Raw genomic sequence first — 57,249 nt, forward strand, 5'->3', positions numbered from 1 at the left:
CGCTGGCCGGCAAGGACCCGATAGAGGGGCTGTTCAAGTTCTTCATTGAACCGCTGTTTGACAGTTGGTCCCTGCAGGAGCTGCTGGTCAAGGCAACCCCGCTGGTGTTGATCGCCGCCGGATTGTCGGTCTGCTACCTGTCCAACAACTGGAACATCGGCGCCGAAGGCCAATTCGTGGTGGGGGCCATCTGTGGGTCGTTCCTGCCGATCATCTTTCCGGACTTTCAAAACGCCCTGACGCTGCCGCTGATGCTGCTTTTCGGCATTGCGGGTGGTGCCTGCTGGGCACTCATCCCGGCGATCTTGAAAGCGAGATTCTCCACCAACGAGATTCTCTCCAGCCTGATGCTTGTCTATGTCGGCAATCTGCTGCTCGACTATCTGGTGCGTGGTCCCTGGCGTGATCCGGATGGCTACAATTTCCCCGAAAGCCTGCTGTTTTCGGATGCGGCGACCATGCCCTCGATTGGTTTCGGCCGCTTGACCATCGCGGCACCGATCACCCTTGTCGTCATCGTTGTCCTGGCTCTGGTCCTGTCGCGAACGCTGAAGGGTTTCGAGATCCGGGTCATGGGTGAAAGCCCGCGGGCAGGGGAGTTCGCCGGGTTCTCCAAGGGGCGCCTCACCCTTTTTGTCTTTGCAATCTCCGGTGGCTTGGCCGGCCTGGCCGGAACGATGGAGGTCTCCGGATCCCTGAACCAGCTGCTGCCGGTCATCTCACCTGGCTATGGGTTCACGGCGATCATCGTCGCCTTCCTCGGGCGGCTCAATCCCATTGGCATCCTGATCGCCGGCTTCGTGCTTGCCCTCTCCTATATTGGCGGTGAGGGCGTGCAGGCCTCACTGGGGATTTCCGACAAGATCTCCAACGTCATTCAGGGGATGCTGCTGTTTTATGTTTTGGCGTGTGACACGCTGATCCTTTACAAGGTGCGGATTGGTCACAACCGCCGCACCGCATCGCAAGGGGCGTGATAGATGTTTGAAGCCATTCTTCTCACTGTCATCACGGCAGCCACGCCGCTTCTGATCGCAGCATTAGGTGAGCTGGTGGTGGAGCGTTCCGGCGTTCTGAACCTCGGCGTTGAAGGCATGATGATCATGGGCGCGGTCGTCGGCTTTGCTGCAGCCAACCTTACCGGTTCCGGCACACTGGGCGCACTGGCAGCCGTTCTGGCCGGCGTTTGCATGGCCTCTCTGTTCGGCTTTCTCGTGCTCTATCTGGCGACCAACCAGGTCGCGACCGGGTTGTCGCTGACAATCCTCGGGCTTGGCCTGTCGGGCATGATCGGCGAAGCTTTCATCGGCGTTCCCGGTCTGAAGCTGCCGCGTCTCGACATTCCGCTGCTCTCCGACATTCCATTCATCGGTCCTGTGTTCTTTCAGCAGGACGCCCTGGTCTATGTCGCTTTCGCGCTGGTGGCGCTTGTCAGCTACGTCCTGTTCCGCACCCGCATGGGGCTGATTTTGCGGGCAGTCGGCGACAATCACGGATCCGCCCACGCGCTCGGTTATTCTGTCTTGCGGGTACGCTTTCTGGCGGTGCTGTTCGGTGGTGGCTGTGCCGGTCTCGCTGGCGGATACATGTCGCTCGCCTACACACCGCAATGGGTGGAAAACATGACCGCAGGGCGGGGCTGGATTGCCCTGGCGCTGGTCGTCTTCTCTTCCTGGTTGCCGCTGCGGGTCGTCGGCGGTGCCTACCTCTTTGGGGCGGTGACGGTGTTGACGTTCCACGCACAGGCACAGGGTATCGGCATACCCTCGCAATTCCTATCGAGCTTGCCGTATCTTGCAACCATCCTGGTGCTTGTGGTCATCTCGGCCAACCGGCGCCTGACACTGGTCAATACTCCGGCCTGCCTCGGCAAGCCTTTCGTTCCGGACAGGTAAAACCCTCAGACGGGTGTCTGTTCCAATAAACCCGGGGTCGCCCAGCGATCCGGCTTCGGGCTCACCTCCTAGATCGCGTGTAAAGTCTATTCAGTTTTTGAGGGGAATGGATGATGAAAAATCTTCTGAAAGCCACGGCTGCTGCGGCCGTTTTCACCGCCATGGCCGGCGCTGCCCATGCAGCGGACGTCAAGGCTTGCTGGGTTTATGTCGGCCCGGTGGGTGACTTCGGCTGGACCTATCAGCACGATCAGGGCCGCCAGGCCGTTGTTGCCGAATTCGGCGACAAGGTTGAGACTGCGTTTCTGGAAAGCGTTCCGGAAGGTCCCGACGCCGAGCGCGCCATCGAGCGGTTCGCCCGTGATGGCTGCGACATCGTTTTCACCACGTCCTTTGGCTACATGAACCCGACCGTCAAGGTCGCGAAGAAGTACCCGGATGTGAAATTCGAACACGCCACCGGCTACAAGAGCGCCGACAACCTGGCGACCTACAACTCCAAGTTCCATGAAGGCCGTTACATCATCGGTCAGATCGCGGGGAAGATGTCGAAGACCGGTGTTGCCGGCTACATCACATCATTCCCGATCCCGGAAGTCATCTCCGGCATCAACGCCTTCATGCTCGGCGCACAAACCGTCAACCCGGACTTCAAGGTCAAGGTTGTCTGGGCCAACACCTGGTTCGATCCGGCCAAGGAAGCTGATGCTGCCAAGGCTCTCGCCGATCAGGGCGTCGACATCATGGTGCAGCACACTGATTCCACCGCGCCGCTGCAGGTTGCCCAGGAACGTGGCATCCACGGTTTCGGTCAGGCATCCGACATGATCGCCTTCGCGCCAAAGTCCCAGTACACCGCCATCATTGATGAGTGGGGCCCGTACTACATCGAGCGCATCAAGGAAGTCATGGAAGGCACCTGGGAAACCAAGCAGACCTGGTCAGGCCTTGCTGAAGGTCACGTCGTGATGGCGCCTTACACCAACCTGCCGGACGACGTTGTCGCCATGGCAAAGGAAACCGAAGCCAAGATTTCTGGCGGATGGGAGCCTTTCACTGGCCCGATCTTCAACCAGGAAGGCGAGAAGGTCGTTGAAGACGGCGTAACGCTGGAAGACGGTGCGATCCTCGGCATGGACTGGTACGTCCAGGGCGTCGACGACAAGCTGTCGAAGTAAGCCAGGGTTTGCGGTCCCGTATTTGCCGGGGCCGCGTGAAAAAAAACCGGTCGCCGTTCTCGGCGGCCGGTGTCCCCTCCAAAAGGGGGGGGGAGCCCGCCTGAGGGAGCGGCAAATTCCTCAAGACAGATGAATCCACCTTTGGGCCGGACCTTTCGGAAAAGGACGCGTGCGTAATGACCCTTGCCTTCGCATCGGAGTGGCTGAACTTGGCCTTTCGCTGGGCCCATCTGATTGCCGGCATTGGCTGGATCGGCACCTCGTTTTATTTCATCGCCCTCGATCTCTCGCTGCGAAAGCGTGAGGGCATGAAGGAAGGCGTCTCCGGCACGGCCTGGGAAGTTCACGGCGGCGGCTTTTACCATGTCGAGAAATATCTCGTCGCGCCGAAGGAACTTCCGGACGACCTGATCTGGTACAAGTGGGAAGCCTATCTCACCTGGGTGACCGGCTTTGCCCTGCTGGTGGTGCAGTATTACTTCAACGCCAGCTCCTATCTGATCGACCCGTCGGTTCTGGCCCTGACGCCGGGCGAGGCCAGTCTGATATCGATGTTTTCGCTTGGCGCCGGATGGTTGATCTATGACCGTCTGTGCCGCTCGCCGATTGGCCGCAATGTACCGCTTCTGGCGATCTGTCTGGTGGCATTGATCCTCGGCTTTTCCTACATGTTCACCAACGTCTTCTCCGGCCGGGGCGCCTTCATTCACGTGGGTGCCTTTGTCGGGACCATCATGGCCGTCAACGTCTTCGGCGTGATTATTCCGAACCAGAAGAAGATTACCGCAAGCCTACTGAAGGGCGAAGCCCCCGATCCGGCGCTTGGCGCCATGGGCAAGCAACGCTCGGTCCACAACAACTACCTGACGATCCCGGTTCTGCTGATGATGGTGTCGAACCACTATCCGATGCTCACCGGCCACCCGCACGGCTGGATGCTGGTGGCGCTGATCCTGTTGATTGGCGGCATGGTCCGCCATTTCTTCAACCGGCATGAGGCGGGCGACAGCTTTGACAGGTTCTGGTGGACGCTGCCGGTTGCAGCCGCTGGTATGATCGCAGCGATCATCATGACCGCGCCGCGGGACTATTCCTCTGCCGGTGCCGTTGCCGACACAACCGCCATCCAGATCGCCCGGACCCATTGCGCCGCCTGTCATGCGGCTGCCCCAACCCACGAATCCTTTGACGCAGCGCCCAAGAACATCCATCTGGAAACCGTAGGAGAACTGAAACGCTACGCTGATCAGATCATGGTTCAGGCTGTGCAGTCAGACGCCATGCCGCTTGGCAACGAGACCGGCATGACCCAGGACGAGCGTGAAACCCTCGGCGCCTGGATCACCCAACAGAAATAGGACTCAGCCGCCAGATGTATGCGTTGGAAGACATCAACACGATGGACCATGCGGCCTTTCTGGCCTCTTTCGGAGATATCGCAGAGCACTCGCCCTGGGTCGCCGAAGGCGCTTTCGCGCTCAAGCCCTATGCCGATCGTCCGGGCATGATTGATGCCTTTTCCAAAGTCATGCAGGAGGCGTCTAGGCCCGACCAACTGGCTTTGATCAGAGCGCACCCGGACCTGGCGGGAAAAGCCGCCCGCAGCGGTGACATTGCCGAAGCCTCACGCAGTGAACAGGCCGGCGCCGGCCTCGACACATTGACGGACGAAGAGTTCACCCGCTTCACCGCGCTGAACAACGCCTATCGAGAGCGTTTTGAATTTCCGTTCATCTTCGCCGTTCGCGGCGCCACCAAGCAGATGATTCTGGCCGCCTTCGAAACCCGTCTGCTGAATGATGCGGACACCGAGTTCCAGACCGCCCTGACCCAAATCGCCCGCATTTTCCGCTTTCGCCTGGAAGATCTGGTGATTGAATGAGTGGTGTGTCCAGTGGAAATGTAGACGCACCTAAAAACCGGATCCGCAAAACGGGACCGGTTGGATCGTCATAAATTTTCGATTGAACAGATGATGGCGGAGGGGGTGGGATTCGAACCCACGGAACGCTTGCACGCTCGGCGGTTTTCAAGACCGCTGCAATCGACCACTCTGCCACCCCTCCGGCACGAACGCTATTTCTAGATAAATGGCTCGCTTGTCAAGCCGCCTCGACCCAACCTTTTCATTCTGCTTTGGAAAGTTTCCGGTGAATGCCTGCGACATTGGTTTTTCCCTCCGTTAGAGAGAGGCGGTGGTCAAAGGGTTCAGATGCCCAGCATGGCAGAATCAGGGTGGCGAGACCGCCGACCGGTGTCTTGGGCAGGGTGCGGTCGGCGGTCTCAATCGGGTTTTTATGACCCGCGCCGCGCTCCGTGGGCTGATGAGCGGCGACAATCCCTGAGTACACCTCCGCAGTTCTGCGCAGTGTGATCCAGATCACACTATTGAATTTTCAGGGATTTTTTCATCATCCACAAAGTGCCACAGGGACCTTTCCCTAAGGTCTCGACGTGCTATTCAGGATGGGTTAAGACATTTTCTGTAAGGGATTTAATGATGCCTTCAGCGGGGGCTGGGCATCTGGATGGAGTTTAGGTATCACATCGCGTGTGAGGCTTGAGCCACTGAGGCTCTGGTATCGGCTTGTTCCGGACGTGTTTGTCGTCAGGCCGACGCAGGTGTGCTTTCCATTCAACCCAACAATGCGCATGCAAATCGCGTTCGCCAGGGGCCGCCGGCGCGTAATGAGTAGGACGGCAGAATGCTAGGGATGGACGAGCGAAACGACGTCAACGTCGTGTCCGGTCGGACAGGGAAGGGGTCATTCATGATCCGTGCCACGCAATCAATCACGGCATTTGCCCGATTGGTGAAGCACCCCGCTGACGGGACCATGCAAAGCAGCGCAAGACGCCCGCTTTTCGGTTTCGATCTACCTTCAACAACCTCTGTGCGACGGGGCTTGTGCCTGTGTGTCGCTGCCGGTGTTCTTGCCGGCTGTAGCGCCACGACAGCGCCCGAAGTCGCCTCGAAATTCAGCCCGAAGAAATACGGCGTCAAAGGCAGCCCCAAAATGGTCGCCAACGGCAAGCCTGTTCCCAAGGGCGGTGGCCGCTATGTGGTCGGCAAGAAATACAAGATCGCCGGCAAGTGGTATTATCCCAAGCTTGATCCGGACTACGAAAAAACCGGCCTCGCATCCTGGTATGGACCGACGTTTCATGGCCGCAAGACCGCCAATGGCGAGATCTTCGACCGGGGCGCTCTGACGGCTGCGCATACCACCATGCCGCTTCCGTCCTATGCCAGGGTAACGAACGTCGCCAACGGTCGTTCCATGGTTGTGCGCGTCAATGACCGCGGCCCCTTCCACGGCAACCGGGTGATCGACCTATCAGAGCGCGTTGCGTCCATGCTCGACACCCGCAGTCATGGTGTTGCAAAGGTCAAGGTCGAGTACATCGGACCGGCCCGTCTGGATGGTCAGGACGAATCCTTCCTGATGGCCTCATACACCGGTCCGGATGCCGTGCAGCCAGGCGCCACCCGCCCAGGCACAATGCTGGCAAGCATCACGCCGCCGGCTGTGGTTGCTCCGGCTTCCAGCAGCTTTACAGCGCGGGTGCCAGCGTCCCGGCCGTATGTCGGATCATTCGATACAGCCGCAATTGCCGCCCCGTCGGCTGACCCGGCTCTGGCTTACGAAGCCTCCAGCCAGACTGTGCAGGTTGCCTCGACCAATCCATTCGTTGCCGTCACCGGCAAGCCAACCGCCAGCAACGCTGTGCCCACATCAGCAGCGGCCTACAATGGTCCGGTTGATTTGACATCCGGTCAATCCAGCGGCGTTCTCGGCACACTCAGCGTTCCGACCGCAGCAACCCCGGTTTCGATGACCGGCGGCAGTGCGATTTCCAGCTATGCCGCTGGCGGGCGCATCAACGCGGCCTATCAGGCCATTGCCGAAATGTCCGGCGACGCGCTTTCATTCAGCCAGTTGGCGGCACGCAACTAGCGTCTATCCGGCCCCAGCACTGACGGGTTTTGGGTCTTGAAACCGCAAGGCCCGTCAGGTCATTCTTCGCCAACGGCAGAATCAGGATCCCACAGTTGGGCGTTCCGATGAGCCTTGTGTTTAAAGCGAGCGGAGTTTGAACAAGGCGCGATGGGCGTAAATTCTGCCAAACATCAGGCTTTCGGCGTCCTGCCTGCTTTCCTGGCGTGCGTCGCGTTTGCGGATCTGTTCAAGCACCTTCCCAAGACGCTTGTACTGGCTTGCGGGCTGTGCCTTACAGCTCCGCTCAAGGTTGAGGCACTGGAAACCACAGCCCCCATCGGCTTTCTCTTCGTGCTTGATCCGGATCTGGAAGTCGGAACCTTGCAGAAGCCCGCCGCCGCCAGCGGCAGCATCAGCACCGGGCAATTGGCCTCCGGCACCATTCTGTTTGAAAAGGCCGCCGATCAACCGTTCGCGCCCGGATCTTTGGCCAAGATCATGGCTGCCGCCACCGTCTTCGATGCCATCAAACAGGGCGCGCTGCGCGAAAGCCAGATCTGCCGCGTCAGCGTTCATGCCTGGCGCACCGGCGGCGCTCCGGCAGGCCGAACCACGATGTTTGCCGAGGTCAAGTCGGAGATCCCGGTCGCCGATCTGCTGCGCGGCCTGGTGATCCACAACGCCAATGATGCCGCCATCGCTCTGGCCGAGTGCATCGACGGCTCGGAATCAGCGTTTGCCAAGCGCATGACCTCTGTGGCCCGCCGCATCGGCATGATGGACAGCGTTTTTGTCAATCCGACCGGCTTTGAGCCTGAAACCAGCCCAGGCGCCAACACCGAAGCGACAGATACACAGCAGCCCCCGGAAGCCTGGGCACATACCACTGCGCGCGACATGGCCCGGCTGGCGCTGTATCTGCTGCGCCATCACGCCCGCCAGTTTGGCATGTTCAGCGAAGAAAGCTTCACCTGGAACAACATCTATCAGCGCAACAAGAACCCACTTCTGGGCGATGTACGCGGGCTGGACGGGCTGGGAGCAGGACAGAGTGAAAAGGACGGCTACTCGGGCCTTGGCACCGTGTTGCGCGATGGCCTGAGGTTTGTCGCCGTAACTGCGGGAACACCAAGTGCCGCCGCACGCTCTGCCACCTTGAAAGGGCTGATTGACGACGCGCTGGAGGTGTTTGCCAACAAGCGCTTGTTCGAGGCCGGTGATCTGGTGGCCGAGGCCCGCGTTTTCGGCGGATTGGACGAAACTGTCGCCCTGGCGCCGACAAGGCCGGTTGAGGTGCTGTTGCCCCGTGCCGGTACGCTGGACTATCGCATCCGGGTTGTTTATTCCGGTCCCTTGAAGGCGCCGGTCAAGGCTGGCACGCCAGTCGGTGAATTGCGGGTGATTGGCGCCAACGGCATTGTTCATCGCCAACCGGTTGTCACCCAGAACGATGTGGCGCGCGGCGATCTGCAGGTGCGCGCGCTTTCGACGCTCAAGGAATACCTGTTCGGCTGGTTCTAGGCCGGAAATTGCCAACCGCAAGACACAAGTGCCGGAACGCATCGGCAGCTTTATCACGAGGGTCCCCGGTGTACGGACGGTTCATTACCTTTGAAGGCGGAGAGGGTGCCGGTAAATCCACCCAGATCAAACGGCTCAGCCGTCATCTGGAGGACAACGGCAAACCTGTCATCGTGACGCGAGAGCCTGGCGGCTCGCCCGGCGCCGAAAAAATCCGCGAGATCCTGTTGAGCGGACAGGCTCGTCAGCTTGGGCCGCGTGGCGAGGCCATGCTGTTCGCCGCCGCCCGTGCCGATCATGTCGACACCACCATCGAACCGGCACTGAAGCGGGGCCAATGGGTACTCTGCGATCGCTTTTCCGATTCCACCCGCGTCTATCAGGGCGAAGCCGGCGTTGATCCGGCTTATCTCGACCTGCTGGAAACCGCTGCCGTTGGCGGTATTCGACCAGACATTACAGTGCTGATCGACGTGCCGGCGAAAATAGGCCTGCAACGGGTCTCCAACCGGTCAGCTGCTGGAGCCGATGCCCCCGATCGTTTTGAGACCGACACGCTGGAGACCCATGAGCGTCGCCGGGCGTTGTTTCTCGATCTGGCGGAGAAGGAACCGGATCGGTTTGTCGTTGTCGACGGCGCTCAGGGTCAGGATGATGTGGCCAATGCCATCTGGTTGGCGGTTCTTGCAATTTTTGGCGATGAGCTGATGCCAACATCGGCCGTTGACGGTGAGGTTGCCTCCGATGGCGCGTAAACCGCTGGAAATCACAGAAACGCCTGAAGTTGACGCGCTGCCCGGCATGCCCTTGCCGCGTGAACAGACGCAGCTTTACGGCCACCGCGAGATCGAACAGCAGTTGCTGGCGGCCTATCGTTCGGAACGCCTGCACCATGCCTGGATCCTCGGCGGTCCAAAAGGCATTGGCAAGGCAACTTTGGCATTTCGTTTTGCGCGCTTCGTGATGGCCAATTCCGACAGGTTTTCACCCGAGGTGCGCGCCGCAACGAGCCTGCATCTGGATCCGACCCATACGGTCAGCCGGCAAATCGCCGGCGGTGCGCATCCCAACCTGCTGCATCTGCGCCGCCCGTGGAACGAGAAGACCAAGCGCTTCAAGACGGAATTGCCGGTCGATGAAGTCCGCCGCACCGTTGCTTTCTTTGGAACCACGGCCTCCGATAAGGCCTGGCGTATTTGCATCGTAGACGCGGCTGATGATATGAACATCTCTTCCGCCAATGCGCTGCTGAAGATCCTGGAAGAGCCGCCATCGCGCTGTCTTTTCCTCGTCCTGTCGCATGCACCGGGACGGCTGCTGCCGACCATCCGATCGCGGTGCCGCCGGATTGATATGCCCGTGCTGGCTCCTGAGGATATTCAGAGCGGCTTGAATGCTCTGGCGCCGGGCGATTTGCCTCAAAATCCCAAGGCCCTGCAAGATCTGTTGAAGTTTGCCGATGGCAGTCTGCGCTCCGCATTAGGTCTTCTGAGCGGCGATGGACTGACCATCAACACCGGATTCACGCAGCTGGCAGAAACCGCCCCGGACATTGACGTTGGCAAGCTGCATGCCCTGGCCGATCTGGTGGCTGCGCGCGGCAAGGATGACAACTGGCAGAACTTTCATCATGTCAGCCGACAGTGGATCCACGCACGCCTGCGTCAGGATGTCGGTCAGAGACCGGCGCGGCTTGCCAGCTGGGCGGACTTATGGGAAAAGACCAACCGCGCCACGGCGGATGCCGAGGCCCTCAATCTCGATCGAAAACAGGTGGTCCTAGACGTGTTTCGGAACCTCTCCAAGCTCATGCGAATGCCGTCTTGAAGTCCGAATGAAAGCCCGAGCGGCTTAACCAAACCGGCCGCTCGCTCCGTTGCCACTTCATCTGTTTTTCCAACTTTCAAGCCAGGTTTTCACTTGCTCAGGGCGTCATGACCGACCGAAACAGCTACTATATCACCACCGCTATTTCCTATCCTAACGGCGTTCCCCACATAGGGCATGCCTATGAGGCCATTGCGACCGACGTCATGGCGCGGTTTCAGCGTCTTGACGGCAAGGATGTCTACTTCCTGACCGGCACCGACGTTCACGGTCAGAAGATGCTGCAGACGGCTCAGAAGGAGGGCATTACCGCCCGCGAGCTGGCCGACCGCAACTCCGACCGCTTCGAAGCGATGGTCGAGGCCCTGGGCTGTACCAACAACGACTTCATCCGCACAAGCCAGGAACGCCACTACAAGGCGAGCCAGGAAATCTGGCGCCGGATGGCCGCCAATGGCGACATCTACAAGGACAGCTACTCTGGCTGGTACTCGGTGCGCGACGAAGCCTACTATCAGGCCGACGAAACCGAAGAGCGCGAAGACGGCGTCCGCTATGGCCCTCAAGGCACGCCGGTCGAGTGGGTGGAGGAAGAAAGCTACTTTTTCAAGCTGTCGGAATACACAGACAAGCTGCTGAAGCTCTATGAAGATCAGCCGGATTTCATCGGACCGAACGAGCGCCGCAACGAAGTCATGTCCTTCGTCAAGGGGGGGCTGCGGGACCTGTCGATCTCCCGCACCACCTTCGACTGGGGTGTGCCGGTTCCCGATGATGAAAAGCATGTGATGTACGTCTGGGTCGACGCCCTGACCAACTACATCACCGGTTTGGGATTTCCCGATGAGGACAATGAGCTCTGGCACAACTGGCCGGCTGACGCCCACATCATCGGCAAGGACATCATCCGTTTTCACGCCGTCTACTGGCCAGCCTTCCTGATGTCGGCCGGTCTGCCGCTGCCGAAGCGCGTCTTTGCACACGGCTTCTTGTTCAACAAGGGCGAGAAGATGTCCAAGTCGGTCGGCAACGTCATCGATCCGTTCAATCTGATCGAGACCTACGGCCTGGACCAGACCCGTTACTTCTTCCTGCGTGAAGTGCCCTTTGGCAAGGACGGCAACTACAGCCACGAGGCCATCGTCAACCGGATCAATGCGGATCTGGCCAATGACCTGGGCAACCTCGCCAGCCGGTCCCTGTCGATGATCGCCAAGAACTGCGACGGCAAGGCCCCGCAGCCGGGCGACCTGTCCGATGAAGACAGCGCAATGTTGACGCAGACCGATGCGCTGTTGGAAATCTGTCGCCCGGCCATGGGCAAGCAGGAAATCCACATTGCGCTGAATGCCATCTGGGCCGTTGTGGGCGAAGCCAACCGTTACTTTGCAGCGCAAGAACCTTGGGCTCTGAAGAAGACCGATCCGGAGCGTATGGGAACTGTGCTGTACGTGACGGCCGAGATTATCCGTCAGGTTGCCATTCTGGTTCAATGTGTCACGCCAAGCGCCGCCGAAAAGATGCTCGACAACCTGAGTCAGCCTGCAGATGCCCGTTCCTTTGACAAGCTGGGGTCGGCGCACCGTCTGACGCCGGGAACGGACATTCCCAAGCCGCAGCCAGCCTTTCCACGGTTTGTCGAGCCGGAAGAGACTGGCGCCTGAGCCATCGGCTCCCTAAATAGGGAGGTGTGCCCGGCACATCTCCCGTCTGACACGTCTCCCGTTGCAGATCGCTCTCCCGGTTTCCACAGCGACGGACGCACGCCCACACAGGACCCTTGAAGCTTCCATGATTGTCGATAGCCACTGCCACCTTGATTTTCCCGATTTCGACGGCGAACGGGAGGCTCTGCTCCAAAGAGCAGACGAGGCAGGCGTCAAGCTGATGGTGACGATCTGCACCCGGGTGCGCAAGTTCGACCAGATCCGCGCGCTCGCCGACGCGCATGAGCAGGTCTATTGCTCGGTCGGCACCCATCCCAACAATGCGGATGAAGAGCGCGGCATTCCCGCAGAAGAAATCATCGCCCTGACCGAGCACCCGAAAGTGGTGGCCATCGGCGAAGCCGGTCTCGACTATTTCTACGATCACGCCAAGCCGGAAGCCCAACAGGAAGGCCTGCGCACCCACATCGCAGTGGCGCGCCAGACGGGCCTGCCGCTGGTGATCCATTCCCGCGATGCCGACGACGATATGGCCGCAATCCTTGAAGAGGAAATGGGGAAGGGCACCTTCCCTGCGATTCTCCATTGCTTCTCGTCCGGTCGTGATCTGGCGCTCAAGGGCATTGAGCTTGGGTTGTATGTATCTTTCTCCGGTATTCTGACCTTCAAGCGCTCGGAAGAGCTGCGCGACATTGCTCGCGAACTGCCGGCCGACCGCCTGCTGGTGGAAACTGACGCTCCGTATCTGGCGCCGCAGCCACGTCGCGGCAAGCGCAACGAACCGGCCTATACCGCCATGACGGCACAGACCCTGGCAGACACCCGCGGTGTTTCGCTGGAAGAAATCTCCCGTCAGACCACCGAGAACTTCTTCCGCCTTTTCAAGAAGGTGCCTGTGCCCGCAGAATTTGCCCATGTTCGCACCTAAGGAAACCGCATGAGCGATGAGCTGAAGATCACGATCCTCGGATGCGGCTCTTCCGGCGGCGTTCCGCGTATTGGCAACGACTGGGGTGATTGCGACCCGACGAACCCGAAAAATCGGCGCCTGCGCTGCTCGATCCTGCTGGAACGCAGCGGGCAGGACGGCACCACCACCGTGTTGATCGACACCGGGCCGGATATGCGCCAACAGGTGCTTGAGGCTGGTGTCTCGCGTCTGGACGCGGTGATCTATACTCACGCCCATGCCGACCATCTGCACGGCATCGACGACCTGCGCCAATTCGCAATGCTGCAGCGGGACAAGATCCCGGTCTACATGGGCGGCTACACCTATGAGCGCGCGCAGCAGTCGTTCGGCTATTGTTTTCAAACCCCACAAGGGTCCAATTATCCGCCGATTTTGGCCCGCCAGCCGCTGGTGCCGGGAGAGGAAATCTCGATCACGGGGAAGGGCGGGACGATCGAGCTTTTACCGGTTGAAGTCATCCATGGCGAGATCGCGGCCTTTGGCTTCCGCTTCCACGATGTTGCATATCTGCCAGACGTCTCGGATATCCCGGATTCGGCTGTCTCTGCCTTTGCCGGCCTGAAACTGTGGATCCTCGACTGTTTGCGTCCGACGCCGCATCCGAGTCACTTTCATCTGGAAACGACGCTGGAGTGGATTTCACGCCTGCGTCCGGCCAACGCCATCCTGACGAACCTGCATAATGCGCTCGACTATGAAAAACTCGATCAGATGACTCCTGAGACCGTTCATCCGGCTTTTGACGGACTGCAACTGACCTTCAGCGTTCCTGAACAACACTGAGTCTCAGGCTTTTGCCCCATAGGCGGCGAGGAAAACGCGCACCGCCGATGTGACATTCTTGTCGACTTCCGCCTTGGTGATCTTCTGATCGATCAGGAACATCGACCTTTGGGTCAGGAAACTGCCGCAGAGGTCCGCGAACTGGTTGGCGGCCAGAAAAGCATCATCGCATTTCAGTTCACCGGCGGCACATTTCGCCTCGATGATCCGCGCCAGCCGCATGCGACCGGACACAGGGCCGGCTTCAAAGAGCAGGGCGCCGAACGCGGGAAACTTGTCGGTTGCGCCGAGCACCATGCGCAGGGTCGACAGCTTTTCCGGTCGCAGAAACATTTTCAGATACTTCTGACCAATCTTCTGAAGCAGCTCTTCGACCGGCTCCGGGTAGCTTTCCTCGGCAAGGCTGGCATCGGCCTGAATGACCCGTTCAGCCAGGATCAACGCCTTGAACAGCTCTTCCTTGTTGGCGAAATAGACATAGAGCGTTCCCTTGGAAACCCCGGCGGATTTGGCGATTTGTTCCATCGAGGCACCGTCAAATCCATTGGCCTGAAAAACCGCCCTTGCGCCCTCCATGATCTGACGACGCTTCGGCGCTTCGCTGTCATCCGGCTGCTCTATGGTTTTGTCCGTCATCGGGGGGCGTATCCAGTCTCTGTGCTCCGTTAACCTCGTGCCGGAAAAATCCGGAACAAAGCCGTTGCACTAATAAGTTTACCTGCGTATATATCCATTGACCGAACCGTTCAGTCAATACCCTGCACTCTTTGATTTGAACGAAGGCTTCCAATTTTGAAGCGGCCTGATGCTGGCACACCTGGTGAGGCGATGCGCATCGACCCAGCACGAAAGCGAATGATCAGTGTCTAACGAAAAAACTCAGCCGTCCAATGACGCAATTCCGGCCGAGGCTCCAAAGAAAAAAGGCAAGGGCAAGCTCATTCTGCTGGCTCTCGTCGTGATTGGCGGCACAGCCGGTGTCTATGAGGGACACGCCTGGTGGACCCATGGCCGTTTCATGGAAACAACCGACGATGCCTATGTCAGCGCCGACATCACCACCGTGCTTTCCAAGGTATCCGGCTATGTCACGGATGTAGCCGTCGAAGACAACCGCCTGGTCAAGGCCGGCGATGTTCTGATCCGCATAGAGGATGGCGACTACCGCCTCGCGGTACAGTCGGCCCAGGACAGTCTTGGCTCCGCTCAGGCGACCGTCGAACGGATGACCGATCAGATCAGGGCAGCTGAAGTTTCCATTTCGGAAGAAGAAGCGTCGCTGCGGGTCACAGAGGCCAGCCGCGAGGAAGCCAATCTGACCTTTGATCGTCAGACCCGCCTGACCAAGAGCAACGTTGCCAGCCAGGCCACACTCGACACCGCACGCACTGGATTGCAGGGCGCCGATGCGAATGTCGACAAGGCACGGGCGGCCGTTGAACTTGCAAAGGCAAATGTGGCTGTCCTGAAAGGCCAGCGCAAGGAATCCATTCAACTGGTTCAGGCTGCAAAAACCGCGCTTGAAAAGGCCGAGAGAGATCTTGAGTTCACCGTGGTGCGGGCTCCGGTCGACGGCGTTGTCGGCAACCGGGCCGCGCAGGTTGGTTCGTTCCTTCAGGCGGGCAGCCGTGTGGCGGCAATCGTGCCCATCGCCAATGCCCATGTGAATGCCAATTTCAAGGAAACCCAGCTCGACGAAGTTCTGCCGGGTGCCTCCGTGTCCATCACCATCGACGCCTATCCGGATATGACCTTCACCGGCCAGGTCTCCAGCATTTCGCCGGCAACCGGGTCGGTCTTTTCCTTGTTGCCATCGGAAAACGCCACCGGAAACTTCACCAAGGTTGTTCAGCGGATCCCGGTCAAGATCGCGGTTCAGAACCCGGATATGGCCCGCTATCCGCTCCGGCCGGGCATGTCCGTTGTTGTCGACGTCGACACCCGTACCGGCAAACTTGACGGCAATGGCCGGGAAGTGGCGCTGCAGAACTAACCGCGCCCGCCGTCCCGGACTTCCGGCCGAAACACATCACGAAAAGACAGACAAATGTCCTCCGCATCCGTTGCCGCAGTGCCGGCCGAGCCCGTCCTCGATGGCCGCAAGATTTTCACGTTCCTGTGCATGGTCTTCGGCATGTTCATGGCGATCCTCGATATTCAGATCGTTTCCGCGTCGTTGCCTGAGATCCAGGCGGGCCTGGGCGCATCACAGGACGATATCGCCTGGGTTCAGACGGCCTATCTGATTGCGGAAGTGATCATGATCCCGCTGTCGGGCTATCTGTCCCGGATGCTTTCTACGCGCTGGATGTTTGCACTTGCTGCCGGGGGCTTCACCCTGATGAGCCTGATGTGCGCCACCGCCACGACCATCGAGGAAATGATTGTTTGGCGCGCTCTGCAGGGGTTCATCGGCGGCGGCATGATCCCGACGGTCTTTGCCTCTGCCTACCTGATTTTCCCGCGCAGCAAGTTCTCGCTGGTTTCACCATTGATCGGCCTTGTGGCAACGCTTGCCCCGACCATTGGCCCGACGCTCGGCGGCTATCTGACCGAGCTGGGGTCGTGGCACTGGTTGTTTCTGATCAACGTCATTCCGGGCATCTTCGTGACGATTGCCGCAATCTCGCTGATTGATTTCGACGAGCCGGACTGGTCGCTGTTCGACCGCTTCGATTGGGTCGGCTTCATCGCCATGGCGGTGTTCCTCGGCAGCATGGAGTTCGTGCTGGAGGAGGGGGCTGGCGACGACTGGTTCCAGAGCGAGGAGATCCTGCTCTTCACCCTGGCGTGTGGCACAGCGGGGGTCATCTTCTTCTGGAGGGTCTTCACGGCAGAAGAACCGGTCGTCGACTTGTCGGCCTTCAAGAACAAGAACTTCGCCATGGGCAGCCTTTTCAGCTTCACCATGGGCATCGGTCTGTACGGCCTGACCTATCTCTATCCGGTCTATCTGAGTGCGGTGCGCGACTATTCCTCGCTGCAGATCGGTGAGACCATGTTTGTCACCGGTGCGGCCATGTTCCTGACGGCGCCTATCGCAGGACGGCTGATGTCTATCCTCGATCCACGCATCATGATGGGCATCGGCTTCGCAGGCTTTGCACTCGGTACATGGATGGTCACCGGCCTGACCCACGACTGGGACTTCTGGGAGCTGTTCGTGCCGCAGATCCTGCGTGGTGTGTCCCTGATGATCTGCATGGTTCCGATCAACAACATCGCTCTGGGCATGTTGCCACCGCACATGATCAAGAACGCATCCGGGTTGTTCAACCTGACCCGGAACCTTGGCGGTGCCGTCGGCCTTGCCGTCATCGGCACGGTTTTGACCAAGCGCGAGGACTTCCACTATGCCCGCCTGGGAGAAAGCCTCAATTGGGCCCGCTCCACGGTGATGGAAACCAAGGCCATGATGGATCACGCCTATTCATCGCTCGGTCAGGCCGCAGACACCGCCAGCCTCAAGGCTTTGTCCGGCATCGTCACGCGCGAGTCCTTCGTCATGGCCTTCGCCGACATCTTCATGATCCTGACGATGCTGTTCCTGACGCTGCTTGTGGCACTTTTCTTTGTCGAAAAGCCCAAGATGGTTGGCGGCGGTGGCGGCGGCCACTAGAAATCAGCCGTCTGCGGTCTTAGCCTGCACCTCATATGACCGAGAAGAAGCCGCGCGACAATCAGCCGAGAAAGCCCAGGATCCCGACCGAAGAGCGGTTGGTTCGTCAGGCGCTGCATTATCTCGACCGCTATGCATCCTCGACGCAGAACCTGCGCGGCGTGCTGGAGCGCAAGGTCATGCGCGCAGCGCATGCACATGAGCGTGATCCGGCAGAATTCGCCGAGATGATCGATGCCGTCGTGGCAAAATGTCAGCGCTCCGGCGTCGTTAATGATCTGACCTATGCCGAGATCAAATTGACCAGTCTGCGCCGCAAGGGCCAGTCAGAGCGCAAGATCGCCGCTTATCTGGGGGCACATGGCGTTGACCGGGACACCATCGGCAAAGTCCTGGAATCCGATGAAACCGACGAGATCGCAGCCGCACGCACCTATGCCCGTCGCCGCAGGCTCGGGCCGTTTCGCACCAGCGGCAACCGCGAGGAAAAACGCCAGCGCGATCTGGCAGCCCTGTGCCGCGCCGGGTACCCTTACGGATTGGCGCGGCAGGTCATTGATGAAGAGCTGGGCGACGTTGCCGATGACGACATGGGCGAGGCGGAGGATTAACTCTCCGCTGTTGCCACCTTGTCGTTACGAGTTCCGGCGTGATGGCAGCACAGCGCCTCAAACCAGCGATCCGGCATGCGGCCGATGATCACTGAAATCAGACCGGTCGCAAGGACGCCGAACAGAAGTCGGGCGAAGAACACCGTGTTGAAATCGGCCCCAATGGCCACCACCACCAGCGTGTCCTCAATAACCGAGTGGGTAAAGCCCATGAAGATACACGCCAGGAACACCTGACGCGGCTCGACAGCGCCTGAGCGCGCTTCGCGGATCAACAACCCACCGCCGAATGAGACGCCCAGAAACATGCCGATGGCGGTGATCGGCAGGGCTTGTTTTTTCAGTCCGGCAATGGCGAACAACGGCGCAATGACTGTGTTCATACGGTCCATCAGACCAGAACGCCGGAACAGATCCATGAAAATGTTCAGGCCGTAGAGAATGACGAACATGCTGATCAGCGTCTCGATCGTGCCACGCAGAAAGCCGCTCCAGCCGCCATCGCCAGCCATGGGCACCCAAGTCGGGTTCAGTGGCTCGGAGAGCCATCCGGTCGAGCGAAAGACCATATGCAGCAGGAAAGCAAACACCATGCCTCCGAGAAGCCGCAGCACGGTCGTGACGATCAACCCGGCACCGGCTTTCTGAATGATGCGCTGTTCGACTGGCAAGGCATGCCCGAAGAGAAACAGCGACGAGAGGATCGTGATGTCTGCCACAGTAAGCGTTTCGACCGGGACAAGGGCAAAGACCACGATCACCGCGCCCCAAATACCGACCAACAGGCTTGTCAGCCAGGCCAGGGCAAGAGCAGGCGGAAGGCCATAAAGCTCCATCAAGGGCGCAAAGGCCGGTGCAACAGCCCGAATGGCGCCGGTTTCCACCAGAACCTGAGTAACCACGGCAACCGGCACGATGATGCGCACCAATTCCCAATAAATTTCAATGGTTTCTCGTGTTTTTTCCGCAATATAACGACCGACGCTCGCCATCTGATCCTCCTTCGTGTGTACGACACAGATAGCCCGAAACGAATGGAATTAATGATCAAAGTTTGCAGGTTGATGCAATAATATTGCAAAGTAATCTCAGCTCATCGCCCTAGCATAACCGAGATCACCATGGACCGTATCGATCGCACGATTCTCAATCTGTTGCAGACGGATGCGTCGCGGACCAATGCCGATCTTGCGGGCGAACTCGGACTGGCGCCATCCAGCTGCATGCGCCGTATCCGACGCCTGAAAGCCTCTGGAATGATCGAGAGGATTGTCGCCATCCTCAACCCGGCAAAGGTCAATCGCGGCATCAAGGCCATGGTGATGGTTGAGCTGGAACGTCACGGTGAAACGTGGATGCGGCGGTTTCTCGAACCCTTGAAGGATGAGCCATCGGTCGTTCAGGCTTACAGCGTGTCAGGCTCAACCGATGTGGTCATGATGCTGCGGCTCAAGGACATCGAAGAATTCGACACGTTGTCGGACCGGCTGTTCCGCGATGATGCCAACGTCGCGCGCTACACGACCTTGTTCGTCATTCGCACGGCAAAGGAGACCACATTTGTTCCTGTGTGAGCCACCAGTCATGCAGCAGTGCTCAGCAGCTTCCGGCCAACCCAAGGCGGAATCTGATAGTCGGGGCAAAAAGTCCAGCAATCCCAGCTGCCTCTGGTCAAATCAATATATTCCATAATCTACATTATGCGAATTACGTTCTTCTAACCCACACAGACTATATCGGCATGCGCGAGTCCCTTTCAGGTGATCCTGGAGCAAGTCATCTGCTATGAGATGTCTCTATGACCTGGAACCTTCGCCAATGGGCACGCGCGATCAAACGGGACATCGTTGCTCTTTACGGTGCAAGCCGTGATCCGCGTGTGCCCTGGCATGCAAAAGCCATGGCACTCGTCGTGACGGGATATGCTCTGTCACCGATAGATCTGATCCCGGATTTCATCCCGGTGCTGGGATATCTGGACGATATCATTCTGCTGCCCCTGGGCATCTATCTGGTGGTGAAACTCATCCCGCCGAAACTCATGGCCGAACACCGAGCCCACGCCGACGCAGGCGCGCGACTGCCGAGCAATCGCAAAGCTGCTGTTGTTGTCGTAACCGTCTGGATCGTGTCTCTCGGCGCCACCCTCTGGGTCCTCCTGCCACTCTTCCTGCCTTGAGCATCTCGATGCGCATCACCGCGCTCAGGCGGGCTTGAGCATTTGGTATTTGGGAGCTTTGTGCTTGCGGGCTTGGGGCTTCACCCATTCGACCCTATGATATCCGGCACCAAGTCCGATCAGTCCAGATGGAGACCGCGCCCCGCCATGAATCAGAGCCTTGCCCATATCTCTCTGGTCGTTCGCGACTATGATGAAGCCATCCATTATTATGTCGACACGCTCGGGTTCGAATTGATCGACAACACCTATCAGCCCGAACAGGAAAAGCGCTGGGTCGTGGTGCGCCCCAAGGGTGACGGAAATTGCTCACTGGTTCTGGCAGAAGCCCGTGGCGACATCCAGTCGGACTTCATCGGCAATCAGGCCGGTGGCCGGGTATTCCTGTTTCTGCGCACTGATGATTTCTGGCGGGATTACAACCGCTACAAGGAAAACGGCGTCATTTTCGTCCGCGAACCGAAAACCGCCGACTACGGCACGGTCGCGGTTTTTCAGGATCTCTACGGCACACTTTGGGACCTGGTCGAGTTTTCTGCCGACCGTGCCTGAAAGTGCTTGAAGAGCCTGCGCGGCTTAAATGCCCGGGCGTCCAACGCCCGTCAGCAGCGCAACCATCGGCCGGTCAGCGTCAGCAGTTCCGCTCTCAACCAACCGCTTCAGCGTCACCACCGACATCACCGCGGAACGCTCCAGATCAAAGCCGAACTCCAGCATTTTCAAGCGCATGGCCTCGGCCTCATCGCCTGAAACGGTGGTGGCCCCTGCTCTGCTTTGCTGCGCGGTATTGACCGACTGCCAGGTCGTGGTCTCACCCCCAACCGCCGGCAGAAGGGCTGAATCTCCCGGACACATGTCACGGTAGTCCAGCTCGCCGGACAGAATGCGCTCCGTGCGCGCAAACGGATCGACCGGCAGGATCTGGGGCACAGCCTGAGCCTCCTCCGTAACCTCGCGAAACCCGAAGAAAATTCCGCTCAACACATCGCCTCGACAATGCGGAACGGCCACGGCAGACGGCAGTGTCGTGCCGAGCTGAGTATAAATCTCATGGGCAATCAGCTTGTAGCCCTCGATGCCGAAAGGACTGCTGCCGACGGCAGGAACGCAGTAGTTGGTCGCAGCATAGACCCCATCGTCCTGCGCCCGCTCAGCCATCCAGTCCCAACGTACCCGCGCCTCGGCAAAGGACAGGGTCGTCGCCCCCAGCCGCTGCAACTCGTCCCGGTAAACCGGCGCGATGCTGTCGGTGACGGCAATCTCGCAGGCCAAACCGGCGTTGCGGGCATAGGCGGCGAGCGAGATCCCGGCGTTGCCGGAAGACGCTGCAATCACCGTATGATCACCACGTTCCAACGCCCGCGCCACACTGAATGCGCTGCAGCGGTCCTTGTGAGAGCCGGTTGGATTGTCGAATTCGCACTTGAGATAGACATTGTCGCGCCCCACCAGATCCGGCGGACAGGCAAGCAGCCGTGTGTTCCCCTCGCCCAGCCGTGGCAGCTGAAGATACGGCAGACGAACGGCAGCCTTGTCTGCATAGACTGCAACCACATTGGAAGCTGCGCCGCGCTGCCAACAGGCCGGGCAGCCGCTCGGATAATCGTCGACCGGCAACAACGCCTCGCACTTGAGACATTGGAAGCCACTGAGGTCGGGATTGCGTGTCACAGCAGTTGCTGCAGTGGCTGGCGCTTGGACTGTCATGTGTCAGGACCGTGAGTTATTGGAGCAGAAGAGTTGGCAGCACTCAATCCCCGACGGGTCCTGAGCGCATTTTCTTGGTCGCGCCGCGTTTTTTCTTGGTATCCAGCCGCCGCTTTTTCGACCCAAGCGTCGGACGGGTTGGCCTGCGGGTTTTCGGCACCACCAAGGCCCGGCGCAGCAAGTCGAGAAGCCGCTCGACGGCATCCTGACGGTTGCGTTCCCGCGTTCGGAAGCGGTCGGCCTGGATCAGAATTTCACCACTTTGTGTCAATCGGGAACCGGCCAGTTTCGCCGCCCTCTCCTTCACCGGTGCCGACAGGGTCTGGCTACTGCTCAAATCAAACCAGAGCTGCACCGCTGTTGAGACCTTGTTGACATTCTGACCGCCCGGCCCCGAGGCGCGGATGAACTCTTCGCGCAGGTCCTTTTCCAGAATGATCGTGCGCCCCGAAACCGCAATGGCGCCATTGGGCACCTGATGGTCGGACTTCGGCTTGGGAGCTGAGGGGGGATTGGATGTACTCAAGAACCGGTCTCCCGAAAAGCGGCCACCGCCTGCGCTGGCGTTTCGAGCCCGAGCGAGGACAGAACCATGGACAGAGCCGAATTTTCAGCCTCCCGGCGGAAATCCTCATCGTTGAGATCCTTGCCGGTCATCGCCAGGATCTGCGTCTGAAAATCGGCATAATGCTGGGTGATGGCCCAGATCGACAGGATCAGGTGCAGCGGCTCCACAGGTTTGATTTTTCCGCTGGCAATCCACGTCTGGATCACCGAGATCTTGGCCTCGACCAACTGCTTCAGATCCACCTCCAGCACTCGCCGAATGCGTGGCGCACCACTCATAACTTCATTGGCAAAAAGTCTAGATGCGTCAGGACTTTGACGAGAAGTCCTCATCTTATGCAATATGTATCCGCTCAATTCTGTGGCGGGATCGCCATCTGGATCCAAAAGCCGCAAAGGCGCCAGCCAAACGTCAAGAATATGCTCAAGAGACTTCTCGTAAATTGCTGATTTTGAAGTAAAATAATACAGGAGATTGGATTTGGACATGCCCGCGGCGCCGGCAATCCGCTCCAGCGTCGTACCCGAATAGCCATGACGGGAAAACTCGGCCAGTGCCGCGTCGAGAAGACGCCCCCGGTTCATTTCCTGTATCCGGCTGAGGGGTTCATCCGGCGTGGTCACGGCGTTGCACTCCACGTGCCCCGCCTGGCTCTGTGCTGAAGCTCTGCGGCTTCGCGCTGTCTTGGTCATGCTTGCCTTTTAACGTACTGCCCGACCGGCGTCATCCTGCCTCAAGAGGCTTCGCCCATAGGCTCCGGTGCAATTCCAACTCCCTGCAGGATAATGGAGACCACAGTTTCTTTGGCAAGGTCGAACTGAGCATCGCTCAGCATATCCCCCTTGTTTAGCGTGTGGATCTGATGATTGAAGTCGGCATAATGCTGCGTCGTCGCCCAGATCATGTAGAGCAGCGTCCGGCCATCGATGGCCCGAATTCGCCCCTCGGAGATCCACCGGTTCAAGACCTCGATTCGACTGTTGGTCCAGTCTTCAAGCGTGGTTTCAAGATAGTCCTGGATCACTGGTGCCTGCTGCAGGATCTCATTCGCCCAGACCTTCGACCCGTTCGGAAAGCGACGCGAAATGTCCATCTTGGCGCGGATGTATCGGCTCAGGGCCTCACGCGGTTCATCGCAGTCATCAAAGGTGTCAGCCGCCTGCAGCCAGATGCGGAAAATCCGCTCGACCACCAGTCGATAAAGCGTCAACTTGGTGTCGAAATAATAATGCAGGTTGGCCTTAGGCAAGTCGGCGCGCGCCGCGATCTGCCCCATGGTGGCACCGCGAAACCCGAACTCCGCAAACACCTGCTCGGCCGCATCCAGAATTCTCTGCTCGGTTTCCCGCCGGGCAGTCGAGCGTGTTTTCGAATGAGGGTCGGACGTCAGGGTCAAGGAGCATTCTCGCATGATCAGAAATTCATCATGCCGATTGAATTATCATCTTGACCGTCTGGTCAAGGGTTTCTAACCTCGATTTGACCGTTTGGTCAGCTTTCGGTCGTCTTGTGGATCCAGCAAAACATGTTGTGGCCCGACTGGCAGAGGCTGCGCCGAACCAAATAAAATCAAAGGGTCAAAGAGCCCTGGCCAATGGAGCAACCGTTGGCCACTCCAGAGACACGAGCAAGCAAGGCAAAGGCAAAAGCCAGCCGCTTGCGGAACAGCACAAAGGCGGACCTCCGCCCTTTGGCGAACCAGGAAACCAGCAATCGGCCCGGCAGGAATGCCTTCGGCCGCAAGGAGGAAGCATGTCCGGCGCGGCATCGACCCATACAAACAATCTCGAAGCTTTCTGGATGCCTTACACGGCGAACCGGCAGTTCAAACAGAATCCGCGCATGTTCGTCGGCGCCAAGGACATGCATTACACCACGTCCGACGGCCGGCAGGTGCTTGACGCCACCGCAGGTCTGTGGTGCTGCAACGCTGGCCACAGCCGCCCGAAGATCGTTGAAGCGGTGCAGAACCAGGTCGCAGAGCTCGATTACGCCCCGGCGTTCCAGATGGGTCATCCGAAGGCCTTCGAGCTGGCGGCCCGCCTCGCTGCCATGGCGCCCTCACCTCTCGACCATGTGTTCTTCACCAACTCCGGCTCGGAGAGCGTCGACACGGCTCTGAAGATCGCGCTGGCCTATCAGCGCGCCATCGGCCAGGGCACCCGCACCCGTCTGATCGGTCGCGAACGCGGCTATCACGGCACCGGCTTCGGCGGCATTTCCGTCGGCGGTATTGTCGCCAACCGCCGCACCTTCGGCACCATGCTGACCGGCGTTGACCACATGCGCCACACCCATGATCCCGAGCGCAACGCTTTCACCCGCGGAATGCCGGAAAGCGGCGCGGAATACGCCGAAGACCTGATCCGCATCATTCAGCTGCACGACGCCTCCACCATCGCGGCCGTGATCGTGGAGCCGGTCGCCGGATCCACCGGCGTGCTGATCCCGCCGAAGGGCTACCTGGAGCGGCTGCGCAAGATCTGTGACGACAACGGCATTCTGCTGATCTTCGATGAGGTCATCACCGGCTTTGGCCGTCTCGGCTCGCCCTTCGCCACCGACTATTTCGGCGTGACGCCGGATCTGGTCACCACCGCCAAGGGACTGACGTCTGGCGTCATTCCGATGGGGGCCGTGCTCTGCGCTGCCAAGATCTACGACGCCTTCATGAATGGCCCCGATCACATGATCGAGCTGTTCCACGGCTACACATATTCAGCTCACCCGATTGCCTGTGCCGCCGCCCTTGCAACGCTCGATACCTACGACGAGGAAGGTCTGCTGACCCGGGCTGCCGATCTGGCGCAATACTGGGAAGATGGGCTGCACAGTCTGAAGGATTGCCCGAATGTCATCGACATCCGCAACCTCGGTCTGATTGGCGCCATCGAACTGTCCCCGATTGCCGGTGAGCCGACCAAGCGAGCCTTTGCCGCCTTCCTCAAGGCCTATGAAGACGGTCTGCTGATCCGCACCACCGGCGACATCATCGCGCTCTCCCCGCCCCTGATCATTTCCAAGGCGGAAATCGACGAGATCTTCGACAAGCTGCGCAAGGTGCTCACCAGCATCGATTGATCAACTGACATTGGCGGCGGACGCGACAACGCACCGCCGCCTCCTTCAGGTTCTCTGTAAGGAGCATACAGATATGGCACGAGCACAAGCCACGGCAACCCAGCTGATCGACGATGACCGCGTCCGCGTCACCCGGTTCGACTTCGCGCCTGGCGCCGAGACCGGCTGGCACCGCCACGGCATGGACTACATCATCACCACCCTCACCGACTGTCCGATGACCCTGGAAGAGCCCGGTGGCGACAGCCGCAACGTGCTGATTCCGGCAGGCACCGTCTATCGACGCGATGAAGGCGTGGAACACAATGTCATCAACGGCGGAGAGACCGTCATGTCCTTCGTCGAAACAGAACTGAAATAGGAGATTTCCAGTATGGCAGCCCCTGGCGAAAACCTTCGGATCAACGGTGACCGGCTGTGGGACAGCCTGATGGACATGGCCAAGATCGGGCCAGGCGTGGCCGGCGGCAACAACCGTCAGACCCTGACCGACGAAGATGCCGAAGGCCGCAAGCTGTTCCAGAAGTGGTGCGAAGATGCCGGCATGACCATGACCGTCGACACCATGGGCAACATGTTCATGCGCCGCGAAGGCACCGATCCGCAAGCCAAGCCGGTCTATATGGGCTCCCATCTGGATACCCAGCCCACCGGCGGAAAATACGACGGCGTCCTCGGGGTTCTTGGCGGTCTCGAAGTCATCCGCACGATGAATGACCTCGGCATCAAGACCAAACACCCGATCGTTGTGGCCAACTGGACCAACGAGGAAGGCACACGCTTTGCGCCCGCCATGCTGGCGTCCGGCGTCTTTGCCGGAATTCATACGCAGGACTGGGCCTACGCCAAGGAAGACGCCGAGGGCAAGAGCTTCGGTGACGAGCTGAAGCGCATCGGCTGGGTCGGCGACGAGGAAGTCGGCGCCCGCAAGGACAAGATCCACGCCATGTTCGAATTACACATCGAGCAAGGCCCGATCCTCGAAGCCGAAAACAAGGACATTGGCGTCGTCACCCACGGCCAGGGCCTGTGGTGGCTGCAGGTCACAGTCACCGGCCGCGACAGCCATACCGGCTCGACGCCGATGCCAATGCGCCGCAACGCCGGCCTCGGCATGGCCCGGATGACGGAACTGGTGCATCAGATCGCCATGAGCCACCAGCCGGCCGCCGTCGGTGCCATCGGCCACTGCGACGTCTATCCGAATTCGCGCAACGTCATCCCCGGCAAGGTGGTCTTCACCGTCGACTTCCGCTCGCCCAACCAGGACACCCTGGACGGCATGAAGGCGGAGTTTGAGGAAAAGGCACCGAAAATCGCCGAAGAACTTGGCCTCAGCGTCGACATCGAGGAAGCCGGCCACTTCGACCCGGTTACCTTCGACGAGACTTGCGTCACCGCCGTCCGAAATGCGGCCGAACGCCTGGGCTATTCGCATCAGAATATCATTTCCGGTGCCGGACACGATGCCTGCTGGATCAACAAGGTAGCTCCAACCGCCATGATCATGTGCCCCTGTGTCGACGGTCTGTCTCACAACGAGGCGGAAGAGATCTCCAAGGACTGGGCCAGCGCCGGAACCGACGTCCTGTTTCACGCTGTCGTCGAGACGGCGGAGATTGTTGAGTGATAGATTAATGCCGCGCTGTCCCGGCCTTGAGCCGGGACCTGCAAGGACGCGAGCAGAAGGGACCGTTGCCTGAGCTATTTCGTCTACATCCTCGCGAACAAACCACATGGAGCCATCTATGTTGGTAGCGCGCGGAACCTGCGAAATAGATTGAAACAGCATCAGGCCGGAATGCCAGGAAGTCACACAGCGAAGTACAACATCAAAACGCTGGTCTACTTCGAATGTCATGACGTGGCTCTGGATGCGATCCATCGGGAACACCGCCTTAAGCGCTGGAAGAGGGCGTGGAAAGATAGATTGATCGAGGAATTCAATCCGGCATGGGAGGACATGTCGCACTTCATTCCTTTTGACTGAAATGGTCCCGGCTCAACGCCGGGACAGCGCCGGGTTAGGTTATGTAAGGCCCAAAGGGGCCGAAGTTACAAACAAAGGGGAACAGCAATGGCAACGAAGGTGATCAAGGGCGGCACGGTCGTCACCGCGGATCTGACTTACAAGGCTGACGTCAAGATCGAGGGCGAGGTGATCGTCGAGATTGGACCGAACCTTTCCGGCGACGAAACCCTGGACGCGACCGGCTGTTACATCATGCCGGGCGGCATTGATCCGCACACCCACATGGAAATGCCCTTCATGGGCACCTTCTCCGCCGATGATTTCGACAGCGGTACACGGGCAGCGCTTGCCGGCGGCACCACCATGCTGGTCGACTTCTGCTTGCCCGCACCGAACCAGTCCCTGCTGGAAGCCTTCCAGGCCTGGGACAACAAGTCGACCATGGCGCACTGCGACTATTCCTTCCACATGGCGATCACCTGGTGGGGCGAGCAGGTCTTCAACGAGATGGAGACTGTGGTCAAGGAAAAGGGCATCAACACGTTCAAGCACTTCATGGCCTACAAGGGTGCGCTGATGGTGCAGGACGACGAGATGTATGCGTCCTTCAAGCGCTGCGCCGCCCTTGGCGCCATGCCGCTGGTCCATGCCGAAAACGGTGACGTGGTCGCCGACCTCTCCGCCCAGCTTCTGGCTGAAGGCAACAACGGGCCGGAAGCCCATGCCTATTCCCGCCCGCCCCAGGTGGAAGGCGAAGCCACCAACCGCGCCATCATGATTGCAGACATGGCCGGCGTTCCGCTCTACGTGGTGCACACATCCTGCGAAGAATCCCACGAAGCCATCCGCCGCGCCCGCCAGCAGGGCAAGCGCGTCTATGGCGAACCGCTGATCCAGCATCTGACTCTGGATGAAAGCGAATATTTCAACAAGGACTGGGATCACGCCGCCCGCCGTGTCATGTCGCCTCCGTTCCGCAACAAGCAGCACCAGGACAGCCTTTGGGCCGGTCTGGCGAGCGGCTCCCTGCAGGTGGTCGCGACCGACCACTGCGCTTTCACCACGGATCAGAAGCGTTATGGGGTTGGCGACTTTACCAAGATCCCGAATGGCACCGGCGGATTGGAAGATCGCCTGCCGATGCTGTGGACTTACGGCGTCTCCACCGGTCGCCTGACGATGAACGAATTCGTCGCCGTCACCTCGACAAACATCGCCAAGATTCTGAATGTCTACCCGAAGAAGGGCGCCGTGCTCGTCGGGGCGGACGCGGATCTGGTGGTCTGGGATCCGGAAAAGTCCAAGACAATCTCCGCCAGCACCCAGCAGTCGGCCATCGACTACAACGTGTTTGAAGGCAAGACCGTCAAGGGCCTGCCGCGCTACACCCTGACCCGCGGCAAGGTCGCCGTCGAAGACGGCACGATGAAGTCCGAACAGGGCCACGGCAAGTTCGTCAAACGCGAACCTTACCCGGCCGTCAACAAGGCGCTGTCCACCTGGAAGGAGCTCACATCTCCACGCAAGGTGGAACGCACCGGCATCCCGGCAACGGGCGTCTAATGCCGTATTCCCCTCCCCATTGTGGGGAGGGGTTAGGGGTGGAGGGGCAGATTTTTCGCCACCGGCTGGTGAATGCCGCCCCAAGCAGGCTAAAACACACCGCATGTGATGACCGGTGACCTTTCCTCAATCGTTTGGCGGTTGAACGGAGCAGATTTGGAAAGATTTAGGGGCAACGAAGTGAACACCTCTGTCGACAACACTACCCCCACCCCTAGCCCCTCCCCACACGTGGGAGGGGGACGATCCACACCGGTCATCGACATTCAGAACCTGTCGCTCACCTTCGAGACCAATGACGGTCCGGTGCACGCGCTGTCCGACATCGACCTGAAGGTTGAAAAGGGCGAGTTTGTGTCCTTCATCGGCCCCTCGGGTTGCGGCAAGACCACCTTATTGCGGGTTATCGCGGATCTGGAAAAGAAGACCGCCGGCGACATCACCGTCAACGGAACCACACCGGAAAACGCCCGGCTCGACCGGGCCTACGGCTATGTCTTTCAGGCCGCAGCGCTTTATCCCTGGCGGACGATTGAGAAAAACATCGCTCTGCCACTGGAAATCATGGGCCTGACCCGCAAGGAGCAGACAGCGCGCATCGACAAGGTGCTGGAGCTGGTGGAGCTTGCCGACTTCAGTCAGAAATTCCCGTGGCAGCTGTCCGGCGGCATGCAGCAGCGTGCCTCGATTGCCCGCGCCCTCGCCGTTGAACCGGACCTTCTGTTGATGGATGAGCCGTTTGGCGCGCTGGATGAAATCGTTCGCGACCATCTCAACGATCAATTACATCAGCTTTGGGCCAAGACCAACAAGACCGTCGTCTTCGTCACCCACTCCATTCCCGAAGCCGTGTATCTGTCGACAAAGATCGTCGTTCTGTGCCCGCGTCCGGGCCGGATCTATGACGTCATCGAAAGCGACCTGCCGCGCCAGCGCACCCTCGACCTGCGCGAAAGCCCGGAATTCCTGCGCATCGCGCAACGCGTCCGTGAAGGTCTGAAGGCGGGGCATGCTTATGATGACTGAGCAGGCTATATCCAACGCGGGATTTTCTGCCATGCAGGGTCACGGCATGGATCCCATGGTCGAGCCTTGGGATGACGGAGCTGAAAATACCGCAGGGGGAGATCCAACTTCCCGAGCCTCCCATCCTCATCCCGGACAAGCACAGCGCGATCCGGGACCGGTGAGCCACGGCGCAGTTTCGGGCACACCGATCCCGGCTCCCCATTTCTCTGCGTCCGGGATGGCAAAAGACCAAATTCACCGCTTGCCTCCGTCATCCTCGGGCCTGTTCCGAGGATCCAGTCTGCAGCAGGGCTGGATGCCCGGCACAAGGCCGAGCATGACGCTGGAGAGCGTGTCGCCGCATTCCAACGCCGCCGTCATTACCGGACTTGATCCGGTAATCCATGCCATGACATCGACCACAAGCCGAAACCACACAACCTGGCAACGCAACGGCATGGATCCCATGGTCAAGCCATGGGATGACGGAACTGGAAATACCGCAGGGGGAGATACAAGTTCCCGAGCCTCCCATCGTCATCCCGGACAAGCACAGCGCGATCCGGGACCGGTGAGCCACGGCGCGGTTTCCGGCGCACAGATCCCGGCTCTGTGTTTCACTGCGTCCGGGATGACGACATTCGAGGAAGGAGCAAGGTTATGAGCCCCCTCTCCCGCCTCGCCGCGGGCACCACCCTGCCCGTGGTCACCGTGGTCATTGCCATCATTGCCATCTGGTATGTCGCAGCCGTGGCGCTCAACGCGCCGTTCCAGCGCGACACCTATGAACGCGCCAAGCAGACCGATGTGCCGTTCTCCCAACTGTTGAGCGACACGCTGGTGCAAAAGCGTCCGGTGCTGCCGGCGCCGCATCAAGTGGCAACGGAAATCTGGCAAACCACTGTTGAGAAGAAGATCACTTCCAAACGCTCACTGGTCTTCCATGCCTGGATCACCCTGTCGACAACCCTTTTGGGCTTTCTCATCGGCACCAGCCTCGGCGTTCTGATTGCCGTCGGCATCGTTCACTCCGGTGTTCTCGACAAGTCGCTGATGCCCTGGGTGATCGCCTCGCAGACCATCCCGATCCTCGCCATCGCGCCGATGATCATCGTGGTGCTGAACGCGGTCGGCATTTCCGGGCTTCTCCCGAAGGCCATGATCTCGACCTATCTGGCGTTCTTTCCAGTCACCGTCGGCATGGTGAAGGGGCTCCGCTCGCCGGAAATCATCCACCTGGACCTGATGCACACCTATTCGGCCAGCCGACTCGAAACCTTCTTCAAGCTGCGCCTGCCCTACGCCCTGCCTTTTCTCTTCACATCCATGAAGATCGGCATCGCCGCCTCGCTCGTCGGCGCCATCATCGGCGAGCTGCCGACCGGAGCCGTCGCCGGCCTGGGGGCCCGCCTGCTCGCAGGATCCTACTACGGTCAGACCGTGCAGATCTGGTCGGCACTGATTATGGCCTCGGTTCTGGCCGGCTGTCTGGTCGGTATGATCGGGCTGATTGAAAAGAACGTCCTGAAGCGCATGGGGATGGCAGCATGACAACGGCAACAAGACAGCAAAGTCGGCTGACGGTCTCCAACGTGCTCGCCTGGGGGGCTGTCGCGCTGTCTGCGCTTGCTTTGGTGACGACGGTTTTCAATCCTGACATCACAGCTCTTTCCAATCCGACGCTCGCAGTGGCAGCCGTGCTTCTTGCCATCCTCGGTGTCCGCTTCGGGCTCGGCTTTGCTCATAACAAGGTCGGCGATGTGGCGCTTGGTATTGTCACGGCGCTTGCAAGCGGCTTTCTGATCGGCGCCACCAGCGCCTATCCGGGCGCGGCCACCACCGGCTTCTTCTGCCTGATGTTCGCCGCCTGGGCCACCGCCTGGCTCTTCATAGAACGTCTTGCGACATGGAAACTGAAGGGCAACGCCGGCAAGCTGGTCAACCTGATCATTCCGATCCTTTTCGGCGCCTGGATCCTCGTCATCTGGCAGCTCATCACAGTCGGACTCGGCGTGCCGAAGGTGCTGCTGCCGGCGCCTGCCGATATCTGGCTGCGCCTGATCAACTCAGTGCCGATCCTCTGGGCCGATTTTCAGCAGACTTTCCTCAAAGCGGTGATCATCGGCTATGTGCTGGGCTGTGGGTCGGGTTTTCTGCTCGCCATCGCCGTCGACCGCATTCCCTTCCTGCGGCGTGGCCTGATGCCCGTCGGCAATCTGGTCTCCGCCCTTCCGATCGTCGGAATCGCCCCCATCATGGTTATGTGGTTCGGCTTTGACTGGCCGTCCAAGGCCGCAGTGGTCATCATCATGACCTTCTTCCCGATGCTGGTGAACACGGTGTCCGGGCTGGCCGCGTCTGATGCCATGCAGCGCGACCTGATGCGGACCTATGCGTCCAGCGACTGGCAAACCCTGTTCAAACTGCGCCTGCCGATGGCCATGCCGTTCATTTTCAACGCTCTCAAGATCAATTCCACCCTCGCCCTTATCGGCGCCATCGTGGCGGAATTCTTTGGCACGCCCATCGTCGGCATGGGCTTCCGCATTTCCACAGAAGTCGGCCGCATGAATGTCGACATGGTCTGGGCCGAAATCGCCGTCGCAGCCCTCGCTGGATCCCTGTTTTACGGCGCCGTCGCCCTGCTTGAGCGCACCGTCACCTTCTGGCACCCCTCGGTGCGGGGCTGAAACTTATCCATTCTCATGCTCGGCCCAGTCCCGAGGATGACACCGAGAGTGAACCGCAATCACCAACGCCATCCCGGACAAGCGGTAGCGCAGATCCGGGACCGGTGAGGCACCACTCTCTCGATAGACTCACGGCTCATCGGTCCTGGGTCTTCCTCTGGTCGCCTGGGGTGACGGTGGAGAGTGAGGAGGTAAGAAACCGGTACCGGCTCGTTTGTCTCCGGCGAAGGTGCCGCGGAGCATCGACGACCATCACGGCACGATGGCCGCCCATCCACAGGCCCTCGCCATGCCATGGCTTGACCATGGCATCCATGCCGTTTCATCTACGTCGAATGCATTGAAATCCATTGGTAGGGCAGGTCTCGGCGTCAATCGCCGGATCAGCTCCTGCCCAAATTCCTGACCTGTCGAAAAAGAGGCCTAGCAAGCATGAAACCCGGTCGCGACGTGTCCCGCCTCGTTGAAATCATGGCCGCCCTGCGCACACCTGTGTCCGGGTGTCCCTGGGATTTGGAACAGACGTTCAGGACCATCGCGCCCTACACCATCGAGGAAGCCTACGAAGTGGCCGATGCGATCGCGCGCAACGACATGGAAAACCTCGAGGAAGAGCTGGGGGATCTGCTGCTTCAGGTCGTCTATCACGCCCAGATGGCGCAGGAGGAAGACCTGTTCGACTTCGCCGATGTGGTCGAAGGGGTGACAAAGAAGATGATCCGCCGCCATCCGCATGTCTTTGGCGACGAGAACGGCGATAAAGCCGAGTTGGTCAAGGGCATCTGGGACCGCATCAAGTCGGAAGAAAAGGCTGAGCGCGCGCAGCGCCGCGCAGCGATGGGGATGGAAGAGACGAAGCCGCGCTATCTCGATGATATCCCCACTGCATTCCCGGCGCTGCTGGAGGCAGAAAAGCTCCAGCGCAAGGCCTCCAAGGTCGGGTTTGACTGGGGCGACCCGGTGCCCGTACTGGCCAAGATCCGCGAGGAGACTGAAGAGCTCGCAGCCGAGCTGACGGCCGGGACGCCTGACCGCGACCGGATCGAGGATGAGCTTGGCGATACCCTGTTCGCACTGGCCAATCTGGCGCGCCACCTCGACATTGATCCCGAAGCAGCGCTGCGCCGAACCAACCTCAAGTTCCGCACCCGTTTCGCCGCCATAGAAGATCACGCCGAAACAACCGCAACAACCCTGGACGCGATGAGCTTGAACGAAATGGAAGCTGCCTGGCAGGCTGCGAAGAAGAAATAGGCAACGGCAACAACAACTTTCCGACCTATCCCCCTCTGCTGTCCTTGCCGGGCCTGAACCGGCAATCCATGCCGTGACGCCCGCTCTTTGGAAAAACTCTTCCGCTAGGAGAGCGAACGGCATGGATACCATGGTCGAGCCATGGCAAGACGCGGAAAGATGACGGTGCGGAGATCAAACCTCACCGCCACCGTCTTTGGCCCTCAAAAACCTTCAAGAACGATCTTGCCGCGCGCGGTGTTGCTTTCGATCAGGCCGTGGGCCTTGCGCAGGGTGGCCGCGTTGATTGGACCCATGACGTCCGTCAGCGTGGTGCGGATCTTTTTTGCGTCGATCAAACCAGAGACTTCATTGAGGATTTTGCCCTGCTCGTTCATGTCCGGTGTCTGGAATATCGAGCGGGTGTACATCAGCTCCCAATGGATCGAGACGGACTTCGACTTGAACAGGCCGATGGCAACACTTTCCGGATCGTCGATCAGCCCGAAGCGACCTTGAGGCGCAATAACATCAGCGATCTGCTCGGCATGATGCTGGGTCGCATTGGTGGAGAAGACGAACGCCGGTGCGCCGAGACCCAAGGCCTTCAGCTGCTCACCGAACGGTTTGTGATGATCAATGACATGATGCGCGCCGAGCTCCTTGACCCAGGCGACTGTTTCCGGACGCGATGCCGTGGCGATCACCGTCAGATCGGTCTTTTCCCGCAGCAGCTGGATGGCGATGGACCCAACACCCCCGGCCCCACCGATGATTAGCACGGCGTTGTCTGCACCTGGCACCGGCGCTGTGACTCTCAGCCGATCAAACAGCATTTCCCAGGCAGTCAGGCTGGTCAGCGGCAAAGCAGCAGCCTCGGCAAACGACGCGCTGGTCGGCTTGCGCCCGACAATGCGCTCATCCACCAGATGGAATTCGGAATTGGTGCCCTGGCGCAGAATAGACCCGGCGTACCAGACTTCATCACCTGGCTTGAAGCCGGTAACCTGATCACCCACCGCGGAAACAATCCCGGCAGCATCCCAACCGAGAACTTTCCAGCCACCGTCTTCCGCTGCGGCCTTCGATCGGACCTTGGTGTCGACGGGATTGACGGACACGGCGCGGACTTCGACCAGCAGGTCGTGTCCGGTCGGAACAGGCGTATCGAGCGTAACGTCTTGCAGGGCGTCGTCCCGGTCGATGGCGCCGGGGATCTTGTATGCGACAGCTTTCATGGCTTGCCTCCTGTTTGGTTCTGGCTGTAGATAGCAAACAGGCAGAAAAGCGCTATACGCACAAAAAACGCCCATAGTATCAAAAAGGATACCGTAATGGCCAAGGTCCGGCATTCCCGTTTCGACTGCACACCCGGTTGCGCGGTGGAAGCCGCTGTCGCCCTCATTGACGGAAAATGGAAATGTGTCGTGTTGTGGCATCTTCTGGAGGAGGACGTGTTGCGCTTCAACGAGATCCGCCGCCGCATTCCAAGCGTCACTCAGCGCATGCTGACCAATCAGCTGCGCGAGCTGGAAGAAGACGGCCTCATCCACCGCGAAGTCTATCCGCAGGTGCCGCCCAAGGTCGAATACAGCCTGACCGACATGGGGCGTGGCCTGTTCCCGATCCTGCGCGCGCTGAAAGACTGGGGCGACGAACACCTCAACATGTTTGGGCAGAACGGCGAAGCCGGAAAGCCCACAAAGGACCAGCCGCTTTCGACAGAGCAAGAGAGCACCCCCCTCGCCGTCTAAGCCCGATCAACGCAAATGCGCCCGGCCATCACTGACCGGGCGCATGAACAGCTTCAACGGATAACATCACTGCCTAGTCGACGATATACTCTGCAAAGGAGCCACGGAAAGGGCCGCGCTGCTTGTCCGTAACCCGGACATCCGCTTCGATGAAATCCTCACCGTCCTCCCGCTCAAGCACCTCTGCCAGCTGATACAGCTGAGCCAGCAATGCGCCATCCGTCACAGGTATCTTGACGGTGAACAGGTCATCGTGCTTCGCCATGAAAGTATCGATGCGGCTGTAGAGCGTCTCCAGACCGGCCCCGGTCAGAGCGGAAAGCGCAATAGAGCCCTCGTCCTCACCAGACTGGTCCTCGAGCAGCTTGTCACGATAGGCCTCATCCAGATTGTCGATCTTGTTCCAGACCTCAACCACCGGCGCACCGGTCGAAGGATTGACACCAAGGTCGTCCAGCGTCTTCTTGACGTCTTCGGCCTGGGCATCGGAATCCGGATGCGAGATATCGCGCACGTGCAGGATCAGATCCGCTTCCAGAACCTCTTCCAGCGTTGCGCGGAAGGCTGCGACCAGATGGGTCGGCAAGTCGGAAATGAAGCCCACCGTGTCGGAGAGGATCACCTCCCGCCCATGCGGAAGCTTGATCTTGCGCAGTGTCGGGTCCAGCGTTGCAAACAGCAGATCCTGAGCGAAGACATCCGCTTTGGTCATCCGGTTGAACAGCGTCGACTTGCCGGCGTTGGTATAGCCGACGAGTGCAACGACCGGCTGCGGGATCTTCTTACGCTTCTTGCGATGCAGGTCACGGGTCCGCCGCACGCTTTCCAGCTGCTTCTGCAGGGCCATGATGCGATCTTGAATCTGGCGTCTATCCGCCTCGATCTGGGTTTCACCCGGACCACCCATGAAGCCAACGCCGCCGCGCTGCCGTTCAAGGTGGGTCCAGGATCGCACGAGCCGGCTCTTTTGCCACGACAGATGCGCCAGATCCACCTGCAGACGGCCTTCCTTGGTGCGCGCCCGGTCCCCGAAGATTTCCAGAATCAGCCCGGTTCGATCGATCACCTTGGTCTTCAGGTCCTTTTCCAGATTACGCTGCTGGATAGGTGTCAAAGGATGGTCGATCACCACGAGGTCGATTTCCTCGGCCTCGACAATGCCGGCAAATTCAGAAACCTTGCCTTCCCCAAACAAGGTTGCGGGTTTCGGTGCGCTGACGCGCACCACGTCGGAATAGATGATTTGGAGATTGATCGCGGCGGAGAGGCCAACCGCTTCTTCCAGTCGGGCCTCGGGTTCGCGCATGGCGCGCAGTCCTTCATCGGCCGCAGCGCGGCGCCCGGAGAGAACCGGCTCTATGATCATTGCCCGGAAGGGCTGCGGACGCCGATCAATTCCCCCGCGATCGCCATCCGCTTTACTTGTCGTGTCGCTTTCGCGAGATTTCGGTTGCAATCAGCTGCCTGCCTTTTCAACACCATCTTCATTCGGTTCAAACAGTTGTACCGGTGCGTTTGGCATAATTGTGGAGATGGCGTGTTTATATACAAGTTGTGAGTGCCCGTCCCGGCGCAGCAGGACGCAGAAATTATCAAACCAGGTCACGACGCCCTGAAGTTTGACGCCGTTGATCAGAAAAATCGTCAGCGGAGTTTTTTGCTTGCGGACGTGATTTAGGAAAGTGTCTTGAAGATTTTGTGTGCGCTCAGCCATATATTTTTATCCTATTTCCTCCGAATGCGGCCGGGGCATCCGGTGCTTTAAATCTTAGTCTTTCCTGGGGCCCTAAACACAAAGCTGCCGCCCCATCAGACTTTATCCTTACGTCGCCATGCTCAGCACATCGCCGAGACCGGTCCCGCGGTCATCGGCAGACTTCAGACGAACTTCAAACTATCGTTACAGAACCAAAAGCAGGAAAGTGCCCTACCAAGAATCTGTAGCAGTATGCACAGCTTAGTGCAATCATCGCGCCAGTTTACACCTGCCCAACACTTGTCAGCGGGGCGTTGTGCACCCTGCAAACTCAGTCATTGTGGTTCCCAGAGTATCCGCAACGCCGCTGGTGGTAACATGGTCCTGCCAGCACATTCTGACATAGCCGATCTATCCTCATCACCTGAGGACGAAGACCGGACAACCATGGCGGAGCACGCGTCCTGCCGGTTCATGAAAAACAGATCTTACCCACGCCCTTGAAGGTAACCCGCCTCTAAAAAAAAGATCAAGGGGCCTTGCAGAGATTACCTCGAGGTTTTTGTCATGAGCACAAACGCCAGCACCGTACAAACACTTAATCCGCGGAAGGAAAAGTCACAGATGCTGCATTGCAAATGAGATAAAGGGCGGCTTTGGGCCCCGCTTTCCTAGAAAAACTCCAGGCTTACCCGGAACATCTGCTCTACCTGGCGCACTCTGGCCGCAACCGCGAAAATAACGATACGATCCTGGGCCTGGATCTGGAAATCACCGTTCGGCGTGTAGACCTTGCCATTACGGTAAACTGCCCCGACCCGGATACCGGTTGGCAGATCGATCTCGCGCAAGGGGCGCCCGACCAGCGGCGAGGTATCCAGTGCTTCGGCCTCAACAACCTCGGCAGCCCCGTTTTGCAGAGAGTGCACGCCGCGGATACGACCACGCCGCACATGCTGCAGGATCTTGGAGATCGTCACCGCACGCGGGTTGATGAAGGCATCAATCCCCAGTGCGGCGGTAAAGGCCGGATAACTCGGATTGTTGAGCAGGCAGAGGTTGCGTCGACAACCGAGCTTCTTTGCCATCACGCAGGACAGGATGTTGACTTCATCGTCGTTGGTCAGGGCGACCATCGTGTCAGCCGACCCGACATCCGCTTCGTCCAGGATCCCCTGATCCAGCGCGCTGCCATGCAGGATAACCGACCGTTTCAACTCATCGGCAACCCCAACGGCACGCTCACGCGATGCTTCGATCAGCTTGACCCGTGTGTTGGAGTGGCGGCTTTCCAGCGCCCGCGCCACATACAGGCCGATGTTGCCACCGCCGGCGATGACCACACGGCTGGCTTCCGGCTCTTCGTGTCCGAAAATCCCAAGCGCACGCCGAACCTGATCGCGTTTGGCAACAACATAGGCCAGATCGCCGACAAGCAGGGAATCCGAGCTCGACGGCACGAACAGATTGTTGTTGCGATAGACCCCGACCACCACGGCACCCAGATCCGGAAACAGTTCTGTGAGCTGGCGCAATGGCGTATCAACCACCGGACAATCGTCCTCGATGTTGATGCCGACAGTGACCACCTGATCATCGGCGAACCGCACGGTTTCGACAGCCCCCGGCAAGGCCAGACGCCGCAGCACCATTTCCCCGACTTCGATTTCCGGAGAAATGATCACATCAATCGGCATGTTCTCGCGCGAAAACAGGTTCTGCCAGCGCCCCTGCAGATAGCTTTGCGAGCGGATACGGGCGACCTTGGTCGGCACGTTGAAGAGCGAATGGGCGACCTGACAGGCCACCATGTTGACCTCATCATAAAGGGTGACCGCGATGATCATGTCGGCTTCTTCGGCACCAGCTGCCGCCAGCACGTCCGGATGCGCCCCATGGCCGACGAAGCCGCGCACATCAAGCTGATCGCCGATGGCATTGATCAGCTTCGGCGAGCTGTCGATCACCGAGACGTCATTCTGCTCTGCCGCAAGACGTTCCGCGATACCGTAGCCCACCTGGCCAGCGCCGCAAATGACCACCTTCATGATCGAGACCCTTTATAAAAACGGTTGTCATGACCCCTTAGCAGAGCTTGAGGCTCAGGACAGCCCCAAAGTCTTCAATTTGCGGTGGAGCGCCGACCGCTCCATACCGACGAATTCTGCCGTACGGGAGATGTTGCCATCAAATCTCTTGATCTGGGCCTGCAGGTAATCGCGCTCGAAAATCTCCCGCGCCTCCCGCAAGGGCACCGACATCAAATGCTCGCCACCGCCATTGCTGGCAAGGCCGGGAAGCATCGCCCCGACCTCCGCCGGAAGCAGGTCCGCGGTGATCGGACTGTCCGCATCGCCCCGTGCCAGGATCAACAACCGCTCGACGTTGTTGCGAAGCTGGCGCACATTACCGGGCCAGTCATGAGTCTGCAGCACTGCCATGGCATCACCGCCGATCTCACGCATCGGAATGCCCGACGCACTTGAGACCTGCTGCACGAAAAACCCGACAAGCGTAGGAATATCTTCCCGTCGCTCGGCCAGTCCCGGCACCCGCAGCGGCACCACACCCAGCCGATGAAACAGGTCCTGACGAAACCGTCCCACGTCGATCTCGGCTTCCAGATCCTTGGCCGTTGACGATAAAATGCGCACATCGACCTGAACTTTCCGCGCGCCGTTCAGCCGCGAAAAGCTCTGCTCGACCAATACCCGCAGGATCTTGCCTTGAGTCTCCATCGGCATGTCGCCGACTTCATCCAGATAAAGTGTACCGCCATGGGCTTCTTCCAGCGCACCGACCTTGCGCAAATTGCCAGCGTCATCCTCGATGCCGAAAAGCTCTTCTTCCATTCGCTCGGGCGTGATGGTCGCCGCATTGATCACCACAAACGGGCTCTTGGCCCGGGGTGACATGTCATGGATCATCCGCGCCGCCAGTTCCTTGCCCGAGCCGGAAGGTCCGGAAATCATCACACGGCTGTTGGTGATCGCGATGCGGTCGATGGCCTGGCGCAGCTGATGCGCCGCACTGGAATTTCCGACCATGCCATCCGGCGTGCCGGTCTTCTGCTTCAGTTCCCGGTTTTCACGCCGCAGGCTGGAGGCTTCCAGCGCCCGCTCGACAATCAGGATCAACCGGTCGCTCTTGAACGGCTTTTCGATGTAGTCGTAAGCCCCGCGCTTGATGGCAGAGACGGCCGTCTCGATGTTGCCATGCCCGGAAATGATGACCACCGGCAAATCCGGATCCATTTCCTTCAAGGCATCGAGAACCGCCAACCCGTCGAGCTTGCTGCCCTGCAGCCAGATGTCCAGGATCACCAGCGATGGCCGGCGCGCCTTGAAAGCCGCCAGCGCCGTATCGCTGCAACTTGCCGTGCGCGTGCCGAAGCCTTCGTCGTCCAGAATTCCTGCAATCAATTCGCGGATGTCTTTTTCGTCATCCACGACCAAAATGTCATGAGCCATTGATAATCACACAGTCTTTCCCTGACGCTCCGCCGGCTCGGCGTCTGCGTCGTCCTCATCCTCAGCGGCAGTCGCGGACAGGGTCAGACGCACAAGGCTGCCTGTTTCCCCCAACTCGTTGTCCGGTGCATCAAGCAGCTCGATGCCGCCCCCATGGTCTTCCAAAATCTTGCGAACAATGGCGAGGCCGAGCCCTGTCCCCTTGTCACGTGTCGTCATGTATGGCTCCAGCAGACGTTGCCGGTTTTCTGCCGGCAGGCCGATGCCATTGTCGCGCACATCAATGGTAATCCGGCCGTTGTCCTCGCTCAGCGTTACCTTGATGCGACCCTGTGCCGGTCGTGTGCCAGCATCCGGGCCTTCGCCGTTCTCTGCAGGCGCCGCAAGTCGCCCTTCAATCGCCTCACCGGCATTTTTGATGACATTGGTCAGCGCCTGCCCCAAAAGGCGAGCATCAAAAATCGCCTCGACAGGTGCCTCCGGCAGCTCCGTTGTGATCTCGATATCCGAGTTCGCTACCGACTGCATGAAGGCAGATTCGCGCACCGTATTCCGCAGATCGGCCTTAGCCTTCGAGGGCTTGCGCATTCGCGCAAATGACGAGAACTCGTCGACCATTTGCCCGATGTCGCCAACCTGACGGATGATCGTGTCGATACATTGATCGAAAACACCACGATCTTCCTCGATCTTCTTGCCGTACCGACGGCGAATACGTTCCGCCGACAGCTGAATCGGGGTCAGCGGGTTCTTGATCTCATGGGCAATGCGTCGGGCAACATCCGCCCAGGCCGAATTGCGCTGCGCCGAAACCAGATCGGTAATGTCGTCGATTGTGACCACATAGCCATGTTCCTGGCGGGTTGACTGCTCCGAGGTCAGCCGCACATTCAACATGCGCTGGCGTCCACCGCGGGTGGTCTCGATCTGCGTTTCATGAAAACGCTCATGTGCCCGATCCCGCGATTGCTGAAGGAAGTCTGCCAGCTCCGGCATCACTTCCGTCAGCGGCTGACGCAGGATTTCCATTTCCTCCACCTGAAGCAGGTTCTGCGCAGACAGATTGACCAGCACAATAGACGAATCCTCGTCGATGCCGATCACCCCGGTGGAAACACCCGCCAACACCGCCTCGTTGAACCTGCGCCGCCGGTCAATCTGCTCGTTCGCTGCCAGCAACGCATCACGTTGGCCCACCAGCTGCCCGGTCATCTTGTTGAAGGTCTGCCCCAGATTGGCCAGATCGCCTTCTGAACTGTGGGTCTGCACCTTGATCGCGAGGTTGCCTTTCGACACTTCGTCTGCGGCTGAAATCAAGGTTCGGATGGGCGCCACCAGTCGGTTGGCAAAGCCGAAGCCGATCCAGATCGCCGAGAGAAGCAGGATCAGCGCCACGCCAAGATAAACCAGAGCAAACGCCACCTGCACCCCGAAACGGGCGCCTTCCATGTCGCGGTAGGCGGAAGCCCCCTCTTCTGCCAGGCGCTGGTATTCGATCACCCGAGGATCGATGGCACGCACCCCGTAGAGGTAAAAATCATTGTAGGCCGACAGCTTCATCACCGCGCCGACCAGGTTCGACACGCCGGGCGCAATCAGGATCGGCTCGCCGGATTGGGCCTTTTGCAGGCTCTGCTTGGGAGGCTGCAGAATGTTCACCCGCGGATCCCGAATGATCCGGGTGATCACCGTGCCGTCGCTGTCGACGATGAAGGCAGCCAGCAGGCCACGCACCGATGCCTGGGCGCTGAAAAACGCATCAAAGCGCGTCGGCTCGAAATCATAGACAGATCGGGCCCGATCAACGTCATTGCTCATGGCGATGATATCACCGCGCAGCACCCGTGCATGCTCCTGCAGATAGGCCTGAGCCACAACAAGCGCATTATCGATGATCTGGCGCGTGCGGTCCTCAAACCAGCGGTCCAGTCCCCGATCCAGCGTAAAAGCGGCCAACATGGCCAGCAGCAAGGCGGGAACCGCCGCAACGATACTGAACAGGGTGACGATGCGCACATGCAGCCGTGCAGCAGCACGGCCGCGACGCCGTGCGTTCAGAAGCTTGGTGATTTCCCATCCGATGGCGACCAGCAGACACGCTGCCAGACCGCCGTTCACCGACATCGCCGTCCAGATGACGTTCTGGGTCGGCGCGATGGAGGTCAGACCGGTCAGAATGAAGAAAGTGATGCCGATGGAAATCAGGGCCAACAACATGATGGCCAGCCCAAGCCTGCGACCCAGTTTGCCACTGGACACCTGCGCGCCGACCGCCCCTTGTACGGATCCCAAGATCATACCATCCCAACACGACCCTTATACCGGGCCTTCCTGTATAACGCGCTCGACCGCCTTGCAGAGGAGCATTCCATCTGCGGTGCAACAACACAATTACCACACATTGTTGCGAAAATGAGACATTGTCAGGGCTTTCCCGGACTGTCTACAGGCCAGGCTCAAAAAACCGCTGACCACCAGTTCAAACTGAAATTATATATTTTAGTTCAGCAATTTATTCCAGGGAAGGCGCAACAGAACCTGCCATTGAAAGCCCTGCTTTGCCCGCTAAGAACTTCAAATCGAACTACCGAGTGAGGCCATATCGCACCACATAAGGACATTCTGGCGAATCTCCCCGTCGCGAGTTCCCAAGGTCGCTCGCGCAAATAAAAACGCGCCCGAGGCGACGCCCCGAGCGCGGTTCCAGGAATCGACTGTTCTCAGCGAGAAGATCGCATGACCTGGATCTCCAGATCGCGGATCTTCTTGCGCAGCGTGTTGCGGTTCACGCCCAGAAGTTCGGCGGCCTTGATCTGATTGCCCCGCGTGGCTGCAAGGGCGGCACTGATCAACGGATACTCCACCTCACGCAGGATCCGGTGATAGAGCCCCGGAGGCGGAAGTGCATCGCCGTAATTCTCGAAATAGCCGTTGAGATAGCGCTCGACCGACCCGCTCAGATTGATCGTCTCCGACCCGTCCTCTTCCAGCGGTGACACCGTCGGCTGGTTTAACTCCTGCTCCAGCAGGCCTTCGCTGATGACATCCTGCGGATAGAGGGCTGCCAGTCGGCGAACCAGGTTTTCAAGCTCACGAACGTTACCCGGCCAGCGATAGCGCCGCAGCTGGTTCAGCGCAGATTGGTCAAGCTGCTTCGGCGGCAAGCCTTCCTTTTCCGCCATGGTGAAGAAGTGGCGCACAAGATCACCGATGTCCTCGACGCGCTCGCGCAGTGGCGGCAAGCGGATCGGCACGACATTCAGGCGGAAGTACAGATCTTCGCGGAACAGCCCCTGATTGATCAGGTTGCGCAGGTCCTTGTTGGTCGCAGCGACAATGCGGACATCCGTCTTGATCGGCGTGCGCCCACCAACAGTGGTGTATTCGCCTTGCTGCAGCACCCGCAACAGCCGGGTCTGTGCTTCCATCGGCATGTCGCCGATTTCATCAAGAAACAGGGTGCCGCCATCGGCCTGCTCGAAACGGCCGGAAGAGCGGTTCTGCGCCCCGGTAAAAGCGCCCTTCTCATGGCCGAACAATTCAGCCTCGATCAGATCACGCGGAATGGCGGCCATGTTGATGGCAACAAACGGTCCGTTTCGGCGCTTGCCATAGTCATGCAGCGCGCGGGCAACCAGCTCCTTGCCGGTGCCGGATTCGCCGTTGATCATCACGGTCAGATCGGTCTGCATCAGACGCGCCAGCACCCGGTAGATATCCTGCATCGCAGGAGACCGACCGACGAGCGGCATGCCTTCAGAAAGGTCCTCGCCTTCGACCTTGCGCACCATCTTAGGCTCTTCCAGAGCCCGCCCGACAATGCCGATCAGCTCTTTCAGGTCGAACGGCTTCGGGAGATACTCATAGGCACCTTTTTCCGATGCCCGGATGGCTGTCATGAAGGTGTTCTGCGCACTCATCACGATGACCGGCAGATCCGGCCGCAGCTTCTTCATGCGGGGCAGAACATCGAAGATATTCTCGTCCGGCATCACCACGTCCGTGATCACCAGATCTCCATCGCCTGAGGAAACCCAGCGCCACAAGGTGGCGGCATTTGATGTCAGGCGAACCGTATAACCGGCCCGAGACAGGGCCTGATTGAGTACGGTGCGGATGGCTGCATCATCATCTGCTACAAGGATTGTGCCGCTTGGCATGATCACTTACGTCCTGTCGCTAGAGCCGGCGTCGGTTTCGACGAAGGCCGGCATTAGAATTCGAAACACGGTGCGTCGCGGACGGCTGTCGCATTCGATCACGCCGCCATGGTCACCTATGATTTTCGCCACAAGGGCCAGTCCAAGGCCGGTGCCATTGGTCTTGGTGGTGATGAAGGGCTCGAACAAATGGGGCAGCAGGTCTTCGGGAACACCCGGCCCATTGTCGTAAACGCAGAATTCGAGCGGCAGGCTCACCCGTTCGCCGGTACCCGGCACCGACAGGCGAATGCCCGGCCGAAACGCTGTGGTGATCCGGATTTCACCATCCGGATCCTCGCCGATTGCCTCTGATGCATTCTTGATCAGGTTGAGGAAGACCTGGATCAGCTGATCCTTGTTGGCAAACACCGGCGGCAAAGAAGGGTCATAGGCTTCCTGGATGCGCTTGTTCCGTGCAAAACCACTGTCAGCCAGGCGTTTCACGTGGTCGAGCACAACATGAATATTGACCGGGTCGCGCTCAATTGGCCGCTCGTCGGAGAAGACCTCCATCCGGTCGACCAGTTTGACGATCCGGTCGGTCTCGTCGGTAATCAGCCGGGTCAGCGGCCGGTCGCTGTCGGGCACCGACTGTTCCAGCAACTGCGCCGCGCCACGAATGCCTGAAAGCGGATTCTTGATCTCATGCGCCAGCATGGCAGCCAGGCCGGTGACAGTGCGCGCCGCCCCGCGTGAGGTCAGCTGACGGTCGATCTTCTCCGCCATGGTGCGCTCCTGAAACATCAGGACCACAGCCCCCGGACGCCCGACAACCGGCGCGGCATTAATGTCGACGATCTTTGGCGCCCCGATACGCGGCGAGCCGATATCGACCTTGTATTCGTTGATTGCAGCCCCGGTTTCCCGCACCTGCTCGATCAGGGTCAGAAGCGGACTGCCGAAGGGGATGAAGTAATCAATCGGGTGCCGCTGCATCATCGACACGGAGCAGCGCATGAAGATTTCTGCCGCCATATTGGCGGTTTCAACCACCCCGTCCGGGGCCACAAGCAGCACGGGATGCGGCAGCGTGTCCAGAATGGTCGGACCATCGCTGGCCAGAGCCTCTGCCCGTCCGCTTGAGGTATGGCTGGGGGTCATCATGCCGCGCTCCTGGTGTTCAGGCCGTCGAACCAGCCACCAAGAAGCGTCACCACCTCTTGCGGGTCTGTTGAGGTCATCAGGGCACGCCGCAAATCAGACGCCACCGGAGCCACCTCCGCACCGGCGTCGAGATACCATCCCAAATGCTTGCGGGCGATTCGAAGGCCCGCGCCTTTACCGTAATGCTGCAAGATATCCTCATAGTGATGTGCAACCAGAGCGGCGAAATCGGCACCCGACGGGGCGCGGCGATAGGTGCCGGTGGAAAGAAAATGACCGATGGCACCGGGGAGCCATGGCTTGCCGTAAGCCCCGCGGCCAATCATGACCGCATCGGCGCCTGACTGGCGCAGCATCTTCACTGCATCGGCTTCCGAACAGCAGTCGCCATTGGCAACCACGGGCACCGAAACGGCTTGCTTGACCTGCGCAATGGCCCGCCAATTCGCCGTGCCCTTGTAGAACTGGCTCCGGGTTCGCCCGTGCACTGTCACCATCTGAACACCCGCAGCTTCTGCCCGCCGTGCCAGATCCGCGGCATTCAGGCTGGTTTCATCCCAGCCAAGCCGCATCTTAACAGTGACCGGTACGTCGACCGCGGCAACCGTTGCGTCAATCAGCGTCAAAGCATGGTCGAGATCACGCATCAAAGCCGAACCGGAATAGCCACTGGTGACCTTTTTGGCCGGGCATCCCATGTTGATGTCGATGACCTGAGCACCAGCCCCGGCCACCACCTTGGCTGCCTCGCCCATGAAGTGGGCTTCGCGACCGGCCAGCTGAACCACATGCAACCCGTCGGCCTGAGCCTCTGTCCGCATCTGGGTTTCCGCATCACCCTTTACAAAACTCTCACTGGCAACCATTTCACTGATCACCAGTCCCGCGCCGTAGCGCGCAGCAATCCGTCGGAACGGCAAATCACTGACGCCGGACATCGGCGCCAGGAAAGCTCTGTTCGCAAGTTCATGGGGACCAATGCGCAAGGGGTCCTGTGGGAACGTTTCAGTCAAACTGCTCATAACCTGTGCAAGCCCGTTATTGCCTATACCGTAGCCATTTTTTGCGTTGCGACAAGAGGCAATCTACCTCTAAGCCGGTCCCGCGCTTGATTAAATCCGCTTTTGCCTGTCTTTAAGACCTTGAAACTGAGGCCCCTGGCCACGCAGCCAGAATGAAGAACCGACGGACCTGACAATGACCAAACATGTGGCAGCTTTGATCGTCGCAGCCGGGCGCGGCACGCGACTGGCGCGAACTTCTGAGGATCTGCCCAAGCAATACAGGGACTTAGGTGGTAAACCGATCCTTGCACGCACACTTGAGGCCTTTCTGACCCATCGGGGTATAGCGAAGGCCATGGTGGTAATCCACCCGGATGACCTGCGGCTCTATGAAACGGTTATCACCAGCCTGCCCGCCGCAATCCACAGGCACCTGGAACCACCGGTGTTTGGTGGCGAAACCCGCCAGGCGTCGGTCGCAAACGGCCTGAAGGCGCTTCAGCGCACTGCACCAGACTTCGTACTCATCCATGATGCGGCACGGCCAATGGTCAGTGCCGAGGTCATTGCCAACGCAATTTCCACCCTGAAGACTGGCGCTCCGGCCTGCCTCGCGGCGGTTCCCGTCTTCGACACTCTGAAGCGGATTGCCCCGGAAAACCCCGGCCATCTGCAGACCGTCGACAGAACCAATCTCTGGGCTGCTCAAACCCCTCAGGGTTTCGCCTTTCCCCAGATACTCGACGCCCATGAAGCCGCCAAGACAGCTGGCCGCCTCGACTTTACCGACGATACCGGCTTGGCTGAATGGGCCGGGCATGCCGTCACACTGACTTTAGGCGCGCCTGACAACTTCAAGATCACCACCGCAGACGATCTGGATCGCGCCGAGATGATCCTTGCACGAGAGACACAAATCATGACCGCGCCGCTCCCAACGACACTCCAACGCCCGACATTGGCCAGCCTTCCGGATGTGCGCATGGGCCAGGGCTACGATGTTCATGCCTTTGAGGACGGCGACGCCGTTATTTTGGGCGGTGTTCCCGTCGCGCATTCAAAAAAGCTGAAAGGCCATTCGGATGCGGACGTGGTGCTGCACGCTCTGACCGACGCCATCTTCGGTGCTCTTGCCGATGGCGATATCGGCAGTCACTTCCCACCCTCCGATCCCCAGTGGAAAGGTGCCGCCTCCGACCAGTTCCTGATTTACGCGCTGCAGCGCCTGTCTGCACGCGGTGGCCGCCTGGCCCATGCGGATGTGACCATCGTTTGCGAGGCCCCGAAGATCGGGCCTGTGCGTGATACCCTGCGCGCTTCCATTGCAAAAATCTGCGATCTTCCGATCGGCCGCGTCTCGGTCAAGGCCACGACGTCTGAGCGGCTTGGCTTTACAGGCCGCAAGGAAGGTATTGCCTGTCTCGCCTGCGCCACCATCCGCCTTCCCTTCGACGACGAATAGGCCGCTTTCGCCGTTCGCCGCACCCCGTGCTGCCGAGGACCTGAACCGATGACCGACATTTCACCTCCCACATCTGCCCCGCACTGGGACGAGCTTGATCGCAACGCACAGGAATTAATTCCTGCACTCGCGAAGCAGCAGCTGATGCTGGCGACCGCAGAATCCTGCACTGGCGGTTTGATCTGCGGCCTGCTGACCGGCATCCCCGGATCCTCGGATGTCATCGACCGCGGCTTTGTCACCTACTCGAATGAGGCAAAGCAGGATCTGGTCAACGTCACGGCGGCCAGTCTGGAAAACTATGGCGCCGTCAGCCCGCAAGTCGCTGCGGAAATGGCCGCTGGTGCTCTGGCAAACTCACGCGCCGACATTGCCATCTCCGTGACAGGCATTGCTGGACCGGGCGGAGGCACACCACAGAAGCCCGTTGGCACGGTGCATTTCGGCCTCGCCATCAAGGGGCAGGATGTGAGAACTTTTTCTGCACTTTTTGAGGCAATGGACAGAACAGACGTCCGACTTGCCTCTGTTGCCTATTGTTTAAAACTTATTTCAAATTTTCTCTGTATGCCTAAAGGAAGATAAGGACGCATACGTTATTCATTTTACCAAGCAAAGGTCCTCGTGACCTTTTCCATTCTGCAGGAATTCCATTATGTTGACCGCTTCTTGCCGGAGTATTGCCGGCGCTGTTCTGTTGTTTTCAGGCTTGTTGTCACTCCCTGCTCAGGCCCAGGACGAGTTGCCGAAACCCGGTGACACCTACATGATCTCACGTGCATTCGGTGGGGTTTTTGCCGGCAGCCACAAGATTTACAACGAACAGATGGAAGGCCTGTACAAGGTCACCTACTGCGGTCGTGCTTACTGGGTGCTGCCCTATACGGTTGCCTGGACCCAGATCGAAGTCGAGAACCGCCGCACGATGAAGGTCGAATATAATTTCGGCAAAGGCTGGCGCCCGCTCTGCAGCAATCCCGATCAGCAGGTCTCGCTGGATGACCTCGGCATTGCACGCGAGGCGCGTGAAGTGATTGTCGCCTATCGCAGCATGAGCGAAGACAGCGGCCGTGGCGGCGGCAATCGATTCAGTGCAATCGCCCGGGCGTTTCAAGAAACCCCGGGGAAAAGCGACAGCGCCAAAGGCAGTTACCACGCCAACTGATCGCGCCGGACATATGTGCTACGCAAACAAAACGCCCGACCCTGCGGCCGGGAGTTTATTTGTCTTTTCACTTTGCCTGACGCCCGATCGGCTTAAGCCGCTAGTTCCACTTGCCCCAGAACCTTCTGCAAAATGTCGACCATGGCACCAAGATCACCTTCTTCGGTCACCAGTGGCGGGGCAAAGATCAGGGCGTCGCCGGTTGCCTTCACATGCAGTCCCGCGTCGAACAGCTTGCGTTGTACCAGCGATCCTTTCGCGCCTGGAGTGGCGCCGGGTGTCAGCTGAATACCGGACATCATGCCGTAGCCGCGCAAGTCACTGACCTGGGGCAAATTGCGCAGCGAGAAGACTGCATCAAGGAACGTCGGCGACAGCGCCCTGCCACGTGCGAACAGGCCGTCCTTCTCGTAGATGCCGAGCGTCGCCAGTGCCGCGGCACAAGCAACCGGATGGGCCGAATAGGTATAGCCATGCATCAGCTCCGGACGGTCGGCTAAAATGCTGTCAAAAATAGCCTGTTGAATTTCAGTCTTCACCGCCACCGCACTCATTGGAATGGTGCCATTGGTCAGCGCCTTGGCCATCGTCATCACGTCCGGTGTGACGCCAAATTCTTGTGCTGCGAAAGCCTCGCCAGTGCGCCCAAAGCCGGTGATGACTTCATCAAACACCAGCAGAATTCCGTATTTGTCTGCGATTTCCCGCAAGCGCTTCAGATAGCCGACAGGCGGCACAATGGTGCCGATGGATCCGGCGATCGGTTCAACGAAGACTGCTGCGATGGTTTCGCCGCCGTAGGTCTTGCAGATCTCTTCAAGGTCGTCGGCCAGATGAGCGCCGGATTCAGGCTGCCCGCAGGTGTAGCGCTGCTCTTCCGACCAGGTATGACGCATGTGAACCACATCAACGGTGACACCACCGAAGTCGCGACGATTACCGACCATGCCCGCCAGAGATGTGCCGCCCAGATTGACCCCATGATAGCCCCAGGAACGGGAGACGAATTTGGTCCGCTGCGGCTCACCCTTGGCCTTGTGATAGGCCATGCAGATCTTGATGGCGGAATCCACGGCCTCCGAGCCGGACGACGCAAAGAACACCCTGTCCAGGCCTTCTGGCAGAATGCCCGCCAGCTTCTCCGCAAGCTCGAAGGAATTCGCCGAGGCCCGCTGGAAATGCGGCGTATAGTCCAGTGTCTGCAGCTGGGAATAGACCGCTTCGGCGATCTCCGGACGGCCATGACCGGCAGCACAAGTGAACAGCCCGGACGAACCGTCGAGAACCTCACGGCCCTCCGGCGTCCAGTAACGCACGCCCTTGGCCTTTTCAAACATCTGCGGTTCCTGATGGAACAGCCGATTGTTGGTGAAAGGCATCCAGTGGTGGTCCATGTTGATCGGCATTTGGGTCATGACTGTGGGTCCTTGCAGGCAAAACGATTGCCCCCATTAGGATCCGTGCCGATCACCAAGGTTAGAGCCAGCGCCCAGATTTCGTGAGGCCAGCAGGATACTCTGGACCCAAGCACCCTTGTCAGTCGGCCCGACGCTCGCAACAATGGCGAATACTCATCATGCCTCACAGGATCTCCCCATGACCGGAACGCTCTTCATCACAGGTGCCACGGCTGGCTTCGGCCAGGCGACGGCACGTCTCTTTTGCCAGAACGGCTGGAAGGTCGTGGGCACCGGTCGGCGTAGGGAGCGCCTGGACGCCATGAAGGCGGAACTCGGCGACAATTTCCACGGGGCCAGCTTCGACGTGACTGATGAGGACGCGATGAATGCTGCCATTGATGCACTGCCGCAAGGATTTCGCGACATCACGCTTCTGGTCAACAACGCCGGACTGGCACTCGGCACAGCACCTGCGCCGCAAACCAAACTGTCGGACTGGAAAACCATGGTCGACACCAACATCACCGCCGTTTTGTCCCTGACCGACCGGCTGTTGCCGGAACTGATCGAGCGTCGGGGCATGATCATCAACCTGTGCTCCATCGCCTCGACCTGGCCTTATCCCGGCGGCAACGTCTACGGTGGCACCAAGGCATTCCTGCGCCAGTTCTCACTCGGCCTGCGCTCCGACCTGCACGGCAAGGGCGTCCGCGTCACCTCCATCGAGCCGGGCATGTGCGAGAGCGAGTTCACCCTGGTGCGCACCGGCGGCGACCAGCAGGCCTATGACGCATTGTACAAGGGCGCCCATGCCATCCAGCCGGAGGACATCGCCAACACCATCCATTGGGTCGCGACGCAGCCAAGGCATCTGAATTTCAATTCCATCGAGATGATGCCGGTCAGCCAGTCCTGGGGCGGCTGGCAAGTCGCTCGCGACTCCAGCTGAATTTTTGGGCTGCTGTCCCGGCCTCGAGCCGGGACCTCGGTGCAACATTTACGAGGTCCCGGCTCGAGGCCGGGACAGCCGGCGGGCGAGCAAGTGCCTCCCCCCTCCTCCCCACAGTCGTCATCCTCGGGCTCGACCCGAGGATCCATGCCGATACAGCACCACACGACAAGCCCATCGATGCCGCAGGTGGGGATGTCCAGGCGAGGATGCCAGGGGAACATCTAAAAAATGAACCACTCCCTGCACCAGGGAGTGGTCTGCGTGTCATCGGCAAATACCGGTCAGCTTAAATCAAGCGCTTTGGGCAGCGACGATAATGATTTCCACCTTGTACTCGGGCGTCGCCAGCTTGGATTCGCCAGCTGCGCGTGCCGGCGGGTTGGAGGTGTCGACCCAGGCATCCCAGACGGAGTTCATTTCGGCAAAATCAGCCATATCGTCCAGCCAGATGGTCGCTTGCAGGATGCGGGACTTGTCCGAGCCAGCGCGGGCAAGAAGGTCGTCGATGCGCTGCAGAATGGTCTTGGTCTGCGCCGCGACGCCTTCGCCAGCGACACCGACCTGGCCTGCCAGATACACCATGCCATTGTGAATGGCAGCCTGGCTCATGCGCGGGCCGCTGTCGAGACGAGTGATGTCAGCCATGGAAGAAGTCCTTTCAGGAGAAGTAAGCCGCCCCGGATGAAACTTTTGCAGGGGCGGCCAAAAAGAAATTAGAGACGCACGAGGGGATCAGGTGTCCCGCGACGTTCAAGGCCAAGTCATACTCTTCGGCCTGGGCGAAGGCCAGCGCACTGACAGGGGAAAACACAGCTGTGACACAGCAGGATTGCAGCCCCGCCCTGCCCGGCGTATCACCAGTGTCGCATCGTCAGACCGCCCGATGTGAGATGTCCGCTCGGCACAGGGCGTCCGAACCCAGCTGCAGAAAGCAAACGTCATGGCCAAACGAAGCCGGGAAAAACTCAGTATCAGTCAGATGCAAGCCCTCGAAGCCGTCGCCACCACCGGCAGCTTCACCAAGGCCGCCAAGACCCTCGGCATCGCCCAACCCTCTGTCTCCAATCACATTCAGGCCATCGAAAACCGTTTCAAGACCCGCTTTTTCACCAAGTCCGGATATACGGCCCTGCCGACCCCGGCGCTGGAGCGGCTGTTGCCACGCATCCGCGCTGTTCTGGCGCTTCTGGATGATCTGGAAGCGGACATGACACGCCGCAGTGTCCTCGGGGCGGGCGAGCTGCGGATCGGCTACTCCACCTACCAGCTGGCGATTCCCGCCATTTCGCGCTTCATGACCATGTATCCCGAAATCAGGATTGAGGCGCGCGCCGCCGCCAGCCACGATCTTATGGAACATCTCAATGACGGCGCTCTCGACATCGCCTTCATCACGGCACGCGAAGCGCCGCAGGGCTATGCCTGCAAGACCATTACCCACACACACATCGTCCTCGTCGTGCCCAAAATCCACGCATTGGCAACACAAAAGCAGATTTCCTGGCGACAGCTTGAAGGGTTGCCTCTGATCCAGCGCGAGGCAAGCTCTGGGACCCGGCGAATATTCGAGGCAGCTGCCCGATTACAGCAGGTGACGCCCAACACGATTCTGGCCCTCGGCTCCTGGGGATCCATCGCCAGTCTGATCCGCGCCGGAAACGGCTTCGGCGTCGCCATGGCCGCAGAAATCTCCCCCAGCGACCCGTTTGTCGGCATTCCGATTGAAGATCCCAACCTGAAACTCGGCCATTACGCCGTCTGCCAGCAGGACATGATGAAGGTTGCCGCCATCGACGCCTTTCTGGCCTCCGTGACGCACGCCTGATCACCTCAAACATAAAACGCCCCCCGAGATCGCCCGGGAGGCGTTGTCATGAAATAGCGTCAGAGCTGGATCACTTCTTCAAGGCATCCGGCCAGGCAGAGACGTCTGTGTCCAGATCCGGGAAAGCCTTCGGATCGAAGACCGGTCGTGCAATGCCGCTATTCAGCTGCTTGCGGAAGTCTGTGATCAACCGCATGGCAATCGGGAACATCATAAGCAGCGCCAACAAGTTGACGATCGCCAGAATGCCCATCATCGGATCGGAGAACGAGAACACCGCCGTTGCCCCTGGCGCGACCGCACCGAGGAAGACGATGCCGACAATCACGAGACGCAACACATGCATTGCACCCTTGCTGTCGGTCATGAAGCTCAGCGCGTTTTCGCCCAGGTAGTAGTTATACATGATGGAGGAGAACGCGAAGAGGAAGATGGCCCCCGTCAGGAAGTACTGCCCCCAGACGCCGACGTGATCGACAATACTCTGCTGGGTCAGCGCAACCCCGTCAACGCCTTCTGCACCGGGCTGATAAACGTCGCCCAGCAGGATAACGAAAGCCGTGCAGGAGCAGATCAGCATGGTGTCGATGAAAACCGAAAAGCTCTGGGTAATGCCCTGGCTCACCGGGTGACGCACATAAGCCGTTGCGGCGACATTCGGTGCCGATCCAAGACCGGCTTCGTTGGAAAACAGACCGCGCCGCAGACCATTGGCAATCGCGGCCCCCATGCCACCGGCAACAGCTTCCTGAAAGCCGAAGGCATTAGACACAATGTCATACAGCACGCCAGGAAGGCTGGTGAAGTTCATCAAGATGATCACCAGAGCCAGACCAATGTAACCAAAAGCCATGATCGGAATGATGAAATCTGCCGCCTTGGCGATCCGGTGAATGCCACCGTAGACGATGAAGCCGGTTGCGACGGCCAGGAAAGCGCCGGTTGCGAAACGCGGGATGCCGAGGCTGTCAACGGCAGCACCGGCCACCGTATTGCCCTGGAAGGCATTGAAGCCGATGGCGAAGGACGCAATCAGACAGACGGAGTACAACACCGCCAACCAGCGGTAATTCTCACCCAGCCCATGGATGATTGCGCGAGCCGGCCCGCCACGATAATCGCCTTCCGGCGTCGTGCGCTTGTAGACTTGCGCCAGCGTGGCTTCCACCAGCGCCGAACACATGCCGACCAACGCAATGGCCCACATCCAGAATACGGCACCGGGGCCACCAGCTGTAATCGCCACAGCCACACCGGCAATGTTGCCGCCGCCGACGCGCCCGCCGACGGAAACCAGAAGCGCTTCACGCGCACTGATTTTGGTAGGATCTGCGTCATCATAGCCCTTCAGGACCCGGAACATCCGCCCGAAGTAGCGGAACTGCACGAAGCCACTGGCGATGGTGAAGAAAACGCCGAGAACGACCAGGAACGGAACCAGAGCCCAGCCCCAGGTCAGATCATTGATCAGATTAAAAATTGAATTCAGAAAATCCATCCGGATTGCCCCTTAGACACTAAATTTCCAGGCACACGTTATCTGGTCGGGACAAACGCGCCTTGGTCAGACCTGGGGCCAATCTCATCCTGCTCTCCGGCAAGCTGTTCGATTGAGTGCACCACATGCAAATAAAGCTAGAGGTGTTTTTATCTGAAGTGCAAGATCGCTTCATCAAAAACTAATCGATTGAAACCACCGCTTTAAGCCGAAGAACGCGTATTCTATTCGTGTTTGGAAGACCTTGAACGCAAGAAAGGGTGCCGCAAGGGCACCCTTTCCGCCATCTGGATATAACCGTCAACCCTCCATCCATAAGCAGATGGAGCGCCAGATTCTGCCACTTTTGTCTAATCGAGACGCAGAAACAGACCGGCTGCCAGCTGCGCGCGTTCAGCAAGACTGTCGATTTCAATATGCTCGTTCAGTGTATGCAATCCAGCCCCCCTGACACCGATTGAATCAATTGTGGGAATCCCCATTGCACCGGTAAAGTTGCCATCCGATCCACCGCCAGCGCTGCCGTGCGGCAGATCGAAGCCGATTTCTTTCGCAATCCCCTTGGTGATTTCATAAAGCGCCATGGTGCCGGCATCCGGCTCCCACACGGGGCGGGTTACACCGCGCGTCACTTCAAAGATCACATCGCCGCTGGCATCATTCAGCCCAAGCATCGCCTCGACGCCCTTGTCGAGGTCCTCCTGACGCTTTGCCATGGAAAGCGCTTCCCCGACGCACTCCGACGAGACACAGTTAACCCATTGGCCTGCATGGAAAACGCCGACGGAATAGGTGCAGTCCTCAGTCGTCATCGCCTCGATTTCGAGGACTTTTCTGGCCATCGCAGCAATCGCCGAGCGTCCATCCTTGAGAGCCCAGCTGGCATGGCTGGGGCGACCGATGGTCTTCAGATCAAAACGCGCGATGGCATAGCGTCCAGTGACACAACCACCATCCGGCTTGGCCGGCTCAGGCACCAGAACATACTTGTTGCGCGCCGCCTCCATCTCGATCAGATCACGGGTCGACGGCGTGCCGACTTCTTCGTCCGGCGTGAACAGAACAGTCACTGGAAGCGGGGTTTCCCAACCGGCCTTGACGATCTGGCGCAACGCCTCAACGCAGACGTAATTACCGCCTTTCATGTCCTGGATACCCGGACCATAGGCCTTGCCGTCTTCGATACGAAATGGAAGTTTCTCAAGAGTTCCAAGCGGATGGACAGTATCAAGGTGACCGCTCACCAGAATCCCCGGCTGGCCCATGTTCTTGTGTGGCAACCGGGCCCGCAGGGATCCACCAAAACCCATACGACCAGGAATGCGTTCGATCTCGGCGCCCAAGGCCGCCAGTTCATAGGCCGCAAGGTCCATCATCCGGTCGACGGAAGACGCCACATAAGTCGGGCTTTCGCACAGCACCCAGGGCTTCAATCCGGCAAGGATCTCCTGGCTGTCGAAGGGAAGCTCTTGGTAGTTCATGACAATATCCTGATGGGTTTCTTGATTTTCGGGCAAAGGTCGAAAGACTCAGATCGGGCAAGGACATATCGCCCCGCCCGACCGATCAATGACCTCAGGCAACCAGACGCTTTTCCACGATGCGGGCGTAGATGCTGGCGCCGACCGGCAGAATGGCATCGTCGAGAACGAAGCCCGGATTATGGACCGGCACGCCACCGGAATGGCCGATGTTACAATA

54 protein-coding genes and 1 tRNA gene (2 of these 55 cut by a window edge) are annotated in these 57,249 nt (G+C 59.3%); 34 read left to right on the plus strand and 21 right to left on the minus strand.

Translation table 11 applies throughout. The annotated features are described in order from the left end of the window. The 5 genes from J0X15_RS04320 to uraD form a co-directional block, all read left to right on the plus strand. Positions 1 to 977, plus strand: the 3' portion of a protein-coding gene (locus J0X15_RS04320) for an ABC transporter permease (RefSeq protein WP_206938505.1). The gene continues 106 nt to the left of window position 1, outside the view; 977 of the gene's 1,083 nt are visible here — the last part of the coding sequence; its start codon lies off the left edge, out of view; its stop codon occupies positions 975 to 977. Positions 978 to 980: 3 nt separating this feature from the next. Beyond that, on the plus strand, positions 981 to 1,895 hold the full coding sequence (locus J0X15_RS04325; RefSeq protein WP_206938506.1) for an ABC transporter permease: 915 nt from the start codon (positions 981 to 983) through the stop codon (positions 1,893 to 1,895). Positions 1,896 to 2,008: 113 nt separating this feature from the next. Next, positions 2,009 to 3,073 (plus strand): BMP family ABC transporter substrate-binding protein, encoded by a 1,065-nt coding sequence (locus J0X15_RS04330; RefSeq protein ID WP_206939238.1) that lies wholly within the window; start codon positions 2,009 to 2,011, stop codon positions 3,071 to 3,073. 176 nt (positions 3,074 to 3,249) lie between these two features. After that, the gene (locus J0X15_RS04335) at positions 3,250 to 4,431 is read left to right on the plus strand and encodes a urate hydroxylase PuuD (RefSeq protein ID WP_206938507.1); all 1,182 of its coding nucleotides are present in this window, start codon (positions 3,250 to 3,252) and stop codon (positions 4,429 to 4,431) included. A 14-nt stretch (positions 4,432 to 4,445) separates the two neighbouring features. Continuing rightward, positions 4,446 to 4,955 (plus strand): 2-oxo-4-hydroxy-4-carboxy-5-ureidoimidazoline decarboxylase, encoded by a 510-nt coding sequence (gene uraD, locus J0X15_RS04340; protein ID WP_206938508.1) that lies wholly within the window; start codon positions 4,446 to 4,448, stop codon positions 4,953 to 4,955. Between the two features lie 94 nt (positions 4,956 to 5,049). Here the strand turns inward: uraD and J0X15_RS04345 are convergent. Then, positions 5,050 to 5,139: transfer RNA gene (locus tag J0X15_RS04345), tRNA-Ser, on the minus strand. Positions 5,140 to 5,844: 705 nt separating this feature from the next. Between J0X15_RS04345 and J0X15_RS04350 the strand changes: the two genes are divergently transcribed. The 7 genes from J0X15_RS04350 (at position 5,845) to J0X15_RS04380 (ending at position 13,785) form a co-directional block, all read left to right on the plus strand. Then, entirely contained in the window at positions 5,845 to 7,032 is a 1,188-nt protein-coding gene (locus J0X15_RS04350) for a septal ring lytic transglycosylase RlpA family protein (RefSeq protein ID WP_231710291.1), read from the plus strand. A 150-nt stretch (positions 7,033 to 7,182) separates the two neighbouring features. Continuing rightward, on the plus strand, positions 7,183 to 8,535 hold the full coding sequence (locus J0X15_RS04355) for a D-alanyl-D-alanine carboxypeptidase family protein (protein ID WP_206938509.1): 1,353 nt from the start codon (positions 7,183 to 7,185) through the stop codon (positions 8,533 to 8,535). 68 nt (positions 8,536 to 8,603) lie between these two features. Next, the gene (gene tmk / locus J0X15_RS04360; protein WP_206938510.1) at positions 8,604 to 9,290 is read left to right on the plus strand and encodes a dTMP kinase; all 687 of its coding nucleotides are present in this window, start codon (positions 8,604 to 8,606) and stop codon (positions 9,288 to 9,290) included. Continuing rightward, entirely contained in the window at positions 9,280 to 10,362 is a 1,083-nt protein-coding gene (locus tag J0X15_RS04365; protein ID WP_206938511.1) for a DNA polymerase III subunit delta', read from the plus strand. The genes tmk and J0X15_RS04365 overlap by 11 nt, the downstream gene beginning before the upstream one ends. A gap of 107 nt (positions 10,363 to 10,469) precedes the next feature. After that, positions 10,470 to 12,026, plus strand: coding sequence for a methionine--tRNA ligase (gene metG / locus J0X15_RS04370; protein ID WP_206938512.1), 1,557 nt, complete (start codon positions 10,470 to 10,472; stop codon positions 12,024 to 12,026). Between the two features lie 127 nt (positions 12,027 to 12,153). Next, positions 12,154 to 12,957 (plus strand): TatD family hydrolase, encoded by an 804-nt coding sequence (locus tag J0X15_RS04375; RefSeq protein WP_206938514.1) that lies wholly within the window; start codon positions 12,154 to 12,156, stop codon positions 12,955 to 12,957. A 9-nt stretch (positions 12,958 to 12,966) separates the two neighbouring features. Next, positions 12,967 to 13,785 carry an MBL fold metallo-hydrolase gene (locus J0X15_RS04380; protein ID WP_206938515.1) on the plus strand — a complete coding sequence of 273 codons (819 nt, stop codon included), beginning with the start codon at positions 12,967 to 12,969 and terminating at the stop codon, positions 13,783 to 13,785. 3 nt (positions 13,786 to 13,788) lie between these two features. Here the strand turns inward: J0X15_RS04380 and J0X15_RS04385 are convergent, their stop codons facing one another. Then, a complete protein-coding gene (locus J0X15_RS04385; protein WP_206938517.1) occupies positions 13,789 to 14,421 on the minus strand; it encodes a TetR/AcrR family transcriptional regulator in 633 nt (210 codons plus the stop codon). Between the two features lie 226 nt (positions 14,422 to 14,647). Between J0X15_RS04385 and J0X15_RS04390 the strand changes: the two genes are divergently transcribed. Genes J0X15_RS04390 through J0X15_RS04400 form a run of 3 tightly spaced genes read left to right on the plus strand, consistent with a single transcriptional unit; the run spans position 14,648 to position 18,015 of the window. Then, positions 14,648 to 15,778 carry an HlyD family efflux transporter periplasmic adaptor subunit gene (locus tag J0X15_RS04390; protein WP_209015077.1) on the plus strand — a complete coding sequence of 377 codons (1,131 nt, stop codon included), beginning with the start codon at positions 14,648 to 14,650 and terminating at the stop codon, positions 15,776 to 15,778. Between the two features lie 54 nt (positions 15,779 to 15,832). Next, the gene (locus J0X15_RS04395) at positions 15,833 to 17,404 is read left to right on the plus strand and encodes a DHA2 family efflux MFS transporter permease subunit (protein WP_206938519.1); all 1,572 of its coding nucleotides are present in this window, start codon (positions 15,833 to 15,835) and stop codon (positions 17,402 to 17,404) included. A gap of 35 nt (positions 17,405 to 17,439) precedes the next feature. After that, the gene (locus tag J0X15_RS04400) at positions 17,440 to 18,015 is read left to right on the plus strand and encodes a regulatory protein RecX (RefSeq protein ID WP_206938521.1); all 576 of its coding nucleotides are present in this window, start codon (positions 17,440 to 17,442) and stop codon (positions 18,013 to 18,015) included. On the opposite strand, the gene J0X15_RS04405 is transcribed toward J0X15_RS04400, so the two are convergent. Further along, positions 18,012 to 19,007 carry a hypothetical protein gene (locus tag J0X15_RS04405; protein WP_206938523.1) on the minus strand — a complete coding sequence of 332 codons (996 nt, stop codon included), beginning with the start codon at positions 19,005 to 19,007 and terminating at the stop codon, positions 18,012 to 18,014. The genes J0X15_RS04400 and J0X15_RS04405 overlap by 4 nt on opposite strands. 129 nt (positions 19,008 to 19,136) lie before the next feature. On the opposite strand from J0X15_RS04405, the gene J0X15_RS04410 reads away from it, so the two are divergent. From J0X15_RS04410 to J0X15_RS04420, 3 genes are all read left to right on the plus strand, one after another. Continuing rightward, positions 19,137 to 19,589 carry an Lrp/AsnC family transcriptional regulator gene (locus J0X15_RS04410; RefSeq protein ID WP_206938525.1) on the plus strand — a complete coding sequence of 151 codons (453 nt, stop codon included), beginning with the start codon at positions 19,137 to 19,139 and terminating at the stop codon, positions 19,587 to 19,589. Between the two features lie 224 nt (positions 19,590 to 19,813). After that, on the plus strand, positions 19,814 to 20,194 hold the full coding sequence (locus J0X15_RS04415; RefSeq protein ID WP_206938527.1) for a YkvA family protein: 381 nt from the start codon (positions 19,814 to 19,816) through the stop codon (positions 20,192 to 20,194). Positions 20,195 to 20,341: 147 nt separating this feature from the next. After that, entirely contained in the window at positions 20,342 to 20,746 is a 405-nt protein-coding gene (locus tag J0X15_RS04420; RefSeq protein ID WP_206938529.1) for a VOC family protein, read from the plus strand. 24 nt (positions 20,747 to 20,770) lie between these two features. Here the strand turns inward: J0X15_RS04420 and J0X15_RS04425 are convergent, their stop codons facing one another. Genes J0X15_RS04425 through J0X15_RS04440 form a run of 4 tightly spaced genes read right to left on the minus strand, consistent with a single transcriptional unit; the run spans position 20,771 to position 23,865 of the window. Further along, entirely contained in the window at positions 20,771 to 21,901 is a 1,131-nt protein-coding gene (locus tag J0X15_RS04425) for a threonine synthase (RefSeq protein WP_206938531.1), read from the minus strand. A 43-nt stretch (positions 21,902 to 21,944) separates the two neighbouring features. Continuing rightward, positions 21,945 to 22,376, minus strand: a complete 432-nt coding sequence (gene arfB, locus J0X15_RS04430; RefSeq protein ID WP_206939243.1) for an alternative ribosome rescue aminoacyl-tRNA hydrolase ArfB — start codon at positions 22,374 to 22,376, stop codon at positions 21,945 to 21,947. Between the two features lie 47 nt (positions 22,377 to 22,423). Further along, the gene (locus J0X15_RS04435) at positions 22,424 to 23,161 is read right to left on the minus strand and encodes a TetR family transcriptional regulator C-terminal domain-containing protein (protein ID WP_206938533.1); all 738 of its coding nucleotides are present in this window, start codon (positions 23,159 to 23,161) and stop codon (positions 22,424 to 22,426) included. 41 nt (positions 23,162 to 23,202) lie between these two features. Further along, a complete protein-coding gene (locus tag J0X15_RS04440) occupies positions 23,203 to 23,865 on the minus strand; it encodes a TetR/AcrR family transcriptional regulator (RefSeq protein WP_231710292.1) in 663 nt (220 codons plus the stop codon). 356 nt (positions 23,866 to 24,221) lie between these two features. Between J0X15_RS04440 and J0X15_RS04445 the strand changes: the two genes are divergently transcribed. From J0X15_RS04445 to mazG, 10 genes are all read left to right on the plus strand, one after another. Then, positions 24,222 to 25,550 carry an aspartate aminotransferase family protein gene (locus tag J0X15_RS04445; protein ID WP_206938537.1) on the plus strand — a complete coding sequence of 443 codons (1,329 nt, stop codon included), beginning with the start codon at positions 24,222 to 24,224 and terminating at the stop codon, positions 25,548 to 25,550. 73 nt (positions 25,551 to 25,623) lie between these two features. After that, a complete protein-coding gene (locus J0X15_RS04450; RefSeq protein ID WP_206938539.1) occupies positions 25,624 to 25,911 on the plus strand; it encodes a cupin domain-containing protein in 288 nt (95 codons plus the stop codon). A gap of 12 nt (positions 25,912 to 25,923) precedes the next feature. Beyond that, complete coding sequence (locus J0X15_RS04455; protein ID WP_206938541.1) at positions 25,924 to 27,180, plus strand: Zn-dependent hydrolase; 1,257 nt, start codon at positions 25,924 to 25,926, stop codon at positions 27,178 to 27,180. A gap of 87 nt (positions 27,181 to 27,267) precedes the next feature. Then, entirely contained in the window at positions 27,268 to 27,540 is a 273-nt protein-coding gene (locus tag J0X15_RS20405; RefSeq protein ID WP_408015330.1) for a GIY-YIG nuclease family protein, read from the plus strand. Positions 27,541 to 27,627: 87 nt separating this feature from the next. Next, a complete protein-coding gene (gene hydA / locus J0X15_RS04465) occupies positions 27,628 to 29,085 on the plus strand; it encodes a dihydropyrimidinase (RefSeq protein WP_206938543.1) in 1,458 nt (485 codons plus the stop codon). Between the two features lie 231 nt (positions 29,086 to 29,316). Beyond that, a complete protein-coding gene (locus J0X15_RS04470; RefSeq protein ID WP_331461888.1) occupies positions 29,317 to 30,111 on the plus strand; it encodes an ABC transporter ATP-binding protein in 795 nt (264 codons plus the stop codon). Continuing rightward, positions 30,095 to 30,757, plus strand: a complete 663-nt coding sequence (locus J0X15_RS04475) for a hypothetical protein (protein WP_206938547.1) — start codon at positions 30,095 to 30,097, stop codon at positions 30,755 to 30,757. The genes J0X15_RS04470 and J0X15_RS04475 overlap by 17 nt, the downstream gene beginning before the upstream one ends. Continuing rightward, a complete protein-coding gene (locus J0X15_RS04480; protein ID WP_206938548.1) occupies positions 30,754 to 31,644 on the plus strand; it encodes an ABC transporter permease in 891 nt (296 codons plus the stop codon). Before J0X15_RS04475 ends, J0X15_RS04480 begins: the two co-directional genes overlap by 4 nt. After that, positions 31,641 to 32,783 (plus strand): ABC transporter permease, encoded by a 1,143-nt coding sequence (locus J0X15_RS04485; RefSeq protein WP_206938549.1) that lies wholly within the window; start codon positions 31,641 to 31,643, stop codon positions 32,781 to 32,783. The genes J0X15_RS04480 and J0X15_RS04485 overlap by 4 nt, the downstream gene beginning before the upstream one ends. A gap of 432 nt (positions 32,784 to 33,215) precedes the next feature. After that, entirely contained in the window at positions 33,216 to 34,037 is an 822-nt protein-coding gene (gene mazG / locus J0X15_RS04490; protein ID WP_206938550.1) for a nucleoside triphosphate pyrophosphohydrolase, read from the plus strand. A 203-nt stretch (positions 34,038 to 34,240) separates the two neighbouring features. Here the strand turns inward: mazG and J0X15_RS04495 are convergent, their stop codons facing one another. Continuing rightward, the gene (locus tag J0X15_RS04495) at positions 34,241 to 35,254 is read right to left on the minus strand and encodes a zinc-binding alcohol dehydrogenase family protein (protein WP_206938551.1); all 1,014 of its coding nucleotides are present in this window, start codon (positions 35,252 to 35,254) and stop codon (positions 34,241 to 34,243) included. A 96-nt stretch (positions 35,255 to 35,350) separates the two neighbouring features. Between J0X15_RS04495 and J0X15_RS04500 the strand changes: the two genes are divergently transcribed. Continuing rightward, positions 35,351 to 35,770: a winged helix-turn-helix transcriptional regulator gene (locus tag J0X15_RS04500; protein WP_206938552.1), complete on the plus strand. Its 420-nt coding sequence runs from the start codon at positions 35,351 to 35,353 to the stop codon at positions 35,768 to 35,770. 73 nt (positions 35,771 to 35,843) lie between these two features. On the opposite strand, the gene hflX is transcribed toward J0X15_RS04500, so the two are convergent. The 8 genes from hflX to dusB form a co-directional block, all read right to left on the minus strand. Further along, positions 35,844 to 37,226 (minus strand): GTPase HflX, encoded by a 1,383-nt coding sequence (gene hflX / locus J0X15_RS04505; RefSeq protein WP_231710293.1) that lies wholly within the window; start codon positions 37,224 to 37,226, stop codon positions 35,844 to 35,846. Beyond that, on the minus strand, positions 37,227 to 37,484 hold the full coding sequence (hfq, locus tag J0X15_RS04510; protein WP_206938553.1) for an RNA chaperone Hfq: 258 nt from the start codon (positions 37,482 to 37,484) through the stop codon (positions 37,227 to 37,229). A gap of 653 nt (positions 37,485 to 38,137) precedes the next feature. After that, on the minus strand, positions 38,138 to 39,514 hold the full coding sequence (trkA, locus tag J0X15_RS04515; protein ID WP_206938554.1) for a Trk system potassium transporter TrkA: 1,377 nt from the start codon (positions 39,512 to 39,514) through the stop codon (positions 38,138 to 38,140). A gap of 54 nt (positions 39,515 to 39,568) precedes the next feature. Then, a complete protein-coding gene (gene ntrX / locus J0X15_RS04520; protein ID WP_206938555.1) occupies positions 39,569 to 40,936 on the minus strand; it encodes a nitrogen assimilation response regulator NtrX in 1,368 nt (455 codons plus the stop codon). 6 nt (positions 40,937 to 40,942) lie between these two features. Then, the gene (locus J0X15_RS04525) at positions 40,943 to 43,234 is read right to left on the minus strand and encodes a sensor histidine kinase NtrY-like (RefSeq protein WP_206938556.1); all 2,292 of its coding nucleotides are present in this window, start codon (positions 43,232 to 43,234) and stop codon (positions 40,943 to 40,945) included. Between the two features lie 422 nt (positions 43,235 to 43,656). Then, positions 43,657 to 45,096: a nitrogen regulation protein NR(I) gene (ntrC, locus tag J0X15_RS04530; RefSeq protein ID WP_206938558.1), complete on the minus strand. Its 1,440-nt coding sequence runs from the start codon at positions 45,094 to 45,096 to the stop codon at positions 43,657 to 43,659. 6 nt (positions 45,097 to 45,102) lie between these two features. Next, positions 45,103 to 46,239 carry a two-component system sensor histidine kinase NtrB gene (locus tag J0X15_RS04535; RefSeq protein WP_206939248.1) on the minus strand — a complete coding sequence of 379 codons (1,137 nt, stop codon included), beginning with the start codon at positions 46,237 to 46,239 and terminating at the stop codon, positions 45,103 to 45,105. After that, positions 46,239 to 47,264, minus strand: a complete 1,026-nt coding sequence (dusB, locus tag J0X15_RS04540; protein ID WP_206938560.1) for a tRNA dihydrouridine synthase DusB — start codon at positions 47,262 to 47,264, stop codon at positions 46,239 to 46,241. The genes J0X15_RS04535 and dusB overlap by 1 nt, the downstream gene beginning before the upstream one ends. A gap of 175 nt (positions 47,265 to 47,439) precedes the next feature. On the opposite strand from dusB, the gene J0X15_RS04545 reads away from it, so the two are divergent. The 3 genes from J0X15_RS04545 to J0X15_RS04555 all read left to right on the plus strand — a co-directional run bounded on the left by J0X15_RS04545 (position 47,440) and on the right by J0X15_RS04555 (position 49,873). Continuing rightward, complete coding sequence (locus tag J0X15_RS04545) at positions 47,440 to 48,708, plus strand: bifunctional 2-C-methyl-D-erythritol 4-phosphate cytidylyltransferase/2-C-methyl-D-erythritol 2,4-cyclodiphosphate synthase (protein WP_206938561.1); 1,269 nt, start codon at positions 47,440 to 47,442, stop codon at positions 48,706 to 48,708. A gap of 48 nt (positions 48,709 to 48,756) precedes the next feature. After that, positions 48,757 to 49,293, plus strand: coding sequence for a CinA family protein (locus J0X15_RS04550; protein WP_206938562.1), 537 nt, complete (start codon positions 48,757 to 48,759; stop codon positions 49,291 to 49,293). Positions 49,294 to 49,363: 70 nt separating this feature from the next. Further along, positions 49,364 to 49,873: a hypothetical protein gene (locus J0X15_RS04555; RefSeq protein WP_209015080.1), complete on the plus strand. Its 510-nt coding sequence runs from the start codon at positions 49,364 to 49,366 to the stop codon at positions 49,871 to 49,873. Between the two features lie 92 nt (positions 49,874 to 49,965). On the opposite strand, the gene J0X15_RS04560 is transcribed toward J0X15_RS04555, so the two are convergent. Then, positions 49,966 to 51,288, minus strand: a complete 1,323-nt coding sequence (locus tag J0X15_RS04560; RefSeq protein ID WP_206938563.1) for an aminotransferase class III-fold pyridoxal phosphate-dependent enzyme — start codon at positions 51,286 to 51,288, stop codon at positions 49,966 to 49,968. Positions 51,289 to 51,469: 181 nt separating this feature from the next. Between J0X15_RS04560 and J0X15_RS04565 the strand changes: the two genes are divergently transcribed. Next, positions 51,470 to 52,222, plus strand: a complete 753-nt coding sequence (locus tag J0X15_RS04565) for an SDR family NAD(P)-dependent oxidoreductase (RefSeq protein ID WP_206938564.1) — start codon at positions 51,470 to 51,472, stop codon at positions 52,220 to 52,222. A gap of 294 nt (positions 52,223 to 52,516) precedes the next feature. On the opposite strand, the gene J0X15_RS04570 is transcribed toward J0X15_RS04565, so the two are convergent. After that, positions 52,517 to 52,870 carry a RidA family protein gene (locus J0X15_RS04570; RefSeq protein ID WP_206938565.1) on the minus strand — a complete coding sequence of 118 codons (354 nt, stop codon included), beginning with the start codon at positions 52,868 to 52,870 and terminating at the stop codon, positions 52,517 to 52,519. A 295-nt stretch (positions 52,871 to 53,165) separates the two neighbouring features. On the opposite strand from J0X15_RS04570, the gene J0X15_RS04575 reads away from it, so the two are divergent. Next, complete coding sequence (locus J0X15_RS04575) at positions 53,166 to 54,050, plus strand: LysR family transcriptional regulator (RefSeq protein WP_206938566.1); 885 nt, start codon at positions 53,166 to 53,168, stop codon at positions 54,048 to 54,050. Between the two features lie 70 nt (positions 54,051 to 54,120). Here the strand turns inward: J0X15_RS04575 and J0X15_RS04580 are convergent, their stop codons facing one another. The 3 genes from J0X15_RS04580 to J0X15_RS04590 all read right to left on the minus strand — a co-directional run. Beyond that, positions 54,121 to 55,548, minus strand: a complete 1,428-nt coding sequence (locus J0X15_RS04580) for an alanine/glycine:cation symporter family protein (protein WP_206938568.1) — start codon at positions 55,546 to 55,548, stop codon at positions 54,121 to 54,123. Positions 55,549 to 55,898: 350 nt separating this feature from the next. After that, the gene (locus tag J0X15_RS04585) at positions 55,899 to 57,029 is read right to left on the minus strand and encodes a M20/M25/M40 family metallo-hydrolase (protein ID WP_206938570.1); all 1,131 of its coding nucleotides are present in this window, start codon (positions 57,027 to 57,029) and stop codon (positions 55,899 to 55,901) included. 94 nt (positions 57,030 to 57,123) lie between these two features. After that, positions 57,124 to 57,249, minus strand: the 3' end of a protein-coding gene (locus tag J0X15_RS04590) for a M20 aminoacylase family protein (RefSeq protein ID WP_206938572.1). 1,035 nt of this gene lie beyond the right edge of the window; the window shows 126 of its 1,161 coding nt (coding positions 1,036–1,161); its start codon lies off the right edge, out of view; its stop codon occupies positions 57,124 to 57,126.

This window comes from Roseibium limicola, from assembly GCF_017313085.1.
Classification (GTDB): domain Bacteria; phylum Pseudomonadota; class Alphaproteobacteria; order Rhizobiales; family Stappiaceae; genus Roseibium; species Roseibium limicola.

Coding starts and splice junctions, on each gene's coding strand:
- J0X15_RS04325 (WP_206938506.1), top strand. CDS start 981: ATGTTTGAAGCCATTCTTCTCACTGTCATCACGGCAGCCACGCCGCTT.
- J0X15_RS04330 (WP_206939238.1), top strand. CDS start 2,009: ATGAAAAATCTTCTGAAAGCCACGGCTGCTGCGGCCGTTTTCACCGCC.
- J0X15_RS04335 (WP_206938507.1), top strand. CDS start 3,250: ATGACCCTTGCCTTCGCATCGGAGTGGCTGAACTTGGCCTTTCGCTGG.
- uraD (WP_206938508.1), top strand. CDS start 4,446: ATGTATGCGTTGGAAGACATCAACACGATGGACCATGCGGCCTTTCTG.
- J0X15_RS04350 (WP_231710291.1), top strand. CDS start 5,845: ATGATCCGTGCCACGCAATCAATCACGGCATTTGCCCGATTGGTGAAG.
- J0X15_RS04355 (WP_206938509.1), top strand. CDS start 7,183: ATGGGCGTAAATTCTGCCAAACATCAGGCTTTCGGCGTCCTGCCTGCT.
- J0X15_RS04365 (WP_206938511.1), top strand. CDS start 9,280: ATGGCGCGTAAACCGCTGGAAATCACAGAAACGCCTGAAGTTGACGCG.
- metG (WP_206938512.1), top strand. CDS start 10,470: ATGACCGACCGAAACAGCTACTATATCACCACCGCTATTTCCTATCCT.
- J0X15_RS04375 (WP_206938514.1), top strand. CDS start 12,154: ATGATTGTCGATAGCCACTGCCACCTTGATTTTCCCGATTTCGACGGC.
- J0X15_RS04380 (WP_206938515.1), top strand. CDS start 12,967: ATGAGCGATGAGCTGAAGATCACGATCCTCGGATGCGGCTCTTCCGGC.
- J0X15_RS04385 (WP_206938517.1), bottom strand. CDS start 14,421: ATGACGGACAAAACCATAGAGCAGCCGGATGACAGCGAAGCGCCGAAG.
- J0X15_RS04395 (WP_206938519.1), top strand. CDS start 15,833: ATGTCCTCCGCATCCGTTGCCGCAGTGCCGGCCGAGCCCGTCCTCGAT.
- J0X15_RS04400 (WP_206938521.1), top strand. CDS start 17,440: ATGACCGAGAAGAAGCCGCGCGACAATCAGCCGAGAAAGCCCAGGATC.
- J0X15_RS04405 (WP_206938523.1), bottom strand. CDS start 19,007: ATGGCGAGCGTCGGTCGTTATATTGCGGAAAAAACACGAGAAACCATT.
- J0X15_RS04410 (WP_206938525.1), top strand. CDS start 19,137: ATGGACCGTATCGATCGCACGATTCTCAATCTGTTGCAGACGGATGCG.
- J0X15_RS04415 (WP_206938527.1), top strand. CDS start 19,814: ATGACCTGGAACCTTCGCCAATGGGCACGCGCGATCAAACGGGACATC.
- J0X15_RS04420 (WP_206938529.1), top strand. CDS start 20,342: ATGAATCAGAGCCTTGCCCATATCTCTCTGGTCGTTCGCGACTATGAT.
- J0X15_RS04425 (WP_206938531.1), bottom strand. CDS start 21,901: ATGACAGTCCAAGCGCCAGCCACTGCAGCAACTGCTGTGACACGCAAT.
- J0X15_RS04435 (WP_206938533.1), bottom strand. CDS start 23,161: ATGACCAAGACAGCGCGAAGCCGCAGAGCTTCAGCACAGAGCCAGGCG.
- J0X15_RS04445 (WP_206938537.1), top strand. CDS start 24,222: ATGTCCGGCGCGGCATCGACCCATACAAACAATCTCGAAGCTTTCTGG.
- J0X15_RS04450 (WP_206938539.1), top strand. CDS start 25,624: ATGGCACGAGCACAAGCCACGGCAACCCAGCTGATCGACGATGACCGC.
- J0X15_RS04455 (WP_206938541.1), top strand. CDS start 25,924: ATGGCAGCCCCTGGCGAAAACCTTCGGATCAACGGTGACCGGCTGTGG.
- hydA (WP_206938543.1), top strand. CDS start 27,628: ATGGCAACGAAGGTGATCAAGGGCGGCACGGTCGTCACCGCGGATCTG.
- J0X15_RS04475 (WP_206938547.1), top strand. CDS start 30,095: ATGCTTATGATGACTGAGCAGGCTATATCCAACGCGGGATTTTCTGCC.
- J0X15_RS04480 (WP_206938548.1), top strand. CDS start 30,754: ATGAGCCCCCTCTCCCGCCTCGCCGCGGGCACCACCCTGCCCGTGGTC.
- J0X15_RS04485 (WP_206938549.1), top strand. CDS start 31,641: ATGACAACGGCAACAAGACAGCAAAGTCGGCTGACGGTCTCCAACGTG.
- mazG (WP_206938550.1), top strand. CDS start 33,216: ATGAAACCCGGTCGCGACGTGTCCCGCCTCGTTGAAATCATGGCCGCC.
- J0X15_RS04495 (WP_206938551.1), bottom strand. CDS start 35,254: ATGAAAGCTGTCGCATACAAGATCCCCGGCGCCATCGACCGGGACGAC.
- J0X15_RS04500 (WP_206938552.1), top strand. CDS start 35,351: ATGGCCAAGGTCCGGCATTCCCGTTTCGACTGCACACCCGGTTGCGCG.
- hfq (WP_206938553.1), bottom strand. CDS start 37,484: ATGGCTGAGCGCACACAAAATCTTCAAGACACTTTCCTAAATCACGTC.
- trkA (WP_206938554.1), bottom strand. CDS start 39,514: ATGAAGGTGGTCATTTGCGGCGCTGGCCAGGTGGGCTACGGTATCGCG.
- ntrX (WP_206938555.1), bottom strand. CDS start 40,936: ATGGCTCATGACATTTTGGTCGTGGATGACGAAAAAGACATCCGCGAA.
- J0X15_RS04525 (WP_206938556.1), bottom strand. CDS start 43,234: ATGATCTTGGGATCCGTACAAGGGGCGGTCGGCGCGCAGGTGTCCAGT.
- ntrC (WP_206938558.1), bottom strand. CDS start 45,096: ATGCCAAGCGGCACAATCCTTGTAGCAGATGATGATGCAGCCATCCGC.
- J0X15_RS04535 (WP_206939248.1), bottom strand. CDS start 46,239: ATGACCCCCAGCCATACCTCAAGCGGACGGGCAGAGGCTCTGGCCAGC.
- dusB (WP_206938560.1), bottom strand. CDS start 47,264: ATGAGCAGTTTGACTGAAACGTTCCCACAGGACCCCTTGCGCATTGGT.
- J0X15_RS04545 (WP_206938561.1), top strand. CDS start 47,440: ATGACCAAACATGTGGCAGCTTTGATCGTCGCAGCCGGGCGCGGCACG.
- J0X15_RS04550 (WP_206938562.1), top strand. CDS start 48,757: ATGACCGACATTTCACCTCCCACATCTGCCCCGCACTGGGACGAGCTT.
- J0X15_RS04555 (WP_209015080.1), top strand. CDS start 49,364: ATGTTGACCGCTTCTTGCCGGAGTATTGCCGGCGCTGTTCTGTTGTTT.
- J0X15_RS04560 (WP_206938563.1), bottom strand. CDS start 51,288: ATGACCCAAATGCCGATCAACATGGACCACCACTGGATGCCTTTCACC.
- J0X15_RS04565 (WP_206938564.1), top strand. CDS start 51,470: ATGACCGGAACGCTCTTCATCACAGGTGCCACGGCTGGCTTCGGCCAG.
- J0X15_RS04570 (WP_206938565.1), bottom strand. CDS start 52,870: ATGGCTGACATCACTCGTCTCGACAGCGGCCCGCGCATGAGCCAGGCT.
- J0X15_RS04575 (WP_206938566.1), top strand. CDS start 53,166: ATGGCCAAACGAAGCCGGGAAAAACTCAGTATCAGTCAGATGCAAGCC.
- J0X15_RS04580 (WP_206938568.1), bottom strand. CDS start 55,548: ATGGATTTTCTGAATTCAATTTTTAATCTGATCAATGATCTGACCTGG.
- J0X15_RS04585 (WP_206938570.1), bottom strand. CDS start 57,029: ATGAACTACCAAGAGCTTCCCTTCGACAGCCAGGAGATCCTTGCCGGA.